We start from the raw sequence: 56,577 nt of genomic DNA, 5'->3' as shown, positions 1-56,577 counted from the left end.
GGACGGCGGCGGCCATCAGCGCGGCGACGCCGGCGAGGGCCACGGCCGCGGTGCGGCGGGGGGTGTGGGGAGTGCGTCTGTGGGAGGTGCCTCTTCGCGAGGAACTGCTTCTCAACACTGACTCCTTCTGCGGGACCGGGGGTCGCCCGGCCTGGGGAGGTGGAGGTGTTGCTGTGGGGTTCCTGTGGAGCAGTCGTGGGAAGCGTGTCAGGGGAGTGCGCTTGCTGTCAGGACCGCGTCAAAACTATGGCCGGAAACGGTTCGTTGTCCGGAAGTTCATGTTCGCTATACGGACGCTTCGCCGCTGTCGGAGGGGTCCCCGTGCCAGGAGTGCCACAGGGCCGCGTAGGCGCCCCCGGCCGCCACCAGCTCGTCGTGCGTGCCCAGTTCGGTCAGCCGGCCGTCCTCCATCACCGCCACCCGGTCGGCGTCGTGCGCGGTGTGCAGCCGGTGGGCGACGGCGATGACGGTGCGCCCCTCCAGCACGGCGGCCAGCGCCCGCTCGGTGTGCCGGGCGGTCGCCGGGTCGAGCAGCGCGGTCGCCTCGTCCAGGATCAGGGTGTGCGGATCCGCCAGCACCACCCGCGCCAGGGCGAGTTGCTGGGCCTGCGAACCGTCGGCACGGCAACCGCCCTCGCCCATCCGGGTGCCCAGGCCCCGCGGAAGCTCCCGCACCCACGCGTCGGCGCCGACCGCGGCCAGCGCCTTCCACAACTCCTCGTCCCCGGCGGACAACGCGGCGATCCGCAGATTGTCGCGGACCGAGCCGAGGAACACATGGTGCTCCTGGGTGACCAGGACGACCTGGCGGCGCAGCCGCTCCGGCCCCAGCCCGACGACCGGCACGCCGCCGACCGTCACCGAGCCGGCGGTCGGCGCGTCGATGCCCGCCATCAGCCGGCTCAGCGTCGTCTTGCCGGCGCCGGACGGCCCGACCACGGCCAGCCGCTCCCCGGGGCGCACCGTCAGATCGACACCGCGCAGCACCTCGGCACCCCCGTCGTACGCGTAGCGCACCCCGGTGACGTCGATCCGGTCACCGTCGGGATCCGGACAGTCGCCCTCACCGGCGGCGCGCGGCGCCCGGGCCAGCCCCTCCACCCGGGCGAACGAGGCTCCGCTGCTCTGCAGTTGCTCGACCCGGACCAGGATCTCGTCCAGCGGGCCGCTCAGCTGGTGCAGATACAGGGCCGCCGCCACCACCGCCCCGAGGCTCATCCCGCCCGAGGAGTGCAGCGCGCCGCCGATCACCAGCACACCGGCCACGGGGAGGACGTACGACACCTCGACCGCCGGGAAGAACACACTGCGCAGGTAGAGGGTGTGGAATCGGGTGCGGCGGGAGGTCTCCAGGGCCTCCCGGCTCGCGGTGGTGCGCTGCCTTTCGAGGCGGAACGCCTCGACCGTGCGGGCCCCGTGCGCGGTCGCCGCGAGGATCTCCGCGACGTCCGAGGTGGCCGCGCCCTCGGCGAGATAGCCGTCCCGGGCCCGGCGCAGGTACCAGCGCAACGCCAGCCAGATCGGCGTCAGCCCCAGCACGCCGAGGGCACCGAGCAGCGGGTCCAGCAGGAACACGGCGCCGACCAGGAACATGCACTGGACCAGGTTGATGAGCAGGATCGGGCCGGCGTCCCGCAGCGTGTTGCCGACGGTCGTCACGTCGGAGGTGCCGCGGGCCGTCAGGTCGCCGGTGCCGGCGCGCTCCACCACCGACGCGGGCAGCGCGAGCGCGCGGTCCACGAACCGCTCCCGCACCCGGGCGAGGGTGCGTTCACCGAAGCGGTGGCCCACGTAACGGGCCCAGCGGGCGAGGAGCAGCTGGGCGAGGGCGCAGGCCAGGAGGACGAGGGCCAGCCGGTCCACGGCAGCCACGCCCTGCCCGGCGCGGACGTCGTCGATCATCCGGCCCAGCAGCCAGGGCCCTGCCAGACCGGCCAGGGCGGCGAGGGCGTTGACGCCGAGGACGGTGGTGAAGGCCCGGGTGTCGGCCCGTACGAGGCCGAGTAACGCCCGCCGGACGTCAGCCCGTTCGGCCACGGGCAGGTGTACGCGGCTCATCGGACGGCCTCCTCGTTGTCCCTGGCCACGAGGGCGCGGTAGCCGGGAGTGGTGTCGAGCAGTTCGTGGTGGCCACCGGAGGCCGCGACCTTGCCGTCGACCAGGTAGTGGACGGTGTCCGTGCGGTCCAGGACGAGGGGGGAGGTGGTGGTCACGACCGTGGTGCGGCCGTGCCGGGCCTTTCCGAGGCGCTCGGCGACGGTGGCTTCCGTGTGGGCGTCGAGGGCGGAGGTGGGCTCGACGGCGAGGAGGATCTCCGGGTCGGCGAGGAGCGCTCGGGCCAGGCGGATGCGCTGGCGTTGACCGCCGGAGAGGTTGCGGGCCTGGGCGGCCATGTGGGTGCTCAGGCCGTCGGGGAGGGCCTGGACGATGTCTTCGGCTGCGGCGGTGTGGAGGGCTTGCAGCAGCGCCTCCGTAGGTGCTGTGGCGTGTGGTGCGGCGTCTGCGGGCGGGAGATGGCTGGGCGCGCAGTTCCCCGCGCCGCTGCGTTCGGTGCCCCCCGATCCGACCGATTCGCCCAGGGGGCCCGCGAACAGGTCGGCTTCGTGGTCGGCCAGCAGGATGTGTTCCCGGAGCTGGGGGAGGGCGATGTCATCGAGTCGCACTCCACCCCAGGTCGCGTCCGAGGGGGTGTAGCGGCCGAGGCGGTCCAGCACCGTCACGGCGTCGGCCGGGTGTTCCGCGACCAGGGCCGTCAGGCGGCCGGGGAGGATCCGTACGCCGGACTCGGGGTCGTACAGGGCCGACGGCTCGGACGGGGCGTCCAGCGACCCGGTGTCCGGCATCGGCTCCAGCCGCAGGAACCCTACGACGCGTCGCGCGCACACCAGGCCGCGGCTGATCTGGTAGCCGCACTCCACCCAGAAGGACACCGGGCCCACCAGGACCGCCACATAGCCGTAGACCGAGACCAGTTCGCCCACGGTGATGTCGCCCCGCGCGGCCAGACGGGCCGCCAGCCAGGTCACCACCGCCAGGAACAGCGTCGGGAGTCCGATGCCGAGGGCCTGGACCCAGCTGGTCACCGCGCCGACGCGGTAGCCCTGTTCGCGCAGCCGCTGGGAGTCCCGGCGGAAGGCGTCCGAGACCAGGCCCTTGCCGCCCAGCCCGGCGAGGACCCTGAGGCCGCCGGCGAGGTCGCCGATCCGGGCGGTCAGAACGCCCTGGCGTTCACGGTACTCCGCCTCCGAGCCCTGCAGCCGCCCGAGCAACGGGCCGACCAGCAGGACCATGACCGGGATGCCGAGCAGGACGACCGCGGCGAGCAGGGGAGAGACCGAGATCAGCAGGGCGGCGACCACCAGATAGGCCACGACCGCGCCGACGCCGGGGCCGACGACCGTCAGGGACTGGCTGATCGTCTGCACGTCACCCACGCCGATCGTGACGACCTCGCCCGCCCCCATCTGCCGCGACAGCGAGGAGCCGAGCCGCACCGCCTGGCCGACGACGACCTTCACCGTGCGGAAGTTGGCGTCCATGCGGACCCGGGTCATGGTGCGGTGCCGCATGATGCTCAGCCAGGCGTTGAAGGCGCCCACCACGAACAGCGCGCCGCTCCAGAGCACCAGCGCGCCCATGTCGCCGGGCTCCAGGCCGTCGTCGATCGCCCGGGACATCAGGTACGGCGTCGCCGCCAGCAGCACCATCCACACGCTGCCGAACATCGCCCCGGCGGCGCACCGGCCGGGCTGCCGGGTGACCAGCCACCACAGGTAGCGGGCGCCGCCACGGCGGTCCGGTGTGCCGGGGTCCTCGTACGCGTCGATCATCCGCCCGCCCCTCTGCCGTCGCCGCCCTACGCCAGACTGTCCCGCCAGGCCCGGTGCAAATCCGCGAACCTGCCCGTACCCGAGATGAGTTCGGACGGTTCGCCGTCCTCCACGATCCGGCCCCGCTCCATCACCAGGACCCGGTCCGCGATCTCGACGGTCGACAGCCGGTGCGCGATGACCACGGCCGTACGGCCCTTCAGCACCGTCGTCATGGCCCGCTGCACCGCACGCTCCCCGGGAACGTCCAGCGAGCTGGTCGCCTCGTCGAGGATCAGCACCGCCGGGTCGGCCAGCAACGCCCGGGCGAACGCCACCAGTTGCCGCTGCCCGGCGGAGATGCGGCCGCCCCGCTTGCGTACGTCGGTGTCGTAGCCGTCGGGCAGGGCGCTGATGAAGTCGTGCGCGCCGATCTCCTTCGCCGCCTGCTCGATCTCCTCGCGGGTGGCGTCCGGGCGGCCGATGGCGATGTTGTCGGCGACCGTGCCGGAGAACAGGAACGCCTCCTGCGTCACCATGACCACCCCGCGCCGCAGCTCGGGCACGGGGAGGTCGCGCAGGTCGACGCCGTCCAGCAGCACCCGGCCGTCGGAGCAGTCGTAGAACCGGGCCAGCAGCTTGGCCAGCGTCGACTTGCCGGCGCCCGTGGAGCCCACGACCGCGACCGTCTGCCCGGCCGGGATCGTGAGGTCGAACGTGGGCAGCACCTCCCCGCCGGTGCGGTAGGCGAAGCGGACGCCGTCGAAGACCACTTCGCGGCCGGGTTGCTCGCTTTGCAGGGGCGGGAGCTGCCGGGGGGTGGCCGGCTCGGGGACCGACGGGGTCTGGGCGAGCAGGCCGGCGATCTTCTCCAGGGAGGCCGCCGCCGACTGGTAGGAGTTCAGGAACATCCCGAGCCGGTCGATGGGGTCGTACAGCCGCCGCAGGTACAGGACCGCAGCCGCCAGCACGCCGAGGGCCAGCGTGCCGTCCGCGACCCGGTGGGCGCCCCACAGCACGATCGACGCGACCGCCGTGTTGGCGACCAGCCGCGAGCCGGTGACGTAGCGGGCCATCTCCAGCAGCGCGTCGCCGTTGACCCGTTCGTGCCGCCGGTTGAGCACGCCGAAGTCCGTGTCGTTGGCGGCCTCGCGGCGGAAGGCGCGCACCGGCCGGATGCCGTTCATCGTCTCGACGAACTTGACGATGACGGCCGCGATGGCGGTCGACCGCGCCTGGTACACCTGGCCTGCCCGCCGCCGGTACCACCGCACGAGCGCGTACAGCGGCACCAGGGACGCCACCGCCACGCCCCCGAGGCCCAGGTCGAGCCAGAGCAGCATCGCCGAGATGTAGACGAAGGAGAGGATGACCGTCACGAGCTCCTGGAGGCCCTCGTCCAGCAGCTCGCGCAGCGACTCCACGTCGGCCGTGGAGCGGGAGATGAGCCGGCCCGAGGTGTAGCGCTCGTGGAAGTCGACGCTCAGCGCCTGCGCGTGGCGGAAGATCCGGCCGCGCAGGTCGAGCAGCACGTCCTGGCTGACCCGGGCCGCGGCGGCGACGAACGCGAACTGCAGCCCGCCCGCGGCCAGCGCGCACCCCAGGTAGCCGGCGCCCACCGCGATCAGCGGCCCGTGGTCCTGTGCCCGGAACGCCGGTACGGCACGGTCGATGGCGTACGCCACGAGCAGCGGGCCCGCCTGCACGACCGCCTGCTGGAGCAGCAGCAGGAGCGTGGTGACCGCGACCCGGGCCTTCATGGGCGCGAGCAGGGAGCGCAGCAGGGTCCCGGTGGCGCCCGGCGGAGTGGGCAGGACGTCCCGGTCGAAGGGGTCGCCGGTTGCGGCGGGCCGGTCGTCGGGGTGTCGGCCGGGCCGGTCGTCGGGCTTGTTGCCGGCCGGTGCGCCGGTGGCCGCCGTCATCGTGCGCCCTCCTCTTCCCCTGACATCAGATGCGCGTACTCGGCGTTCGTGCGCAGCAGTTCCTGGTGGGTGCCGACCGCGGCGATCCGGCCGCCGGACAGCAGCGCGACGCGGTCGGCGAGCAGCACGGTCGAGGGGCGGTGCGCCACGATCAGGGCGGTGGTGTCCGCGAGGACCTGCCGCAGGGCGGCCTCCACAGCGGCCTCGGTATGCACGTCCAGGGCCGACAGCGGATCGTCCAGGACGAGGAACTCCGGCTGCGCGACGACGGCCCGGGCGAGCGCGAGGCGCTGGCGCTGGCCGCCGGAGAGGCTGAGGCCCTGCTCGCCCACCGGGGTGTCCGTCCCCTGGGGCAGGGAGTGCACGAAGCCGGCCTGCGCGACGGCGAGCGCACGCTCCAGATCGGCATGGCCGGCGGTGTCCTTCGCGCCCATGAGCACGTTGTCGCCCACGGAGGCCGAGAACAGCGTGGGCTCCTCGAAGGCCACGGCGACCTTGGCGCGCAGGGCTTGTCTGGACAGCTCGGTGATGTCGACGCCGTCGAGGGTGATCCGGCCCGAGGTCAGCTCGTACAGCCGGGGGATGAGCGCGGTGAGGGTGGTCTTGCCGCTGCCGGTCGCGCCGACCAGGGCCATGGACTCGCCCGGGCGGATGTGCAGGTCGATGTGTTGCAGGACGGGCGTGGTGTCGGGCGGGGCGTCGGGATAGCGGAACCGGACGTCGTGGAAGCGGAGTCCCCTGTCGGGTGCGGTGCCGGTGCCGGTGCCGGTGCCGGTGCACGGGTCGGAGGTGGTGCCGGGGCCCGAGTGGGTGCCGGAGCCGGAGGAGGAGCCGGAGCCGGTGTCAGTGGCCGGGACGGGGCCCGAGTGGGAGCCGGTGACCGAGGCTGGGCCGGAGCCGGAGCCGGAGCCGGGGCCGGAGCCGGGGCCGGAGCCGGTGACCGGGGCTGGGCCCGAGCCCGGGGCTGTGGCCGTGGTGGTGTCGGACCTCTCCCTGGCCTCCTCCACCTCCGCGTCCATCACCTCGAAGTACCGCTCCGTCGCCGTCGCCGCCTCCTGGCTCATCGCCAGCAGGAAACCGATCGACTCCACCGGCCACCGCAACGCCAGCGCCGTCGAGAGGAACGCCACCAGGGTCCCCGCCGACAGAACACCGTCGGCCACCTGGACGACCCCCACCACCAGCGCCGCCCCGATCGCCACCTCCGGCAGCGTCACGATGACGCCCCAGATCGTCGCCAGCAGCCGCGCCTTGCGCAGTTCCGTGCCGCGCAGCGTCTTCGACAGGTCCCGGAACGCCCGCTCCTGGCTCCGGTGGCGGCCGAAGCCCTTGATGATGCGGATGCCGAGCACACTCTCCTCGACGACCGTCGTCAGGTCGCCGACCTGGTCCTGGGCGCGCCGGGCCAGCTTCGCGTAGCGCCTCTCGAAGATCACGCACGTGACCAGGACGGGGACGGCGGGCCCGAGGATGACCAACCCCAGCGTCCAGTCCTGGAGCAGCATGATGATCACGCCGACGAGAATCGTCACCCCGTTGACCAGCAGGAACGTCAGCGGGAACGCGAGGAACATGCGCAGCAGCATCAGGTCCGTCGTCCCCCGGGACAGCAACTGCCCCGAGGCCCACCGGTCGTGGAAGGCCACCGGCAGCCGCTGGAGGTGCCCGTACAGTGCCGCCCGCATCGACGCCTCGACGTGCGAGAGCGGCCGGGCCACCAGCCACCGCCGCAGCCCGAACAGCAGGGCCTCCGTGAAGCCGAGCAGCAGCAGGAACAGCGCGCCGAGCCACACCCCCGCCGGGTCCCGGCCGGCGATCGGCCCGTCCACCATCCACTTCAGGGCGAGCGGGATCACCAGGCCCACACAGGAGGCGAGTATCGCGACGAACGCGGCGCTGAACAGCCGCCCCCGCACGGGCCGCACGTACGGCCACAGGCGCAGCAGCGTACGCACGGCGGAACGGTCCTGGGCGGGGGCTGGTGTCGTGGCCATCAGCAGCGAGCCTACGGATCGCCACTGACACTGCCCACCGAGTTTCCGCCGGACCCGGATCGGCCGTTGGTCCTACGACCTGGGCGTTCGAGGGGTCGTACGGTGGCATCAACCGATCGGCTGATGCCCGTTCGAGCGCGACGGCCGATGCGACGGACCCCGTCCCGCCGGGACCCTCTTCACATGCCGACCGCACCCGTCATCGAAGTCACCGACCTGCGCAAGACCTACGCCGGCCGCCCCGCCGTCGACGGTGTCTCCTTCACCGTCGAGGAAGGGGAGATCTTCGGGATCCTCGGCCCGAACGGCGCCGGGAAGACCACCACCGTCGAATGTGTCGAGGGGCTGCGCGTGCCCGACTCCGGCCGTGTCCGCGTGACCGGCCTCGACCCCGTCGCCGACCACGAGCGGGTCGCCCAAGTCCTGGGCGCCCAGCTCCAGGAGAGTCAGCTCCAGCCGAAACTCACCGTCCGTGAGGCGCTGGAGCTGTACGCCGCCTTCTACCCGGCTCCCGCCGACTGGCGTCCCCTGGCCGAACGGCTCGGGCTGGAGGAGAAGTTGTCCACCCGGTTCGCGAAGCTCTCCGGCGGCCAGAAACAGCGCCTGTTCATCGCGCTGGCCCTGATCGGCGACCCCCGGGTCGTGGTGCTCGACGAGCTCACCACCGGCCTCGACCCGCGCGCCCGCCGTGACACCTGGCAGCTCATCGAGGACATCCGCGCCCGGGGCGTCACCGTGCTGCTCGTCACCCACTTCATGGAGGAGGCGCAGCGGCTGTGCGACCGCATCGCGGTGATCGACCGGGGACGGGTGGCCGCCCTGGACACCCCGGCCGGGCTGATCCGCCGCTCCGCGGGCGCCACCGTCATCAGCTTCACCCCGTCCGAGCCGCTGGACGACCGTGAGCTGAACGAGCTCCCCGCCGTGGTCGCCATCGACCGCAAGGACGGCCGGATCACGCTGTCCGGCACGGACGACACGGTCAGCGCCGTGCTCTCCCTGCTCGCCCGCCACCACATCACCGCCCACCAGCTCCGCGTCACCGACGCCACGCTGGACGACGCGTTCCTGGACCTGACGGAGGCCTCCGCATGAGCACCGCCCTGATCAACCCCGCTGTGCTGCGCAGCGAGTTCCGGCTCTTCCGCCGCGAGCCGGGCAGCCTCTTCTGGGTCATGCTGTTCCCCAGCCTGCTGCTGGGCATCCTGGGCTCCGTGCCGTCGTTCCGCCAGGCGCAGGACGGACTCGGCGGGCTGCGGACCGTCGACGTCTACGTGCCCGTGAGCGTCCTGATCGCCCTGATCATGGCCGGCGTGCAGGCGATGCCCCCGACCCTCACCGGCTACCGCGAGAACGGGATCCTGCGCCGGCTGTCCACCACCCCGGTCCGGCCCGCCTCCCTGCTGGCGGCCCAGATGCTGGTGAACGGCCTGGCGGCGCTGGCGTCCGCGCTGCTCACGCTCACGGTCGGACGGCTCGCCTTCGACGTACGGCTGCCCGAGCAGCCCTTCGGGTACCTGCTCGCGCTGCTCCTCGCCGTGCTCGCGGCCCTCTCGCTGGGCGCGGTCGTCTCGGCCCGGGCCCGTACGACGAAGATCGCCACCGCGATCGGGACCGCCGTGTTCTTCCCGATGATGTTCAGCGCCGGCGTGTGGGTGCCGGTGCAGGCCATGCCGGACGTGCTGGCCCGCATCGTCGAATGCACCCCGTTCGGCGCCGCCGCCCGGGCCCTGGACGAGGCGGCCGCCGGCTCCTGGCCGGGCTGGGGGCACCTGGCCGTGCTGTCGGCGTGGACGGCGGTGCTCTCGGTGTCGGCCGCCCGCTGGTTCCGCTGGCAATGACCGGAGCCGGGGGGAAGGCCCGGACCGTGGGCAACACTGAGGGCATGGCAGACGTGGCGGGAGTGGACCAGCGGTGGGCGGCGTACCACCGCTGGGGGCCGTACGGGATGCTCGCGGCCGGCACGGTGCTCTCCGCGGCGACGGCCGCCCTGGTCGGCATGTCGACGGTGGAGCGGTACACCGCCGTCGCCCTCGTCGCCGCCGCGGTGGTCCTGCAACTGGGGTGGGGGTGGTGGTCCCGCGGCCGGCCGCCGGCTCCCTCGGCGCCGGGCGCCTGCTACTACTTCGTGCGCTGGGCGTTGGGCTTCGCGCTCAGCTGGTGCAACCCGTTCTTCGCGTTCTACGGCGCCGCCGGGTACGTGGGTGCCGAACGGCTGCTGCGTGGCCGCGCGCTCAAGCTCGGGCTGCTGGCCACCGCGGTGACCGTCGCGGGTTCCCAGGCCACCGGCATGCCCCCGCGAGGGATCCTGCACTGGACGTTGTTCGGCGGACTGCTCTGCGTCCACATCGTGATGATCACCGTGTTCGGCCGGCTGGCCGCGCGCGAGGAGGAACGCAGCCGCATCCAGACCGGCACCATCGCCGAACTGGAACGCACCAACGCGGCGTTGCAGCAGGCCCTCGACGAGAACGCGGCCCTGCACGCCCAGCTCCTGGTGCAGGCCAGGGAAGCCGGGGTCGCCGACGAGCGCCGGCGGCTGGCCGCCGAGATCCACGACACCATCGCCCAGGGGCTGACCGGCATCATCGCCCAGCTCCAGGTCGTGGTGAACACACCGGACGCGGGTCTGGCCCGGCAGCACGTGGCCCGGGCGACGGACCTGGCCCGGCACAGCCTCGGCGAGGCCCGCCGCTCCGTGCACAACCTCGCCCCCGTCGCCCTCGCGCAGGACGGTCTGCCCGAGGCCCTGGAGAAGACCGCATCGCAATGGGGCGAACGCACGGGCGTGCACACACGGTTCACCGTCACGGGCACGGTCGAGCAGCTCCACGACGAGGTCGCGGCCACCCTGCTGCGGATCGCCCAGGAGGCCTTGTCCAACACCGCGCGGCACGCGCACGCCACCCGGGTCGGCGTCACCCTGTCCTTCATGGGCGACGAGGTCACCCTGGACATCCGCGACGACGGCCGCGGCTTCGACCGGAGTGCCGTACGGGAACGCACCAGTACCGGCGGGTTCGGCCTGCCCGGCATGCGCGCCCGCGCCGAACGCGTCGCCGGCTCCCTCACCGTCGAGTCCGAACCGGGCCTCGGTACGGCGGTCTCCGCTCGCGTACCGTTGGTCCGCCATGACTGAAGACGCCACTGCGGGGGACGCCCCGATCACCCTGCTGATCGTCGACGACCACCCCGTCGTCCGGGACGGCCTGCGCGGCATGTTCGAGTCCGCCCCGGGATTCACGGTCCTGGCGGAGGCTTCGAACGGCGTCGAGGCGGTCTCCCTGGCCACCGGCCTGGACCCGGACGTGATCCTGATGGATCTGCGCATGCCGGGCGGCGGGGGAGTGGACGCCATCCGTGAACTGGCCCGCACCGGCGCCCGCTCCAAGGTCCTCGTCCTCACCACCTACGACACCGACTCCGACACCCTCCCCGCGATCGAGGCGGGTGCGACCGGCTACCTCCTGAAGGACGCCCCGCGCGAGGAGCTGTTCACGGCGGTGCGGGCGGCGTCGGAAGGCCGCACCGTCCTCTCCCCGGCGGTGGCCTCCCGCCTGGTCTCCGCGGTCCGTACGCCCAGGGCCCCCGGCAACGAGCCGCTCTCCGCCCGTGAACGCGAGGTCCTGGCCCTGGTGGCCAAGGGCACCTCCAACCGCGAGATCGCCCGCGAACTGTTCATCAGCGAGGCGACCGTGAAGACCCACCTCACCCACCTCTACGCCAAGCTCGGCGCCAAGGACCGCGCCGCGGCGGTGGCGGTGGGCTACGACCGGGGGATCCTCGGCTAGGGAGCGGCGCCGCCGACAGGTGCCACGCCGCCGGATGGCCCATCGCACCGGTTCGCGACCTTTCACCCCCTAATCTGCGCAATATGAATAAATGTCATATCGCGCCTCTGGCATGCGCGGCGGCGCTGCTCGGGACGGGTCTGGGCGCCGCCGCGCCGACCGCCACACACAGGGTCCATCTGGTGAGACCGGGGGAATCGATCCAGGAGGCGGTGGACTCCGCCCGGCCGGGCGACACCGTTCTGCTGGCCCACGGCACCCACCGCGAGAGCGTCAGCGTCAGCACACCCGGCCTCACCCTGCGCGGCATGGGCCGCGGCACGGTGCTCAAGCCGCAGAGGGCCCCGGGCACCGCGACCGCGCCGGACACCGGCAGGGCCGCCGACAGCTGCGCCGCGGCCGGCAACGGCATCTGCGTCGAGGGCACGCGGGACCACCACGTCGACGGCGTCACCATCGCCTCCCTGACGGTGACCGGCTTCGGCAAGACCGGTGTCTACGCCCACGACGCCGACGGGCTGACCGTGCAGAACGTGGACGCGGTCGGGAACGGGGTGTGGGGCATCGCCACGGAGGAGTCGGTCCGCGGGATGTTCCGCGGCAACACCGCCCGCGACAACGGCGACGCGGGCCTGTTCCTCGCCAACACGGTCACGGAGGAGCGGGGCGCCCTGGACACCGGGGGAACGGTGGTCGAGCACAACCGGCTGGAGGGCAACCGGATCGGCGTCACCGTCCGCCGGCTGCGCAACCTGACCGTCTCGGACAACCACGTCACGGGCAACTGCGCCGGGGTGTTCGTCGTCGGCGACGAGAACAAGCCGAAGGCCGGCCTCGTGACCGTGCGCGACAACCGCATCGAGCGCAACAACAAGTCCTGCCCGAAGACCGCCAGGCTGGACGCCCTGCAGGGGTCCGGCATCGTGCTGACGGGCACCGAGGACAACCTGGTCACCCGCAACGTGATCAGGGACAACGCCGGCACCTCCCCGCTGTCGGGCGGCATCGTCGTGTTCAAGAGTTTCGTCGGCACGACCAGCGAGCGGAACCGGATCAGCGACAACCTGCTGCGGGGCAACGCTCCGGCGGACCTGGTCAACACGGACCCCGGTCAGGGCAACACGTTCCAGGGCAACACCTGTCGGCTGTCCAGGCCCGCAGGCCTGTGCTGACCCCCCACCGTTGACGTGATCGAAGTAGGAAGGCGGCACATGACGACCACCCAGCCCGCACCTCCGCCGTCCATGCGGCTGCGGGAACTCGCCTTCGGGGCGGCATGCGCCGCCGCCCTTCGCGCGGCCGCCCGGCTGGGCGTCGCCGACGCCCTCGGTGACGACCCCATGGCCGCGGAGGACATCGCGGCCGCGGTGAAGACCGAACCCGGGCCGCTGCGACGGCTCCTGCGAGCCCTGTCCTGCCACGGAGTCTTCGCGGAACGCCCGGACGGGACGTTCACGCACACCGACGTCTCCCGGCTGCTGCGCGAGGACGACCCCCACAGCCTGCGCGCCATCACGCTGTGGTGCACCGAGCCGTGGACCTGGGACGTCTGGCCGCAGCTGGACGAGGCGGTACGCACCGGCCGGAACGTGGTGGAGGGCCTGTACGGCAAGGAGTTCTTCCCCTACCTCAACGAGGACGCCCCGGAGTCCGCCGACGTCTTCAACCGCGCCATGACGACCTCCAGCGTGCAGTCCGCCCGCGACGTCGCGGAGTTCCTCGACCTGACCGGCCACACGTCGGTCGCCGACATCGGCGGCGGCCAGGGGCACGTCGTGGCGAGCCTGCTGGACAAGTACCCCGCCATGCACGGGACCCTGCTCGACCTCCCCAGGGTGGTGGAGAACGCCGTGCCGAGACTGCGCGCGGGCGGCGACCTCGCCCATCGGGCCCGCGTGGTGCCCTGCGACGTCCGGACGGCCGTACCGGTGAAGGCCGACGTCTACGTCATCAAGAACATCCTGGAGTGGGACGACGAGAGCACCGCCCGCACGCTGCGCAACGTCCGTGAGGCCGGCGGACCCGGGACGCGGGTCGTGGTCATCGAGAACCTCGTCGACGACTCGCCCTCGATGCGGTTCAGCACCGCGATGGACCTGCTGCTGCTCCTCAATGTGGGCGGGGCGAAGCACACCACCCGGAGCATGCTGGACCGGCTGGCCGAGGCGGGTCTGACCGTCGACGACGTCAGTCCGGTCAATCCCTATCTGCACGCGTTCGACTGCCGCGTCCCCGGCTGATCCGGCCCCCTCCCGCGGGCCCGGCGATTCCGGGCTCCGCCCCACCCGAAAGCCACCGGTCGCCGGGCCCGCGGTGTCGCGGACCCGGCGACCGGTGACTGCCGGTACGGTCAGCCGGCCGGTTCGCGCTCCCAGAGGTAGAAGCGCTGCGCCATGGCGTCCTTCGGGGAACGCCAGGTCTCGGGGTCGTACGCGCTGACGTACGCGGCCAGCCGCTCGCTGACGTCACGGAACTCGGGATGGCCGCTGATCCTGGCGATGGCGGGCCCGGGGTCGCGCTCGGCCTCGATCAGGTGCATGTACACATCGCCGAACTGGAAGAGGCTGCGCCGGGTCACACCGACGAGGTGCGGCAGCTCCCCGCGGTCGGACTCCTCGAACACCTTGGCGATGTCGGGCGCCGATCCCGGGGCCATCCGGGCGACGATCAGAGCTTGGTGCATGGGCGTTCTCCGTCCGGCTCAGCCGGTCGGACCGGCACTCGCGCCGCGCTCCGCGGCGATCTTCTCGACACGGTCGCGGATCAGGCTCATCTGCACCTTGGAGTTCCGGTTGATGTTGTCCGTCATCCACGCGTCGTCGACCGGTGCGTCCGGCTTCATCGCGAAGTCCTGCGTCCAGACCATCCGCGTGCCGGCCGGGACCTCCTCGTACGCCCAGTGGATGTCCATGTGGGCGAAGGGACCCGTCTCGACCCGCCGGGCCTTGACGGTGAGCGTGTCGCGGTCCGGCTCGCGCTCCGAGACCCAGCTCCACACGGTGCCGTTCTCGTCGGGGTGCATGGTCAGCCGGAACGTCGTCCTGCGGCCCTCCCGGGAGAGGATCTCGACGGAGGCGTACTCGCTGAACAGCTGCGGCCAGTTCTCCAGGTCGTTGGTCACCTCCCAGACCAGGTCCACCGGCGCCGCGATGGTGATCTCGTTCTGCGTGTGTCCGGCCATGTCACGCTCCTGCCAGGAGGGCACCGTTGACGAGGTCGAGGAACTGCCGGGGCGTCTTGGAGCGTTCGGCGTCCGTCGGCATGGGAGTGCCGTACCGGTTCTCCAGCTCGCCCACGATGCCCAGTAGACCCAGAGAGTCGACGCCGAGAGCCTCGAACGCAGACTCGTCGCGGCGCAGATCCTCCGGCGCGACGGTGACGCCGGTGCACTTCTTCATGAGTTCGGACAGCTCTTCCACAGTGATGCGGTCAGTCATGCCATTCCCTTCCTTGCCTGTTCGACGGCGCCTCAGGACGAGGCGTCGGTGGCGCCGTGCCGCAGCACCAGCGCCGAGTTCGACCCCATGAGCCCGCGGCTCAGGACCAGCGCCGTGCGTACCTCGGCGGTACGGGCCCGGCCTGTCACGAGGTCGAGGTCGTGGCAGATGTCGAAGACGTTGGGGGTGGGCGGGATCAGACCGTGCTCCATCGAGAGCACCGCTGCCGCGACGTCCATCAGCGGCGCCGCGCAGTAGCCCCGGCCGATCCCCGTCTTCGGCGCGGTGACGGGCACCCGGGTGCCATGAGCCCCGAGAGCGTCGGCGATGGCCAGGGCCTCGGCCCGGTCCGCCTTCGGTACGCCGAGGGCGTCGGCGAACACCACGTCGATCTCCTCGGGGGCACAGCCGGCCTCCGCCAGAGCGCCCCGGACGGCCTGGGCAAGGCCCTCCCTGGTCTCCTCCCAACGCGAGGCTCCCGTGAAGGTCGCCGCGTGTCCCGCCAAGTGGGCCCGCACGGGCGCGCCCCGTTCCCGGGCCGTCCTCTCCGCCTCCACCACGAGCATGGCGCCACCCTCCGCGGGCACGAACCCGCAGGCCGCGGACGTGAACGGGCGGTAGGCACGGGTCGGGTCGTCGACTGTGCTGAGTTCCCCGTAGCCGAGTTGGCAGACCACCGAGTAGGGCGCGATCGGCGCCTCGGTCGCCCCGGCCACGATCACATCGGTGCCGCGCCGTACGGCTCGTGCCGCGTGGGCGAGGGCGTCCAGGCCGCCGGCCTCGTCGGCGGCGACGACCGAGCAGGGGCCCTTGAAGCCGTGGCGGATGGAGATCTGGCCGGTGCTGGCGGCGTAGAACCAGGCGATGGACTGGTACGGGCCGACGAAACGACTGCCCTTGCCCCACAACTGCTGGAGCTCGCGCTGCCCGAACTCGCCGCCGCCGGAACCGGCCGCGGTGACCACACCCACGGAGAACGGCACCTCGTCGGTCACGGACCGGGGCAGCCGGGCGTCGTCCAGCGCGAGGTCGGCCGCGGCCATCGCGAAGTGCGTGAACCGGTCGGTCTGGACCAGGAAGCGCTCCTCGATCGCCGCCGCCGGGTCGAAGTCGCGCACCTGGCCCGCCACCCGCAGCGGCAGATCCTCACATCCCTCCCGGGTGACGCGGTCCAGGACGCTGATGCCCTCCCTGGTGGACTTCCAGAACGTCTCGGTACTGGATCCGTTGGGCGCGACCACACCGATTCCCGTGACGGCCGCGCGCCGTGGACGAGGTTCGCTCATCGTGACTTCTCCCTCGGCCGGGTCATGACCACCGCGGACTGGAACCCGCCGAATCCGCTGCCCACCGAGAGCACGCTGCCGAGCTTGCGCTCGCGGGCCACGCGGGGGACGTAGTCCAGGTCGCACTCGGGGTCGGGGGTCTCGTAGTTCGCGGTCGGCGGTACCACCTGGTGGGTCAGGGCCAGCACACAGGCGACCAGTTCGATCGCTCCGATGGCGCCCAGCGAGTGGCCCACCATCGACTTGATGGAACTCATGGGGGTCTCGTAGGCGTGCGGTCCCAGGACCCGTTTGACCGCAGCGGTCTCGTGGCGGTCGTTCTGCTTGGTGCCCGAGCCGTGCGCGTTGACGTAGTCGATCGCGGTGGGGTCGAGCCGCGCGTGGTCGAGGGCGTCCTCGATGGCGCGGGCCATCTCCACGCCCTCGCTGGTGAGGCCGGTCATGTGGTAGGCGTTGCCGAACGTGGCGTAGCCGCCGAGCTCGCAGTACACGCGCGCGCCGCGGGCCCTGGCGTGTTCGAGCTCCTCCAGGACGAGTACGGCGCCGCCTTCGCCCATGACGAATCCGTCGCGGTCGGCGTCGAAGGGGCGCGAGGCGTGGGCCGGGTCGTCGTTGTTCGACGAGGTGGCCTTGATCGCGTCGAAGCAGGCCATGGTGATCGGGGAGATCGGCGAGTCCGAGGCACCGGCTATGCAGATGTCGGCCCGGCCTTCCTCCACGGTGTGGAAGGCGTAGCCGACCGCGTCGAGCCCGGAGGTGCAGCCCGTGGACACCGTCTGCACCGGGCCGCGCGCCCCGAACCGCTCCGCCACCGTCGAGGCGAGCGCGCCGGGCGTGAACGCGCGGTGCAGGTCGGGGCCCGCTTCCCGGTGGTCCACGTCCCAGCGCTGCCCGCCGTGGCTGACCAGGACGTAGTCGTGCTCCAGCCGGGTCGTGCCGCCGACCGCCGTGCCGAGCGAGACGCCGACACGCCAGGGGTCCTCGGCGTCGAGGTCGAGGCCGGAGTCCCGTATCGCCTCGTCCCCCGCCACCAGGGCGAACTGGATGTAACGGTCGCTGCGTTCCACCTCCCGCGGGTCCAGGCCGTGGGCAGTGGGGTCGAAGTCGCACTCGGCGGCGATCCGCGAACGCAGACCGGACGGGTCGAAGAACGTGATGGCCCGTGTCGCCGTGCGCCCGGCCGCCAGGAGGTTCCAGAACGCCGGCACGCCCGTGCCGCCGGGAGCGACGATACCTATGCCGGTGACCGCCACCCGCCTCGTCATGAGCGGACCTGACGTCGTGCGACCGCCTCCGCTCCCACCACTGCGGACTCGGCGTCGGTCTCCTCGGTGTCGACGTGGCCCAGCGGCGGACTCGGTGCCAGGGGACCGAGGTGGAAGACCAGCCGGGCCTCCACATCGCCGACGTTGCGGAAGCGGTGGCGCACGTTGACGGGAATCAGCAGCCCCTGCTCGGGCCGGAGCGGGTGCGGCTCCCCGTCCAGGTCCACCTCGAGCTGCCCGCACACCACGTACACGAACTCCTCGGAGTACGGGTGGTAGTGCTCACCGATTCGGTCACCGGGCTCGATGAGCGCCACGCCCATGAATCCACTGGTGGCGCCCACAGCGGCCGGAGTGAGCATGGCGCGCAGGTCACCGCCTCGCCGGCGGTTGGGCTCGACGTCGCTCAGGTTCACGATGTTGGGACGAGATGTGATCACGCGTTCCTCCGTTGAGGTGCTGCGCCAACGTGGGAGAGGCGGCATCGCCACTCCCACGGATGGCGAATCAGGCGTCGGGCGACCGGCGGTCGGTGACGAGATCCATGCGCGCCCGTTCGAGCAGGTGCGCGAGGCTGCCGTCCTTCGACGTGGCCACGTCCATGCCCGCGGCGTCGTCCAGGAGCGTCGTCAGCTCGGCCACCTGCGCCGAGCCGGACAGACCGAGAAGGTGGCCGGGGTCGGCCTCCTCGATTCCGCCGTGCACGTCGATCAGCCGTACGACGACGTCGTCGCGCTGGAAGATCGTGCTGCGCAGGACCGGGCTGTGCGGGTCGTCCGCCGCCGCCTCGTCCCGGTGGGCCAGGAGTTCGGCGAGCTGCATTCCGCGCTCCGGCCGCGCCGGGTAGTACAGGGCGTACCGTTCGCCCTCCGGCTCCTGCCGCCCCGCCCTCACGTGGTGGACGGCCGGCAGCGCGGCCCTGGTGAAGAAGACCCGGGCGGATTCGGGGTCGCCCAGGTCCCGGTCCTGCTCCAGATGGGGGTTGATGGCCTCCTCGACGGCCCGCACTTCGGGCTGCCGGGCGACGTGGCGCAGCGCGGCCAGCAGGTCGCCCCGCACCTCGACGGCCCGCACCACCCGGTTGCCGTGCATGAACAGCGAGGTGCGGCACAGCCGGGTGGTGTCGTCGACCTTCGGCTCGGGCGAGTCGTAGTCGGCGAGGATCTTGGCGACGATCTCCTCGCTGCCCGGCTTCACGGTGAACGTGAGCGCGTGCCGGATCACACCGTCACCGATCCGGGGTGCCGTCTGGAGGCGGCGCCCGGCCGGGTCGGCGCCCTTCGCCGGCCCGCCGGTCTCGCGGACGACGTGGAAGCGCAACGACCGGGTGTCCCGCACACAGCTGTGCAGCGGCTCCACCATCCGTACGTGCTCCTCGCTGTTGACCCAGGCGAGGAACGGCGGGGCGCTCTCCCACTCACTGGTGATGAGCCACTGGGAGGGGTTCTCGATCGACTGGCACAGCTGGTCGCTGACATGCCCGGGGACGGACGCGACCTGGTTGCACAACTGTTCGTAGGCCTCCAGGAACTGATGCTGGGCCCCGTCGTGGACGTCGACCAGGAGGACGACGCGGAGCCGGGAACCGTCGAACACGGACTGGGAGACATGGTGCGAGGCCTGTCGCGCCCGCGAACCTGCCCCCCGTTCGGACGTGGTGGTCATCCTGCGCACATCTCCTTCGCGGCGGGGAACGTGAACGCCGGCCGCAGGGATGCGACGTCGGCGTTCCTCGATCCTGTGGCCGTCCCCGCACATCGCGCGACTCGGACGACGTCCGCGAGTGACCGGGGCGGGTGGCCGTCGGGCGAGACCGGTCAGGACAACCGGGCCGTCCGCGTGGTCCTCGGTCGGCCGGTCGCAGTGGCCCGTCCGGGTGATGAGCGCGGGACCGCCCGCCCCTCAGCACCCGTCGGGGCGCGCGCCGGTTCGAGGGCCGCGGGGACTCAGCCGACCGCCAGCCCGGTCCTCAGGACCTCGCGCAGCACCTGTTCGGCATCCGGGTCCGGAGCCGGCGACCGCCATGCGACGAACCCGTCGGGCCGGACGAGCACGGCGCCCCCGGGACCCGTGCCGTGGCGCTCCGCCCAGTCGGCGGCGTCCTCCGGCACCAGGTCGGCCTGGGTTCCGGTGCCCACCCGGTACGACCTGAGCGGGAGGGCCAGCTCGTCGGCGAGGCGGATCGCGGCCTCGTGCCACGCGTTCGGCTCAGCGGCGTCACTGAGCAGCACCAGCGACCGCTCGTAGAGGTCGAGCGTCGACACCCGTTCGTCCCCGTGACGCACCCACAGGTGCGGGGCCCTGCTGCCGGGGCCGCCGGTCAGGTCGAGGCTCTCGGGCACCACGGGGGCCGCGGGGTCGGCGCCGACGACGGCGCCCTGCGGGTAGCGGTACCCGAGGGCCACGTTGAGGATGCCGCGCTGGGGACCGCCGCCCGCTCCGGCCGGCGCGGCGAATCCGGGATGGCTGTGCTCGGCCGACCGGGCCGCGGCACGCGCGCTGGTGGCCTCGGCCACGGGGCGGCGCTCGGCGTCGTAGGTGTCCAGCAGGTGATCCCCCGCCCAGCCGTCGAGTACCGCGGCGAGCTTCCAGGCGAGGTTGTGCGCGTCCTGGATACCGGTGTTGGAACCGAAGGCCCCGGTGGGGGACATCTCGTGAGCCGAGTCACCGGCCAGGAACACGCGTCCGGACCGATAGCTGCGGGCGACCCGCTGAGCGGCGTGCCACGGCGCCTTGCCGGTGATCTCCACATCGAGGTCGGCGACCCCGACCGCCCGGCGGATGTGCTCGATGCACCGCTCGTCGGTGAATTCCTCCAGGGTCTGGCCGTGTTCGGGATGCCAGGGGGCGTGGAAGACCCAGTTCTCGCGGTTGTCCACCGGCAGCAGGGCGCCGTCGGCCTCCGGGTTCGTCAGGTAGCAGACGATGAAGTGGCGCTCACCCACGACATCGGCGAGGCGGCGGGAGCGGAAGGTGAGGCTGACGTTGTGGAACAGGTCGCCGGGCCCGCTGTGCGCGATACCGAGCTGCTCCCGCACGGGGCTGCGCGGGCCGTCCGCGGCGACGAGATAGTCCGCGCGGATGGTGGTGTGCTCACCCGTCTCGCGGCTCTTGACCACGGCGGTCACACCGGTGGTGCCGGCGTCGAACGACATCAGCTCGGTGGCGAAGCGCAGGTCTCCTCCGTGCCTGCGGGCGTGGTCGAGCAGGACCGGTTCCAGGTCGTTCTGGCTGCACAGGCACCAGGCGCTGGGGCTGAAGCGGGCCAGGCCGCCCCCCGGGTCGATGTCCTTGAACAGCCACTCGCCCGCGTCACCGGTCAGCGTGGGCGTCTGGAGGATGCCCTTGTTGACGGCCAGGGTGGCGGCCGCCTCCTGGATCGCCTTCTCGACGCCCGCCACCCGGAACAGTTCCATCGTGCGGACGTTGTTGCCCCGGCCTCGCGGGTGGATGGAGGTGCCCGCGTGGCGCTCCACCAGCACGTGCGGCACGCCCAGCCGTCCCAGGAACAGCGAGGTCGACAGGCCGACCAGGGACCCGCCGACGATGAGGACCGGGACGCTGATGGTGTGCGGACCCGTCCGTCCGCCTCGTTCGTTCATCACTGTCGCCTCCAGCGCGTCGAGACCGCCGACCCGGCCGGATGCGGCGGAGATCCTCATGCATGCCCCGGGAAGGTGACAGTGGCTCAGGCTTCACCCGCCTGCTGCGTGCTGCCCGTCCGCACGCGTCGGCCACCCCTGTTGCCCCGCCGGCTCAGTGCCCGGGCCACCGCCGGGCCGCCCCCTCGGGTCACCCCCCGCAGCCCCGCCGACCGCCCCGGCTGCCCCGCCGGCTCACCCCCGCCGCCCCGCCGGCTCACCCCCGCCGCCCCGCCGGGTCACCCCCGTTGCCCCGTCGGGTCACGTCTCCCGCCCTGCCGACCGCCCCCGCCGCCCCGCCGGGTCACCCCCGCTGCCCCGACGGTCACGTCTGCCGCCCTGCCGCCCTGCCGACCGCCCCGGCTGCCCCGCCGGGTCACCCCGTTGCCCCGCCGGCTCAGTGCCCGGGCCACCCCCCCCGGCCGCCCCGTCGGGTCACCCCGCCCCCCGCCGCCCCGCCGGCTCACCCCGCCACCCGCAGCAGCAGCACCGCCCGCGCCGGCATCGTGATCTCCGTCCCCGCCCGGTGCTCCACTCCCGGCGCCTCCCCTTGCTCCTCCCGGCTCGTGTCGACGACGACCTCGTACCGCTCGGCCCACGGCGGCCCCGGCAGGGTGAACTCCACCGGCTCCTCGCCCGCGTGCAGGACGGCCAGGAAGCTGTCGTCGAGGATCTGCTCCCCGCGCTCGTCGCGCCCCGGGATGTCCCGGCCGGACAGGTACATGCCCAGGGTGGCGGCGGGCGCGTACCAGTCCTGCTCCGTCATCTCCGTGCCCCGGGACGTGAACCAGGCCAGGTCGCGCAGGCCGTCCGCGGTCTGGGCCCGGCCCGAGAAGAACGCCCGGCGCCTGAGCACCGGGTGACGGTGGCGCAGCGCGATCAGCCGGGAGGTCAGCGCGAACAGGGCCTGCCAGCCCGGATCCTCCAGCAGCCCCCAGTCCAGCCAGCTGATCTCGCTGTCCTGGCAGTAGGCGTTGTTGTTGCCGCGCTGGGTGCGGCCCAGTTCGTCGCCCGCGACCAGCATGGGCACGCCCGTCGACAGCAGCAGGGTGGTCAGCAGGTTCCTGAGCTGCCGGCGCCTGAGCGCCCGTACGCCCTCGTCGTCCGTCTCCCCCTCGGTGCCGCCGTTGAAGGCCCGGTTGTCGTCCGTTCCGTCCCGGTTGCCCTCGCCGTTGGCCTCGTTGCGCTTGCGCTCGTAGGACACCAGGTCCCGCAGCGTGAACCCGTCGTGCGCGGTGACGAAGTTGACCGACGCGTACGGCCTGCGCCCGCCCCAGGCGTACAGGTCGCTGGAGCCCGACAGCCGGTATCCCATCTCGCGGACGTCCGGCAGGGCGTGCCGCCAGAAGTCCCGTACGGCGTCGCGGTACCGGTCGTTCCACTCCGTCCACAGCGGGGGGAACGCCCCCACCTGGTAGCCGCCCGAGCCCACGTCCCACGGCTCGGCGATGAGCTTCACCCGGCGCAGCACCGGATCCTGGGCGATGACCGCGAGGAACGGGGAGAGCATGTCGACGTCGTGCATGGAGCGGGCCAGCGCCGCCGCGAGGTCGAAGCGGAAGCCGTCCACGCCCATCTCCGTCACCCAGTACCTCAGGGAGTCCGTGATGAGCCGCAGCACGTGCGGCTGGACCACGTGCAGGGTGTTGCCGCAGCCGGTGTAGTCGGCGTAACGGCGGGAGTCGTCCTGGAGGCGGTAGTAGCCGCGGTTGTCGATGCCCTTCAGCGACAGCGTCGGCCCCAGCTCACCCGCCTCCGCCGTGTGGTTGTAGACCACGTCGAGGATGACCTCGATCCCGGCCGCGTGCAGGGCGCGCACCATCCGCTTGAACTCGCCGACCTGCTGCCCGGTCGTCCCGGAGGCCGCGTAGCCCGCGTGCGGGGCGAAGTAGCCGATGGAGTTGTAGCCCCAGTAGTTCCTGAGACCCCGGCGCAGCAGATGGTCCTCGTGCGCGAACTGGTGCACCGGCAGCAGCTCCACCGCCGTCACGCCCAGCTTCACCAGATGCTCGACCGCCGCCGGGTGCGCGAGGCCGGCGTAGGTGCCGCGCAGCTCCTCGGGGATGTCCGGGTGCAGCCGGGTGAAGCCCTTGACGTGCAGCTCGTATATCACCGAGTCCGCCCACGGCGTCTTCGGGCGGCGGTCGTCCGCCCAGTCGTCGTCATCGTGGACGACGACGCCCTTCGGGACGTGCGGCGCCGAGTCCCGGTCGTCGCGCACGGTGTCGGCGACATGCTGCTGCGGCCAGTCGCGGACGTGCCCGTACACCTCCGGCGGCAGACGGAAATCGCCGTCGACCGCCCGCGCGTAGGGGTCGAGGAGCAGCTTCGCCGGGTTCCAGCGGGCGCCGGTCCACGGGTCCCAGCGGCCGTGCACCCGGTAGCCGTAGCGCTGCCCGGGCAGCACACCGGGGACGAAGCCGTGCCAGATCTCGTGGGTCAGCTCGGCGAGCCGGATCCGCGACTCCCTGCCCGACTCGTCGAAGAGGCACAGCTCGACCCCCTCGGCCCCGCCCGCCCACAACGCGAAATTGGTGCCCGCCACCCCGTCCGGGCCCACCCGGAACCGGGCGCCCAGCGGTGTCGGCGCGCCCGGCCACGCGGGCAGGGTGGGCGGCGGCGCGGCCCGCCGCGCCCCGTGCACGGCGGCGGCCTGGCGCCCGTTCCCGGTGGCCTGACGACCGGCCACCGCCTCCTGCTCGGCTGCGCTGGACACCTGTCAGCCTCCCGCGGCTCGTGGGACGACGGGGGACAGAGGGGTGCGGCCCCGTGTGCGGCCCGGGCCGCGGCTCCCCTGCGCGTCGTCCTCCCCACTGTTCTGCCCAGAGGGTGGGTCGCACTCACGTTTCCCCGGGGGCGGGCATGGTCGTTTCCGGGGACTCGGCCGGTCGTTGGGCACCGCGTGAGGCACGTACAAGGGCGCGCGCGGCGCGCGAGGGCCGCGCTGGCCGCCGTAGTGACATGGGCAGGGCTCCTCGCCGGGGCCACGGGCTGTACCTCGGACGACGCGGGCGGGCTCGCCGGGGCGTTCGGCGCGCCCCCGGCGCCCGAGGACGTCATCAAGGTCTCGCCCGGCGACGGCAGCAAGGGAGTGCGCCCCGGCAAGCGGCTGCGGGTGCGCGTGCCCGACGGCCGGCTGGAGAAGGTGAAGGTCGTCAGGTCGCAGGACGCGCAGGAGTCCCCGGTGCCCGGGCAGCTCTCCGCCGACGGCCTGACCTGGGAACCCGACGAGCGGCGGCTCGCGCTGGCCGCCAAGTACACGATCGACGCGGTGGCCGTGGGCGGTGACGGCCGCCGCTCCGCCCGGCGCACCACCTTCACCACCTACGTCCCCGAGGAACGCTTCATCGGCTACGTCGCCCCGGAGAACCGCGCCACGGTCGGCACCGGCATGATCGTTTCCCTGGAGTTCAACCGGAAGATCGCGAACCGGGCCGCCGTCGAACGCGCGGTGCGCGTCACCGCCCGCCCGGCCGTCGAGATCCGTCCGCACTGGTTCGGCAGGACACGCCTCGACTTCCGCCCCGAGGACTACTGGAAACCCGGGACCCAGGTCACCGTCGCCCTGCGCCTGCGCGACGTCGAGGGGGCGCCCGGCGTCTACGGGCTGCAGCACAAGACGTTCTCCTTCACCGTCGGCCGCAGCCAGGTCTCCGTGGTCGACGCCGCCGCGCACTCCATGGAGGTCCGGCGCGACGGCGAGCCCCTCGCCACCGTCCCGGTCACGGCCGGCGCCCCGAGGACGACCACGTACAACGGCAAGATGGTGGTGACCGAGATGCTCGACGTCACGCGGATGAACGGCGCCACGGTCGGCTTCAAGAAGCGCGACGGCAAGGGCGAGTACGACATCCCGGACGTCCCGCACGCGATGCGCCTGACCGACTCCGGCACCTTCCTGCACGGCAACTACTGGGCGCACCACTCCGTCTTCGGCCGCACCAACGTCAGCCACGGCTGCATCGGCCTGCGTGATGTGAAGGGCGGCGGCTCGGACACCCCGGCCGGCTGGTTCTTCGACCGCAGCCTCATCGGGGACGTCGTCGAAGTCGTCAACAGCAATGACAAAAAGGTCTCTCCCGACAATGGGCTCGGAGGATGGAATATGGACTGGAACGCATGGAAGGCGGGCAGTGCCGTGAAGTAGCCGGACAGGGGGGCTGGTTGACCCGGCGGTCCGTTGGGACCGAACAGTGACAATCGCGGGCCTCCGGTGCCGTCCGACCTGTGGTTACTATTCGCCGACGCGCGGGTGCGCGGGTGGGCCTGACCAGGCCCGGGGAGGGGAGAACCACTTGAACGGGCGACCGATATCGGGGGCGTCGGTTGGGCGCGGGAACGGAGTGCTGGCGCTGATACTCGGCGTGCTGCTGCTCGCCGTCACGGCGTGCGGCGGCGGGGGCACCGGCTCCGGTTCCGGCGGGAACGACAGCAAGGGCAAGGGCTCGGACGCCGCGCAGAGCAAGCAGTCCGAGGCGGTCGTCAGCATCACCCCCAAGGACGGAGCCAAGTCCGTCGACACGAGCGGTGCGCTGAAGGTCACCGCCGCCAAGGGGAAGCTGACCGAGGTCGAGGTCAAGGACGCCAAGGGCAAGAAGATCGACGGCGAGATATCCGGGGACGGCGCCACCTGGACGCCGTCCACCCATCTGGCCGGTGCCACCAAGTACACGGTCCACGCGGTCGCCAAGGACTCCGAGGGCCGCACGGCCGCCGAGGACGCCGGCTTCACCACACTGACCCCGGAGAACACCTTCATCGGCACCTTCACACCCGAGGACGGCTCCAAGGTCGGCGTCGGGATGCCGTTCTCCATCCGCTTCTCGCGGGGCATCACCCACCCGGAGGACGTCGAGAAGGCCATCCGCATCAAGACGGAGCCGGCCGTCGACGTCGAGGGCCACTGGTTCGGCAACGACCGCCTCGACTTCCGCCCGGAGAAGTACTGGAAGCCCGGCACCAAGGTGACCGTCGACCTGAACCTCGACGGCGTCGAAGGCCGCTCCGGCGTCTACGGCGAGCAGGACAAGAAGGTCGAGTTCACCATCGGCCGCAACCAGGTCTCGGTCGTCGACGCCAAGAAGCTCACCATGAAGGTGATGCGTGACGGCAAGGTCGTCAAGACCATCCCGGTCACGACCGGCAAGCCCGGCATGGAGACCTGGAACGGCCAGATGGTCATCAGCGAGATGCTCACGGTGACCCGGATGAACGGCGAGACCGTCGGTTACGGCGGCGAGTACGACATCAAGGACGTCCCGCACGCCGTCCGCCTGACCACCTCCGGCACCTTCCTGCACGGCAACTACTGGGCGAGCGGCGCCTTCGGCAACTACAACGCGAGCCACGGCTGCATCGGCCTGCGTGATGTGCGCGGCGGCTGGGACAAGAAGGTGGCCGCCGCGTGGTTCTTCAACCACTCGATGGTCGGCGACGTGGTGGTCGTCAAGAACTCCGAGGACCGGATCGTCGACCCGGACAACGGGCTCAACGGCTGGAACATGTCCTGGGAGAAGTGGAAGAAGTAGTACTCCGCCGCTGACAAGAGGGCCCCGGTGTGACGGACCGCACCGGGGCCCCACCCGTTAGTCGTGGTTAACCTGCTGCCTATGACCGTCTCTCTCGAAGTCGCTGAAGGCGTCGGCACGCTCCGTCTCGACCGCCCGCCCATGAACGCGCTGGACATCGCCACGCAGGACCGGCTGAAGGAACTCGCCGAGGAGGCCACGCGGCGCGAGGACGTCCGGGCCGTGGTGGTCTACGGCGGCGAGAAGGTGTTCGCGGCCGGCGCGGACATCAAGGAGATGCAGGCGATGGACCACACCGCGATGGTCCTGCGCGCCCGCGCCCTGCAGGACTCGTTCACGGCGGTGGCCCGGATCCCCAAGCCGGTCGTCGCGGCCGTGACGGGCTACGCGCTGGGCGGCGGGTGCGAGCTCGCCCTGTGCGCCGACTTCCGCATCGCCGGCGAGAACGCCAAGCTCGGCCAGCCGGAGATCCTGCTCGGCCTGATCCCCGGCGCCGGTGGCACCCAGCGCCTGGCCCGCCTGGTCGGCCCCTCCAAGGCCAAGGACCTCATCTTCACGGGCCGGATGGTGAAGGCCGAGGAGGCCCGCGAGATCGGCCTGGTCGACCGGGTCGTCCCCGCCGACGAGGTGTACACCCAGGCGCACGCCTGGGCGGCGAAGCTGGCGCAGGGCCCGGCGCTCGCGCTGCGCGCCGCGAAGGAGTCGATCGACACCGGCCTGGAGACCGACATCGACACGGGCCTGGCGATCGAACGGAACTGGTTCGCGGGCCTGTTCGCCACCGAGGACCGCGAGCGCGGGATGCGCAGCTTCGTGGCGGAGGGGCCGGGCAAGGCGAAGTTCCTCTGAACATCCCTCCAGGGGCTTGCAATTGACACGGTGTCTGACCCGGCGTCCCTCGATGGGGCGGTTTATGGCAGCCTTAAGGCAACCTTAAGCCCGTCTGGTCGAGGGAGGCCGCCGGTCATTCCGGAACGGGACGTTCCAGCAGGTCGGGAAGGCCTCGCACGACTTCGACGTGTCTCTGGCATATGACATTGGGTCGCTGTTTCACCGCCCGTTCACCGGGGCGTATTCCCCGGGAACGGCCCCGTGCGGCGCTCCGGGCGGCCATGATGGGGGCATGGCGGGGCTGGAGGGTAGGGAACAGCCGCGGGGACACGCTCATGCGGCCGCGGCGCGCTGGTCGCCGACCGTCGAGGACGAACACGCGCTCAAAGTACTGGAGTTGTACGGCAACCCGACGGAGGCAGAGGTTCCACTGCCGTCCCGTCCCGAGTCCGCCGCCACCGCGAGACGGCTCACCCAGGTCGTGGTCCTGCGCCACTGGGGACTCACCCCCAAGACCACCGAGGACGCGGTGCTCCTCGTCTCCGAACTGGTCGGCAACGCCGTCCGCCACACCGGCGCCCGCGTCTTCGGACTGCGGCTGCACCGGCGCCGCGGCTGGATCCGCGTCGAGGTGCGCGACCCCTCCCGAGGGCTGCCGTGCCTGATGCCCGTCCAGGAGATGGACACCAGCGGCCGGGGCCTGTTCCTCGTCGACAAACTGGCCGACCGCTGGGGGGTCGATCTGCTGCCCCGGGGCAAGACCACCTGGTTCGAGATGCGGGTCGCCGACCGCTGACGGCGCGATGCCTCACCCGGTCGCCGGACGGGCGAATCACGCCTTTCCCCGCGAGGCGCCCATTAAATGGTGCAATGCACCGCCATCTCGTCAAGAGCGCCCTGGTCGCGGGAGCCGCCCTCGCCGTCCTCGCCGCCTGCGGCACCGGCAGCGGGGAACGGACCTCCGAGGCACGGGGCACCAAGGCCGCCGTGCCGGCCCCGCCCGAGAAGAAGCCCGTGGAGGGCCTGCCCGGCATGCCGCCCGTCCTGGACCCCGAGGACGTGTACGCGGCCGACCGCCCGAACAAACTGTCCCCGGTGGTCAAGGACTTCCCGTCCCGGGTCTACGTCCCCAACACCGAGTCCGACACCGTCTCCGTCATCGATCCGAAGACGTACGAGATCATCGAGACGATCCCCGTCGGCCGGCAGCCCCAGCACGTCGTGCCCTCCTGGGACCTGAAGACGCTCTGGGTCAACAACAACCGCGGCCACACCCTCACCCCGATCGACCCGAAGACCGGCAAGGCGGGCAAGCCGGTCGATGTCCACGACCCCTACAACCTCTACTTCACGCCCAACGGCAGGTACGCCGTCGTCATGGCCTCCCTCGACCGCGAGCTGGTCTTCCGCGACCCGCACACCATGGAGATCAAGAAGACCGTCCCGGTCTCCTGCTACGGCGTCAACCACGCCGACTTCTCCCTCGACGGCCGCTACTTCATCGTCTCCTGCGAGTTCAGCGGCGAGCTCCTCAAGGTCGACACCGAGAAGATGGAGGTCGTCGGGCAGCAGCGGCTGCCGTTCGAGGGCGCCATGCCGCAGGACGTGAAGATCTCGCCCGACGGCAAGAAGTTCTACATCGCCGACATGATGGCCCACGGCATGTGGGTCCTGGACGGCGACAGGTTCACCGAGCCCACCCTGATGCCCACCGGCAAGGGCTGCCACGGCCTCTACGTCAGCCGCGACTCCCGCGAGATGTACGTGTCCAACCGCGGCGAGGGCACCGTCTCCGTCTTCGACTTCACCCAGAACAGACTGACCAAGAAGTGGGACCTGCCCGACGGAGGCAGCCCCGACATGGGCGGCGTCTCCGCCGACGGCAAGGTGCTGTGGCTGTCCGGCCGCTACGACGCCGAGGTGTACGCCCTCGACACCCGCACCGGCACCCAGCTCGCCCGCATCCCGGTCGGCAGCGGCCCGCACGGCCTCGCGGTCTACCCGCAGCCCGGCCGCTACTCGCTCGGTCATACGGGCATCTTCCGGTGACACCGGTCCGCGCTACGGAGCCCCGGCACTGAGCAGCGCCTCCGAGCCCACCGGCCGGTAACCCGCCGCCTGGAACGCCCGCAGACTGCGCGCGTTCCCCGCCGCCACCTGCGCCCACACCGGAGCGCCCCCGGCCAGCTGCCGCGCCGCGGTGACCAGCCGCCGTCCGACCCCGCGGTGGCGCACCCCCTCGTCCACCTCGACGGCCACCTCCCACCGTCCGGCCACCCCACGGCCCAGCACGAGCACCGCGCCGTCCGCCGCCCACACCCGCACGCCGTCACGCCGTCTGCGGGCCGACGCCACGCGCGGATGCCCGGGGTCGTCGATCTCCGTCAGCGCGATCGACGGCTCCCCGGGCAGCGCGGCACCGGTCAGCAGCACGTCGACCGTGTCGGAGACCCGCCCCGTCCGGTCCATGAGGGCCGTCAGGAAGCGGGCGTTCATCGTGGCCGCGAGCGCGTCGCAGTCGGTACGGGCGAGGGTGCCGCGCACCCAGTCCGGGTCCTCGTCGGTGAAGACCACCGAGTGGGCCGTGAAGGCGAGGACCCCCGCGTCCCGGGGCGAGGGCTGGGGCACGATCGTCGTCCCGCCGTCCGCCGGCGGGAAGACGCCGCACGCCGCCGCGTCGAGTATGTCCCCCAGGCTGTCCGCCACCGTCGCGCTCCTTGAGTCTCCACCCGATGGAGGGTCCAGACTCGCAGACATGATCGATGACGGCACCGGACTGCTCACCATCGGGGAACTGGCCCGGGTCACCGGACTCACCGTGCGCACCATCCGCTACTGGTCCGACCAGGGCGCCCTGCCTCCGGTGGCCCGGTCCGCGGGCGGCTACCGGCTGTACGACGCGACGTCGGTGGCCCGGCTGGAGCTGATCCGCACCCTGCGCGAGCTGGGCCTCGGCCTGGCGGACGTACGCCGGGTCCTGTCCGGTGAGACCACCGTCGCGCAGGTCGCGGCGGCGCACGTGGTCGCGATGGACGCGCAGATCCGGTCGCTCAAGGTGACCCGCGCGGTGCTGTCGACGGTGGCGAAGCGGGGCTCGGACGCGGAGGAGATGACGCTCGTGAACAGACTGGCACGCCTGTCGGCGGCCGAGCGGCGGCGGATCGTGGAGGACTTCGTGGACGAGGTGTTCCACGGGCTGGACACCGCGGACCCGGTGATCCGGGAACGCATGCGGAGCACCGCCGCCGACCTGCCCGAGGAGCCCACCCCCGAGCAGGTCGACGCCTGGCTGGAGCTGGCGGAGATGCTCCGGGACCCGGACTTCCGGGCCGAGATGCGCAAGGTGGCCGAGTTCAACGCGGCCGACCACGGGCACGACGCGCCCGCCGGGGCGTCCGTGTGGTTCTCCCGGCGGCTCGTGCAGCTGGGAGCCGACGCCGTCGAGCGGGGCATCGCCCCCGGCTCGCCCGACGCGGCCGAGGTGCTGAGCGCACTGCTGGGCGACGCCGACCCGGCGACCGTGCTCACCCGGCTGCGGTCGCACGCCACCCATCGGGTCGCCCGGTATCGCGAGTTGCTCGCCGTCGTGAAGGGCGCCGGGCCCGAGGCCGCGTACCGGGAGGAGTTCGCCTGGGTGGTCGCCGCGCTGGAGGCGCGCACGGCCGGTTAATCTGACCTGCGTCATACCTGCGTCAGCAGGACGTACAGCACGAGATGAGGGGCGGATCGGTGGCGGACATCGAGGAAGCACGCAAGCAGTTCGAGCGGATCGATACGGACGGTGACGGATTCATCACCGCTGCCGAGTTCAAGAGCACCCTGGCCAAGTCGGGCGACTGGAACGTCACCGAGTCGGTCGCCGAGGTCGTCATCAAGACCCGCGACCTCGACGGCGACAAGCGCCTGAGCTTCGACGAGTTCTGGGCCTACCTGAACAAGTAGGCCGCCCGGCCGCAGCCGAGCGAAGGGGCCCGGTCCGTGATCGTCGGACCGGGCCCCTCGCCATGCCCGGAGCGAACTGCACCAGAGCCCTCTCCGGACGCGGAATAGGGCCCCCGACCCGCGGGTTGACCCTGGGCACGAGGCTCCACGAGGCACCGTTCGGCTCCGGAAGGGCTAGGCGAGGACATGAAGATCGGCATCATCGGCGCGGGCAACATCGGCGGCAATCTGACCCGGCGGCTCACCGCCCTCGGCCATGACGTGTCCGTCGCCAACTCCCGGGGACCGGAGACGCTCACGGCCCTCGCGGAGGAGACCGGCGCGACGCCCGTGACGGTCGGGGAGGCGGCGCGGGGCGCCGAGATCGTCGTGGTCACCATCCCGCTCAAGGCGGTCCCGGACCTCCCCTCCGGCCTGTTCGACGGCGCCGCGGACGGCGTCGCGGTCATCGACACCGGCAACTACTACCCGCAGCAGCGCGACGGCAGGATCGCCGGGATCGAGGACGACGTCCTCACCGAGAGCCGCTGGACGGAACGGCACCTCGGCCACCCGGTGATCAAGGCGTTCAACGGCACCTTCGCCCAGGACATCCTGGACCGCCCGCTCCCCGCCGGCGACCCCGGCCGCATGGCCCTGCCGGTGGCCGGCGACGACGAGGCGGCCAAGCGCAAGGTACGGGACCTGATCGACGCCCTCGGCTTCGACACCGTCGACGCGGGCGGCCTCGACGACTCCTGGCGCCAGCAGCCCGGCACCCCGGTCTACGGCCTGCGCGAGGGCGTCACGAAGGCCCTGGCGGAGGCGTCTCCGGAGCGCACGCCGGAGTTCAGCGGCTGAGGCGGATCAGGGGGCTTCCGCCCACCTCCGCAGCGCCGCCCGGCTCTCGAAGTCGGCCACGTTCTTGTCGAGCGGGTCGTCGGTGTACTGGTGGAAGCGCCACTTGGCCTTGATACGGGGTTTGCCCGCCGCGACGTAGTCGGCGATCCACAGTCCGTCGCCCGCGTAGGAGGTCGTGTCGACATTCAGCCAGAAGTGCCGGTTGCAGTAGAGGACCACCTGGTTGTCCGGCCGGAGGTCCTTCAGCTTGCGGATGAACAGGTCCTTCTCCGCGTTGCTCGCGTGCGTCCCGTTGCTGGTCGTCTCCCAGTCGACGGCGAGGATGTCGCCCGCCCGGTCCGGGGCCCTGCTCACGAAGTACTCGGCCTGGGCGCCGAGGTTGCCGGGCCACAGGAAGTGGTAGAAGCCGACGACCAGCCCGGCGTCCCGGGCCCGCTTGGTCTGGGCGGCGAGTTTGGGATTGACGTAGGAGCGCCCCTCCGTCGCCTTGACGAAGACGAAGGAGAGGCCGTCGGTGCCGTAGGTGGAGGACTGGTAGGCGCTCACATCGATGCCTCGCAGCATGAGGGCTCCCTGAAGTGCTGTGGGGGAGGGGAGTTGGTGTCCACCACCTTGGCAGGGCCTGCCGTGGCATGACGTGGAAACGTCAACTTGGGTGAACCATGGGACGGGTGTCCGCCGCCGTCGCGGTGATCCGGTCCGCCAGGTCCCCGACGGCCGACAGGAGCCCGGCCGGTGGGAGGGCGAGGTCCAGGGTGTGGGCGGTGACGGTGATGCCGGCGCGCCGGATGACGTGGTCCGTGGGCCCGTCCTGGGTGGTGGCGGCATACACCAGGTGGCCGTGCGGCAGACCGAGCGCGCTGCAGTAGCCGAGCAGCTGGCCGAGGTGGTCGGCGGAGGGCGCGGCCCTGTCGAGGAACACGTACTTCGCGTCGACCACGCCGACCGGACGGCCCGCCCGGTACAGCACGATGTCCGGCCGCAGCCGCACCCGGCGGGCCTCGTCCAGCCGGTGGTGCCCCTCCTGCCCGGCGCACCGGACGCCCCGGCGGGTCAGGACGTCGCCGAGCGCGACCGTGAGGAACCGCTCGAACACGTCCGGCAGGTGGAGCAGGAAGCCCTCCGCCGCGACGGGGCTGCCGCCCTCCGGCTGGACGGAACGGGCGGACAGCACCAGCTCCGCGAGCCGCAGCACGCGTGCGTAGCGGGAGTTGAGGCGGTTCGGTGTCCAGCGGGGCAGCGGTGCGCCGGGGTGGAGGGGGCGGACGCCCGCAAGGTGACCGGCGAGGTGGTGCAGGGCCTGGCGGGTGCGTACGGAGACGCCCGGCAGCCGGGCGGCCAGGCCCAGGGCCGTGAGCAGGACGCGGTTCTCGGCGATGTCGGGGGTGTGGTCGTCGTAGCGCACGGCGACGGGCAGCGGCAGGCCGACCCGGCGCAGCTGGTCCGCCGTGCGGATCCGGCCGCGGATCAGGGGCAGGTCCTCCTCGACCGTGCGGTAGCCGTGCAGCACCCCGGCGTCGAGGGTGCGGCGTGCCGTGCTGGCGAGCAGGTCGGCGACCGCGGGGAGGAGTTCGTCCGACTCGGCCGCGTCGACCGGCTCGGGCCGCCAGGGGTCGTCGGAGGAGTAGGAGAGCAGGAACAGCAGGTCCCGGACGGGGAGTTTGGGGCGCAGATGGAGCTGGACGGTCCCGCCGGACGGGGTGCGCAGCCGGACCAGCCCGGCCCTCTGGTTGCCGCGCAGGCGCCAGCGTCCGCCCGCCGCAGGGGTCAGCCGCACCAGGCCCGGCACGGCGAGCAGCCCGGCGAGCTGGTCACCCGTCAGCTCCCGCACGAGGCCGGGGCCGGTCTCCGGAACGGTCAGGACGAGGCCGGTCACGCCTCCTCCGGGGCCCGCCCGAGCGCCGCACGCAGCACGGGCAGGCCGTACTCCTCCTCCACGTCGATCCCGGTGCCGTAGAGCTGGTCCTCCAGCAGGGGCAGGATCTGGGTACGCCAGACGAGGTCGAGTCCCTCCGGCCGGGCCGCGGCGGGCTTCATCAGGTACGACGGCCCGATCGCCCGGTCCGCGTCGCCGAGCCGGGTGTTGAGTTCGTCCAGCAGCCGTGCGGCGGTGTCCGGCAGGCCGTGCTCCCGCAGCCAGCGGTCCAGCAGGCCCTGGACCGGCGGTTTCTCGGGGGAGAGGCGGCGGAAGGCGAACCGGCGTCGCATCGCCGCGTCGACCAGGGCGATCGAACGGTCGGCGGTGTTCATCGTGCCGACGAGGAACAGGTTGCGCGGCAGGGTGAACGGGGCGTGCGGGCTGTACTGGGTGGTGACGGGCTCCTCGCGGTACTCCAGCAGGAAGTACAGCTCGCCGAAGACCTTCGCCAGGTTGGCCCGGTTGATCTCGTCGACGATCAGGACGTACGGGTTGGACGGGTCCTTCGCGGCACGCTCGGCGAGCAGCCGGAACGGCCCGGGCACCACGTCGAACACGACCGAGCCGTTCTCGCCCCGGACGGGACGGAAGCCCTCGAAGAAGTCCTCGTAGGTGTACGAGGGGTGGAACTGCACGAGTTCGACCCGGTCGGGCCCGGCGAGATGCCGGGCGAGGGCGCGGGCCAGGTAGGTCTTCCCGGTGCCGGGCGGGCCGTGGAAGACGAGCTGCCCCTGTTCCTGGAGCTGCTCGGCGGTCTCCCGGAGCCAGACCGGCGGCATCAGCAGTTGCGCGGCCAGCTCCTCGGTGACGGGTGGCAGTTCCAGTGGCTTGGTGACGTCGACGTCGACGAGTTCCTCGGCGACGACGTCCTCCAGGCCGGCCCGCTCGGCGAGTTCGGCGGCGATGCTGCTGACGTCGTAGAGCGTCGGCGGCAGCGGCAGCCGGGCCTGCACCCGCTCGGGCAGCTCCGCGCGGACGAGCGGCCGCTCGGCGGTGGCCCAGCTCACCGGGCGGCGCCGGGCGTTGTCCGGCCCGTCCGAGGTGTCGTACTCCGCCGGGCCCTGGACCGTGCCGACGTGCACCTCGTCCGGGGTGACGGTGACGACCAGGTCACCCGGCCGCATCAGGGTGAGGAAGGCGTGCAGCTGGTACGCGGCCTGTCCGCGCAGCTGGGCGCCGGCCTCGGGCATCGCCTCGGCGACGGCCCGCTGGACGTCCTGCTTCGTGGAGCCGGCGGCGACCTCCGGGATCTCCCGCCAGGCCATCGAGCAGTAGCCGCGCCGCAGCCAGTCCGGGATGAAGTTGCGCCCGTCCACGTTGTACCCGCGCACCATCCAGCCGCGCTGCTCGTGCTCGACGGCGCCCTTGCGCCATCGGCCCACCCAGCGCTCGTCGTAGAAGTCGACCGGTTCTCCGGTCTGTGCCTGGAGCGTCCGGCACAGCTCCAGCAGGTCGCGGTCGGCGTCCCCGCCGGGTTCGAGGAGCTCGTCGGCGAACGCCTTGACGATCTCCTGCTTGTGCTGGGCGCTGGCGATCGGCTGGTAGGTGTCGGGGAAGAGCAGGAACAGCAGGACGTGGATCTGCGCACGCCCCTTCTTGTGCCCGACGGTCTCCTGGACGTCGAGGCACAGATCCCTGAAGCCGTAGGGGTCCTCGAGCGTCGCCTCCCGCTCCGCGCCTGTCATCCCCGCGAGCCGCTCCACCAGCAGCACCAGGATCTGGAACTGCGCCCAGCGGTAGTTCAGGAAGCCCTGGCCGCCGTTCATGAAACCCGTCAGGCCCGGCTCCAGGTCCGCCGGAACGGTCACCGGGCGGTCGGCCCAGGACAGCACCTCGCCGAGGATCTGCCGCTTCTTGGCCCGCCCGATCTGCTCGGGCACGAGCGGTGCCATGTTCACGAACAGCAACTCGGCGGCGAGCACGACGGTCGCGTCCGGGGCGCCGTCGAGTTGCCGGCGCAGTTTGACCAGGAACGTGTCCGAGGACTCGTCCGGCCGGTCCACGAACCGCGCGCGCAGATCGGCGGCCGTGGCCCGACTCCAGGCCGGCACCTCCCGCGCGAACGCGGACTTCCCGCTCAGCAGCCCGTCGCGGAACACCCGCCGCACCGCCGCCACCACCTCGACGCTGTCCGCCCGCCTCGTCACTGCGTCCCACCCCCTGGTGCTCGAAGGGCCCAGCTTAGGAGGGAGATGTGACAGTCGTCAGGCCGTCGGCCGGGAAGCGGTCAGCACTCGATGATGTTGACGGCCAACCCGCCCCGGGCCGTCTCCTTGTACTTCACCGACATGTCCGCGCCGGTGTCCTTCATCGTCTTGATGACCTTGTCCAGGGACACCTTGTGGGAGCCGTCGCCGCGCATGGCCATGCGGGCGGCGGTGACGGCCTTGACCGCGGCCATGCCGTTGCGTTCGATGCAGGGGATCTGTACCAGGCCGCCGACCGGGTCGCAGGTGAGACCGAGGTTGTGCTCCATGCCGATCTCGGCGGCGTTCTCGACCTGCTCCGGCGAACCGCCGAGCACCTCGGCCAAGGCGCCCGCGGCCATCGAGCAGGCGGAGCCCACCTCGCCCTGGCAGCCGACCTCGGCACCGGAGATGGAGGCGTTCTCCTTGAAGAGCATGCCGATCGCGCCCGCGGCGAGCAGGAAGCGGACCACGCCCTCCTCATCGGCGCCCGGCACGAAGTTGACGTAGTAGTGCAGGACCGCCGGGATGATGCCGGCGGCGCCGTTGGTGGGGGCGGTGACGACCCGGCCGCCGGCGGCGTTCTCCTCGTTGACCGCCATGGCGTAGAGCGTGATCCACTCCATGGAGAGGGCCAGCGGGTCGCCCTCGGAGCGCAGCTTGCGCGCGGTGTTCGCGGCCCGGCGGCGCACCTTGAGGCCGCCCGGCAGGATGCCCTCCTGGGACAGTCCGCGCGCCACGCAGTCCCGCATGACCTGCCAGATCTCCAGCAGGCCCGCGCGGATCTCCTCCTCGGTGCGCCAGGCCCGCTCGTTCTCCAGCATCAGCGCGGAGATGGACAGGCCCGTCTCCTCGGCCAGGCGCAGCAGCTCGTCGCCGGTGCGGAAGGGGTACTTGAGCACGGTGTCGTCGAGCTTGATGCGGTCCGCCCCGACCGCGTCCTCGTCGACGACGAAGCCGCCGCCGACCGAGTAGTACGTCTTCGCGAGCAGCTCCGCGCCCGAGGCGTCGTACGCCCACAGCGTCATGCCGTTCGCGTGGTACGGCAGGGCCTTGCGGCGGTGCAGGACCATGTCGTCGTCGAAGGAGAACGCGATCTCGTGCTCGCCGAGCAGGTTGAGCCGCCCGCCGGCCTTGATCGCCTCCACCCGCTCGTCCGCGCTCGACACGTCCACCGTGCGGGGCGAGTCGCCCTCCAGGCCGAGCAGCACCGCCTTGGGCGTGCCGTGGCCGTGGCCGGTCGCGCCGAGCGAGCCGTACAGCTCCGCGCGGACCGAGGCGACGGAGTCCAGGAACTCCTCGTTGCGCAGCCGCCGTACGAACAGGCCTGCCGCCCGCATCGGGCCGACGGTGTGGGAGCTGGACGGGCCGATGCCGATCGAGAACAGGTCGAAGACCGAGATGGCCACGGGGAACTCCTGACTACGGGGTGGTGCAGAGGGGGTGGGCGCCGCGACCGCTGGTGGCGGGCGCGGCACCCGAAAGGTTTCTTCATTAGTTGTTCGGACCCGCTACGTGTTCAGATCCGTTACTTGCTCGGGCCCGCTACTTGCTCGGGCCCGCTACTCCTTCGGACCCGCTACTTGTTCAGATCCGGGTACAGCGGGTGCTTGTCGGCCAGCGCCTTCACGCGGGCCTTGAGGGCCTGCGCGTCGTAGGCCGGCTTCAGCGCCTCGGCGATGACGTCCGCGACCTCCGCGAAGTCCTCGGTCGAGAAGCCCCGGGTCGCCAGGGCCGGTGTGCCGATCCGCAGACCGGACGTCACCATCGGCGGACGCGGGTCGTTCGGGATCGCGTTCCGGTTGACGGTGATGCCCACCTCGTGGAGGCGGTCCTCGGCCTGCCGGCCGTCCAGCTCCGAGTGGCGCAGGTCCACCAGGACCAGGTGCACGTCCGTGCCGCCGGACAGGACGTCCACGCCCACGGCCCGGACGTCGTCCTTCACCAGACGCTCGGCCAGGATGCGGGCACCGTCCAGCGTACGGCGCTGGCGCTCCTTGAAGTCCTCCGAGGCGGCGACCTTGAAGGCCACCGCCTTGGCGGCGATCACGTGCTCCAGCGGGCCACCCTGCTGACCGGGGAAGACAGCGGAGTTGATCTTCTTGGCCAGCTCGGCCGTGGAGAGGATCACACCGCCGCGCGGGCCGCCCAGGGTCTTGTGGGTCGTGGTGGTCACCACGTGCGCGTGCGGCACCGGGTTCGGGTGCAGCCCGGCCGCCACGAGCCCCGCGAAGTGGGCCATGTCGACCATCAGGTACGCGCCGACCTCGTCCGCGATCCGGCGGAACTCCGCGAAGTCCAGCTGCCGCGGGTACGCCGACCAGCCGGCGACGATCAGCTTCGGCCGGGACTCCTTCGCCAGCCGCTCCACCTCGGCCATGTCGACCCGGCCGTCGTCGCCCACGTGGTAGGCGACGACGTCGTAGAGCTTGCCGGAGAAGTTGATCTTCATGCCGTGCGTCAGGTGCCCGCCGTGGGCGAGGTTCAGGCCCATGATGGTGTCGCCCGGCTTGAGCAGCGCGAACATCGCTGCCGCGTTGGCCTGGGCGCCCGAGTGCGGCTGCACGTTGGCGTGCTCGGCGCCGAACAGCTCCTTGATGCGGTCGATCGCGATCTGCTCGACCACGTCGACGTGCTCGCAGCCGCCGTAGTAGCGGCGCCCCGGGTAGCCCTCGGCGTACTTGTTGGTGAGGACCGAGCCCTGCGCCTCCATGACCGCGACCGGAGCGAAGTTCTCCGAGGCGATCATCTCCAGCGTCGACTGCTGGCGGTGCAGCTCGGCGTCGACCGCGGCGGCGACCGCCGGGTCGAGCTCGTGCAGGGGTGTGTTCAGGACGGACATACGACTCCCTCAGCCCGCGGAGAACGCGGTGTACTCGGCGGCGGAGAGCAGGTCGCCCGGCTCGTCCGTGATCCGCACCTTGAACAGCCAGCCGCCCTCGAAGGGGGCCGAGTTCACCAGCGACGGGTCGTTCACGACGTCCTCGTTGACCTCGGTGATCTCACCGGACACGGGGGAGTACAGGTCGGACACCGACTTGGTCGACTCCAGCTCGCCGCAGGTCTCGCCGGCGGACACGGAGTCACCGACCTCGGGAAGCTGGACGAACACGACATCGCCGAGCGCGTTGGCCGCGTGCTCCGTGATGCCGACCGTCGAGACGCCGTCCTGGGCGGCCGACAGCCACTCGTGCTCCTTGCTGTAGCGCAGCTCTTCGGGATTGCTCATGGCCTGGATTCTCCTGTACGCGCGGGAGTGCTGTGGAAGGGGGGACTGCTGGTGAGCTGGGACGACGGGCACAGGGGCGCTGTCGCGGCCCTTGGGCCAGTGTCTACTTGTGGCGCTTGTAGAACGGCAGCGCCACGACCTCGTACGGCTCGTGACTGCCCCGGATGTCCACGCCCACGCCACTCGCGCCGGGCGCGGCGTGCGCGGCGTCGACGTACGCCATCGCGATCGGCTTGCCGAGGGTGGGGGAGGGGGCGCCGGAGGTGACCTCGCCGACCACCTCGCCGCCGGCGACGACCGCGTACCCGGCGCGCGGCACCCGGCGGCCCTCGGCGACGAGCCCGACCAGCACGCGCGGCGGATTCCGCTCGGCGCGGGCGGCGGCCTCGCGCAGGGCCTCGCGCCCCACGAAGTCGCCCTCCTTCTCGAACTTCACCACCCGGCCGAGCCCGGCGTCGAAGGGAGTGAGGGAGGTCGACAGCTCGTGCCCGTACAGCGGCATGCCCGCCTCCAGACGCAGCGTGTCGCGGCAGGACAGCCCGCAGGGGACCAGACCGGCGCCCTCGCCGGCCTTGGTCAGGCCCTGCCACAGCTCGACGGCGTGCTCGGGCTTCACGAACAGCTCGAAGCCGTCCTCACCGGTGTAGCCGGTCCGGGCGATCAGGGCCGGGACGCCCGCGACCGTGCCGGGCAGCCCGGCGTAGTACTTCAGACCGTCGAGGTCGGCGTCGGTCAGGGACTTCAGGATCCCGGGCGACTGCGGGCCCTGTACGGCGATCAGCGCGTAGGCGTCCCGGTCGTCGCGCACCTCGGCGTCGAAGCCGGCGGCGCGCTCGGTCAGCGTGTCCAGGACCACCTGGGCGTTGGAGGCGTTCGCGACGACCATGTACTCGGTGTCGCCGAGGCGGTAGACGATCAGATCGTCCAGGATGCCGCCGTCGGCCCGGCAGATCATGGTGTAGCGGGCCCGGCCCGGCTTCACGCCGCCGATGTTGCCCACCAGCGCGAAGTCGAGCAGGGCGGCGGCCTGCGGGCCGGTGACGGTGATCTCACCCATGTGGGAGAGGTCGAAAAGGCCGGCCTTCGTGCGCACGGCGATGTGCTCGTCGCGCTCGGAACCGTAGCGCAGGGGCATGTCCCAGCCGGCGAAGTCGGTCATCGTCGCGCCGAGCGAACGATGCAGGGCATCGAGCGCGGTGTGACGGAGTTCTCCTGTACTGCTCACGGTCGGTCGTCTCCCAGGGGCGATGGGGTACCTCCCGCTCGAGCTCGTTCGAGCGTGGGGAGGGCGAGGGCGTTCCTCCCCATCTGTCATCGGAACCTGAGAGGTTCGCCATGACCGCGCCGGTCCATGGCTTGCACCTTGGGTGGGACCACGCCCTGCCCGAGACAGGGGGAGGCCCGCTTTTCAGATGTGCCTCGCCCGCGCGGTAACGGGGCCTGAGAGATTCAAGGGAGGGACTTGCTCCTTCGGCGCCCCAGCTCTTGCGGTGCTGGAGACTCTCCCGCGCGGATTCAAACGGCCGGTATGCAGTTGGCGCGCACATCATTGCACGCATCCTTCGGGCGCGGCAGGGGGACCTTTCCCAGGGAGTGCACGAGTCCCGCCCGCCGGACACGGCGACCTGTAGCAGCCCTGTTGCAGGACGAGCACGTAAATGAGAGGCCCGCGGCATTACCTTCTCTTTACACTCGGCGGGGATGGGACTCCGTACCTGGCCCCAGGGGAGGACGATCACGGTGAACAGGACCACCGCGTACGCGACGACGGGCATCGCGCTGCCCGAGCAGCCGGCCGCCGTTCCGGTCCGGGCGGTCCGCGCCCCGGTGCCGGCGCCGGTCGTCCGCGATCTGCGCGAGCGCCCCGGGTGCGGCCCGCACGCGCTGCTGTTCGGCCCCCGCGACCTCGTCGTGGTCACGGGGCTGCCCGGCAGCGGCAAGTCCACGCTGATGCGGCGGACCGTGCCGGGCGGGCGCATCGACTCCCAGGACACCCGCGACCGCTGGGAGCGCCGCATGCCGCGCGCCCTGCCGTACGCGCTCTACCGTCCGCTCGTCCGCCTCTCCCACTACGCCGGGCTGCGCCGCGCCCTGCGCACCGGGGAGGCCGTCGTCGTGCACGACTGCGGCACGCAGGCCTGGGTCCGCCGCTGGCTCGCCCGTGAGGCCCGCCGCCGGGGCGGCACGCTCCACCTGCTCCTCCTCGACGTCACCCCCGAGCAGGCCCTGGCCGGCCAGCGCGACCGGGGCCGCGGCGTCTCGCGCTACGCGTTCCTGCGCCACCGCGCGGCAAGCACCCGCATCCTGCGCGCGGTGGAACGCGGCGACCTCCCCTCGGGCTGCGGCTCGGCCGTCCTCGCCGACCGCGACGCGGCGAACGCCCTCCACAGAATCGGCTTCACGGGCTGAGCCCACGCCGTCGTCCACCCGGAGTCGGCTTCACGGGCTGAGCCCACGCCGTCGTCCACCCGGAGTCGGCTTCACGGGCTGAGCCCACGCCGTCGTCCACAGGGCCGTATTCCCCATGCCCCGCGGAGTCCGGCAGCCGTTAGCCTGTGACCCACAGCAGTGGTTCCAGGCAGGCGGTAGGCAGATGGACATCCCGGCGGGCTTCTCCGCGGACTTCCCGGCGCAGACGCAGACCCACCCGCACGGCGGTTGGCCCGGCAACGAGCTGGAGGAGGTGCTCTCGGCCTCCCTCGGCGCCGGACCGGCGGCCGGCGGGCGGATCGTCGAGGTGCTCGGCCGGAGTTTCGTGTGGATTCCGCTGCCCAACGGCGGCGGCCCGCACAGCGGCCCCCTCGACCTGCCCGGCATCGAGATCGACGGTCAGGCGTTCGTGCCGGTGTTCAGCTCCGAGGAGCAGTTCCGCCAGGTCGTGGGCTCCCACATGTCGTACACCATCGCGCCCGCCGTGGAGTTCGCCCGCGGTCTGCCCCCGCACGCGGGCATCGCCATCAACCCGGGTGGTGTGGTCGGCATCCCGCTGCCGCCGCCCGCGGTGGCCGAGCTGTGCCGGGCCGGCCGGACCTCGCTGGACGGTCACGCGAGCGGCGGCCGGGTCCGCCTCTTCGAGCCCGACTGGCAGGAGGACCCCGTTGACTTCCTCGCCGCCGCCTCCGCCGAGTTCGAGGCGACCGGTGTCGTCGTCACGGCCCGGCGCTGCCTCGCGGCCATCGAGACCGCCGACCCCGTGATGTTCGTCGGCGTCGAACTCTCCCGGTGGGAAGGCGACCTGCGCGCCCTCCCCCTGGACGCCCTCACCCGTGCCGTCACCGCTGTCCCGGCCCCCTGGCCGGTCAACCTCGTCCTCCTGGACGTGGCGGAGGACCCGGTGGGCGTCTGGATGCGGGACCGGGTCCGGCCCTTCTACCAGCGGTAGGGCAGCCCGCTCAGGGGCGCGAGGAACGGCGCGATCAACCACACACAACCCGCACCCGCCCGACGGCGTCCATCCCCGGGGGCTCCCCCGCGGGCTTAAGCTAGGGCACCGTCGAGGCGTTGTACGAAGGGGCGGTAAAGGTGAGCGCGAGCGGCACGGCCGCGGCCGGACAGGTCGAGCACATGCTGCGCCAGGTCACGCCCGGGCGTTACGACGCCTACGAGGCTCTCCTGCGCGCGCTCGCGACCCCGCACAGCGGCCAGATCTGGATGCTCCTGTGGCACGGCCAGGCCGGCTCACCGGACGCCCAGTACGGAAACATGGACGTCGACGGCCACGGCTACGCCCCCTGCGTGACCTCCGCCCAGGAGCTCTCCGCCAGCGGCTGGAACCGCTCCTACGAGGTGGTCGACGGCGTCGACGTCGCCCGTGCGCTCTACCCCGACCACTACGGTCTCTGGCTCAATCCGCACGCCCCCGGCGGAGGCGTCGGCATCCCCTGGCTCGACCTGCGCCGGATCGCCACCGGCCTGGACCGCCAGCCCGCGGGCCCCCTGCGGCTGTCCGAACCCGCCATCGAGATCCCGCAGTTCTACGCCCTGCTCGCGCAGAACGCCCACCGCACCCCGGCCGTCCGCTCGCTGCGCCGCGCCTGGGTGCAGCCCGCGCTCGGGGCGCCGTACCTCGCCATCGGACTGGACGTGTACGACACCTCGCCGCCGGCCGTGGACTCCGTGCGCGCGATGATGCAGCAGTCCCTCGGCGCCGTGCCGGACGGGCTCCCCGTGTCGACCGTCGCGATGTCCGACGAGCACGACCCGGTCGCCATGTGGCTCCGCGCGAAGGCGCGCCCCTTCTACGACCGCGAGGCCCACGCCACCGCCCCCGTTCAGGCCCCGGCCTCCGGCTACGGATACCCGCCGGCCCAGGGCAGGTACTGACCCGGACCGGATCGGCGTCGCCGCATCCGACGTCGCCGCAACGGCCGTTGCCACCTCGGCCGTCCAGCCGGCGGGCGCCGGGTGCTTTGCGTGCGATGTGCAGGTTTCAACGCCGTATCGTCCGGACCACGTGCTCGCGTGTCCGGATAACGGAATCCCTCAGTCGGCATCACGGTTGCGCATACATTCTCCACCAGGCCTGGCGTGTGATCGTAAGCGCGTTGAAGACTCGCCTCTCAGGCGCGAGGCCGTCGATCCTGTGAGCGCTACCGAGCGAAGGATCGGCCCGACGGTGGCCGTACCATCTGCGGACGCCACGCCATCGCCACAGTGGATCAAGCCGCCGACAATGGTGGGCAAGGGGGCCGGTGACCACCGGCGAGAAGGGGCAGGGCACTTGTGACGGCACCGATCGAGACCACCGGATCGCAGGCCGAGGCCCAGCCGGAGGCCGTGCTGGCGGGTGTGAAGTCCCGGCACATCGAGGGACGGTCTCTCGGGCAGATCGCCTGGACCCGTTTCAAGCGCGACAAGGTGGCGGTGGTGGGTGGCATCGTTGTCGTGCTGCTCATCCTCGTGGCGGCGCTGTCCCGTCCGATCCAGGCGCTGCTGGGCCTCGACCCGAACGCCTTCCACCAGGACCTGATCGATCCGAACACCTCCCTGCCCAAGGGTGACTTCGGAGGGATGAGCTGGGACCACCCGCTGGGCGTCGAGCCGAAGTTCGGCCGTGACATCCTCGCCCGCATCCTGGAGGGCTCCTGGGTCTCCCTGGTCGTCGCCTTCGGTGCGACGCTGCTGTCCGTCGTCATCGGCACCGTCATGGGCCTGGTCGCCGGCTACTACGGCGGACGGGTCGACACCGTCGTCAGCCGGCTCATGGACACCTTCCTGGCCTTCCCGCTTCTCCTCTTCGCCATCGCCATCTCCGCGACGCTCCAGGGTGGCGCCTTCGGCCTCGAAGGACTGCCCCTGCACATCTCCGTGCTGATCTTCGTCATCGGCTTCTTCAACTGGCCGTACATGGGGCGCATCGTGCGCGGTCAGACCCTGGCCCTGCGTGAGCGGGAGTTCGTCGACGCCTCCCGGGGGATGGGGGCCGGCGGCCCGTACATCCTCTTCAAGGAACTGCTGCCCAACCTCGTCGCGCCGATCGTCGTCTACTCGACGCTGCTCATCCCGACGAACATCCTCTTCGAAGCCTCGCTGAGCTTCCTCGGCGTGGGCATCCAGCCGCCCCAGGCGTCCTGGGGAGGAATGCTCAACCAAGCCGTCGACTTCTTCGAGGTCGACCCGCAGTACATGATCGTTCCCGGCCTCGCGATCTTCATCACGGTGCTGGCCTTCAACCTCCTCGGTGACGGCCTCCGGGACGCACTTGACCCCCGCAGCCGCTGACGTCCGCGGCTGCGACGCCCGGCTGCGTCCCGAACGTCCCGCCCAACTGTCCAACTACGAAGGGGAATCCGACCATCATGCGAAGGTCAGCAATGGCCGCGGTTGCGGTCGCCAGTAGTGCCGGCCTGCTTCTTGCGGGCTGCAGCAAGGCCGACGAAGGCTCCGACACTCGCAAGGGCGCCGGTGCGAACGCCGCGACCAAGGGAGTGGTGAACACGTCCACCCACAAGGGCGGCACGGTCACCTATGCGAGCTCCGACGCTCCCGAGTCCCTGGACCCGGGCAACATGTACTACGCCTACGGCTACAACTTCAGCCGTCTCTACGCGCGTCCGTTGATGACCTTCAAGCCCGGTCCCGGTGAGGCGGGCAACGAACTCGTCGCGGACCTCGCCGAGGGCAAGGGCACGCCCAGCGACGGCGGCAAGACCTGGACGTACAAGATCCGCCAGGGCGTCAAGCACGAGGACGGGACCGCGGTCACCTCGAAGGACGTCAAGTACGCCGTGGAGCGCTCGAACTTCGCCCGTGACGTGCTCTCCCTCGGTCCCAACTACTTCCAGCAGCTGCTGGACGACCCGGACAAGTACGAGGGCCCTTACAAGGACAAGAGCGACAAGGGCCTCTCGTCCATCGAGACCCCGGACGACCACACGATCGTCTTCCACCTGAACAAGCCGTTCTCCGAGTTCGACTACCTGGTCAGTGCCCCGCAGACGGCCCCCGTGCCGCGGGCCAAGGACACGGGTGTGGACTACACCAAGAAGGTCGTCTCCTCCGGCTCGTACAAGTTCGAGAAGTACGAGGAGGGCAAGCAGATCGTCCTGGTCCGCAACCCCGAGTGGGACGCCAAGACCGACCCGCTGCGCAAGCAGTACCCGGACAAGATCGTGGTGAACCTCAAGGTCAACAAGGCCACGATCGACAAGGACGTGATGTCCGGGGACACCATGATCGACATCCAGGGCACCGGTGTCGACGCGCAGACCCAGGCGCAGATCCTGAACGACAAGGCCGAGATGGCCAACACGGACAACGCGCCGGGCGGTCGCCTGATCTACGCGGCGATCAACACCAAGCTGGCGCCGTTCGACAAGGTCGAATGCCGCAAGGCCGTCGAGTACGCGATCGACAAGACCGCCGTTCAGACCGCGATGGGCGGCCCGATCCGCGGTGACATCGCCACCACCGTCCTGCCCACCGACGTCACGGGTTACGAGAAGACCGACCTGTACGCCACCAAGGACAGCAAGGGCGACGTGGCCAAGGCCAAGGAGCAGCTGAAGGCGTGCGGCAAGGAGGGCGGCTTCAAGACCTCCATCTCGGCCCGCACCGACCGGCAGGGCGAGGTCGACGCGGCCACCGCGATCGTCGGCGCGCTGAAGAAGGTCGGCATCCAGGCGGACATCAAGCAGTACCCGTCCGGCAAGTACTTCTCCGACTACGCGGGCGTGCCCAAGTTCGGCGAGAAGAACAACATCGGTCTGATGATGATGCAGTGGGGTGCCGACTGGCCGACCGGCTACGGCTTCCTGCAGCAGATCGTGCACGGCAAGGCCATCAGCCAGTCCGGTAACAGCAACCTGTCCCAGCTGGACAACCCCGAGATCAACAAGCTGCTGGACGACGCGATCGGCAACACCGACGAGGCCGCCCGCACCAAGGCGTACACCGAGGTCGACAAGAAGGTCATGGAGCAGGCCGCCATCGTTCCGCTGACCTACTTCAAGGTCCTGCTGTACCGCACCCCGCACGCCACCAACCTGGTGTCGTCGTCCGCCTGGAGCGGTCAGTACGACTACCTCAACGTCGGTACCGCCGAGAAGTAGCCCCGGAAGGCAGGTGAAGGCATTGGCGCCCGCGGAGTTCGTCCTCCGCGGGCGCCGGCGCCGGTCCTCGTGATCTCGTACATCATCCGCCGGACGATCGCGGCATTGCTCCTGCTGCTCGTCGTCACCGCGGTCACCTTCGGCATCTTCTTCATCCTGCCGAAGCTCGCAGGGCAGACCCCCGACCAGCTGGCGCAGCAGTACATCGGCAAGAACCCCACCCCCGAGGACATCGCGGCGGTCAAGCGGAACCTCGGGCTCGACCAGCCGGTCTACGTCCAGTACTGGGAGTTCATCAAGGGGATCGTCTCCGGCGCCACGTACGACCTCGGCCCCAGCACGGTCCGCTGTGACGCCCCCTGCTTCGGCTACTCCTTCAAGGACCACATCGAGGTCTGGCCCCAGCTGACCGAGCGACTCCCGGTCACCCTCTCGCTGGCCGTCGGCGCCGCCGTGCTGTGGCTGGTCGGCGGTATCGCGGCCGGAGTGGTCTCCGCGCTCAAGCCGGGCTCGTTCTTCGACCGGTCCGCCATGGGCGTGGCGCTCGCGGGCGTCTCCCTGCCCATGTTCTTCACCGGTCAGCTGGCCTTGCTGCTGTTCAGCTACAAGCTGGAGATCTTCGGCAGGACGTACGTCCCCTTCACCGAGAACCCCTCCCAGTGGGCCAACACCCTGTTCCTGCCGTGGTGTTCGCTGGCCCTGCTCTACTCGGCCATCTACGCCCGGCTGACCCGCTCGGGCATGCTGGAGACAATGAACGAGGACTTCATCCGAACCGCCCGGGCCAAGGGCCTGCGCGAGCGCAAGGTCGTGGTCCGACACGGTCTGCGGGCCGCGCTGACGCCACTGGTGACGGTCTTCGGCATGGACATCGGCCTGCTGCTCGGCGGTGCCGTCATCACCGAGACGGTGTTCTCCCTGCACGGCATCGGTGAGTACGCGGTCCAGGCGATCACCGCCAACGACCTGCCCCCGATCCTCGGGGTGACCCTGCTCGCGGCGTTCTTCGTCGTCTTCATGAACCTTGTGGTGGACCTGCTGTACGCCACGATCGACCCGCGGGTGAGGCTCTCGTGACCGAACTGTCCAAGACCGAGGCCGCCGTCGGCGAGCCCACGCCCGCAGGCGGGACCCCCCGGGCCTTCCTGGACGTGCGCGACCTCAAGGTGCACTTCCCCACCGACGACGGCCTGGTGAAGTCCGTCGACGGCCTCTCCTTCCAGCTGGAGAAGGGCAAGACCCTCGGCATCGTGGGCGAGTCCGGCTCCGGCAAGTCCGTGACCTCGCTGGCCGTCCTTGGTCTGCACCGCCTGGGCAACCGGGGCAAGAACGTGCAGATGTCCGGGGAGATCTGGCTCGACGGCAAGGAGCTCGTCTCGGCGAGCCCCGACGAGGTGCGCCGGCTGCGCGGCCGCGAGATGGCGATGATCTTCCAGGACCCGCTGTCCGCGATGCATCCGTACTACACGGTCGGCAACCAGATCGTCGAGGCGTACCGCGTCCACAACAAGGTCGACAAGAAGACCGCCCGCAAGCGTGCCGTCGAACTGCTCGACCGGGTCGGCATTCCCGAGCCTGCCAAGCGGTTCGACAACTACCCGCACGAGTTCTCCGGCGGTATGCGCCAGCGTGCCATGATCGCCATGGCCCTGGTCAACAACCCGGAACTGCTGATCGCGGACGAGCCGACCACGGCCCTCGACGTCACCGTGCAGGCGCAGATCCTGGACCTCATCCGGGACCTGCAGAAGGAGTTCGGCTCCGCCGTCATCATCATCACGCACGACCTCGGCGTGGTCGCCGAGATCGCCGACGACATCCTCGTGATGTACGGCGGGCGATGCGTGGAGCGCGGCCCGGTCGACAAGATCTTCTACGAGCCGCAGCACCCCTACACCTGGGGGCTGCTCGGTTCGATGCCGCGCATCGACCGGGCGCAGACCGACCGGCTCATCCCGGTCAAGGGCCAGCCGCCCAGCCTCATCAACGTCCCGTCGGGGTGCGCGTTCCACCCGCGCTGCCCGTACGCGGACGTCCCCGATGGCGGGGTCACCCGCACCGAGCGCCCGGAGCTGCGCGAGGTCGGCGGCAGGCACCACGTCGCCTGCCACCTGTCGCAGGAAGACCGCAGCCGGATCTGGACCGAAGAGATTGCGCCGAAGCTGTGAGCGAGACTGAGACCCGGGCCGGGACGTCGGCCGCGCGGACCGAGAAGCCGGCCGCAGACGAGAAACCGCTGCTCAAGGTCGAGGGACTGGTCAAGCACTTCCCCGTCAAGAAGGGCCTGCTGCAGCGGCAGGTCGGGGCGGTCAAGGCCGTGGACGGCATCGACTTCGAGGTCCGCCGCGGCGAGACCCTCGGGGTCGTCGGCGAGTCCGGCTGCGGCAAGTCGACCATGGGCCGTCTCATCACCCGGCTGCTCGAACCCAGCGGCGGGAAGATCGAGTTCGACGGTACGGACATCACGCACCTCGGCACGGGCGGGATGCGCCCGTTGCGCCGCGACGTACAGATGATCTTCCAGGACCCGTACGGCTCGCTGAATCCCCGGCACACCATCGGCACGATCGTCTCCGCGCCGTTCAGGCTCCAGGGCGTCGAGCCCGAGGGCGGGGTCAAGAAGGAGGTCCAGCGCCTCCTGGAACTGGTGGGTCTGAGCCCGGAGCACTACAACCGCTATCCGCACGAGTTCTCCGGCGGTCAGCGTCAGCGCATCGGCATCGCCCGGGCGCTCGCACTGAAGCCGCGGATGGTCGTGGCGGACGAGCCGGTGTCCGCGCTCGACGTGTCGATCCAGGCGCAGGTCGTGAACCTGATGGACGACCTCCAGGACGAGCTCGGCCTGACGTACGTGATCATCGCCCACGACCTCTCCGTCGTACGGCATGTGTCCGACCGCGTCGCGGTGATGTACCTCGGCAAGATCGTCGAACTCGCCGACCGGGACGCGCTCTACACGTCGCCGATGCACCCGTACACCAAGGCGCTGATGTCGGCGGTGCCGATCCCGGATCCCAAGCGACGTACGGCGAAGAGCGAGCGCATCCTGCTGCGCGGTGACGTGCCTTCACCGATCGCCCCGCCGAGCGGCTGCCGCTTCCACACCCGGTGCTGGAAGGCGACGCAGGTCTGCACGACGACCGAGCCGCCGCTGGCGGAACTGCGGCCCGGCCAGCGGGTGGCGTGCCACCACCCGGAGAACTTCGAGGACCAGCAGCCGCAGGACACGGTGCTGCTGTCCGTGGCCAAGGAGGCGGCGGCACTGGTCGCCGACGAGGTGCTGGCCGAGTCGGCACAGACGTCGGCGGCGGTGGCGGCGGAGAGGGAGCCGGAAGCCTCCGGGGAGGCTGCCGAGACGGAGGCGGAGGAACCCGCTGAGGAAGTGGCGAAGAAGTCTGCCTCGAAGGAGCCCGAGGGCAAGTGACCCGGCCCTGCCGGAGCGCCTCTGCCTTGAGAATTAAGGCAGAGGCGCTCCGGCAGGTAAAAATGTTCGGGTGCTCCAGCAACTCTTCAGCCCGTCCGTCCAGCACACGCTCGACCTGATCGGCATCTTCGTCTTCGCGATCTCCGGCGCCCTGCTGGCCGTGCGCAAGAACTTCGACGTGTTCGGCATGGCCGTCCTCGCCGAGGTCACCGCGCTGGGCGGCGGGCTCTTCCGCGACCTGGTCATCGGAGCCGTACCGCCCGCCGCCTTCACGGACCTGGGGTACTTCCTCACCCCGCTGCTCGCCACGCTCCTCGTCTTCTTCCTGCACCCCCAGGTCGAACGCATCCAGGTCGCGGTCAACGTCTTCGACGCGGCCGGCCTCGGCCTGTTCTGCGTCGTCGGCACGATCAAGGCCTACGAGTACGGGCTCGGCCTGACCGCCTCGGCCGGACTGGGGCTGACCACCGCCGTGGGCGGCGGTGTACTGCGGGACGTGCTCGCCAACGAGGTGCCCTCGCTGCTGCGCTGGGACCGCGACCTGTACGCCGTCCCGGCCATCGTCGGCTCCGCCCTCGCCGCCCTGTGCATCCGCTACGACGCCCTGAACCCGCTCACCAGCTCTCTCGCGGTGATCACCGCCTTCGTACTGCGCCTGCTCGCGATGCGGTACCACTGGCGAGCTCCGCGGGCGTGGCACCGGCGCTCGACGGTGAGCGAGGAGGAACAGCCCGTCCTGCCGTGACGGGCCGGGTACGAGTCGGACACTTACCGAGGATGCCCGTGTCTCGCCAAGGCGTGACCAGGCATGATCAGGCATGGCCCAGGCCTGCGCGCAGGCAAAGCTACCGCTTAGTAGTAACGTCTTGTACTGTTCAGCCATGCCAGAAGCAGCCACCGCCCCGGCCACCCGGGCCACGATCGGCGACAGCGAGTTCGACCGCGACACCGCGCTCACCCGCCGCGCACCCGGCGTCTACGACATCGACCTCTCCGCCGGCTGGACGATCATCAGCGCCGTCAACGGCGGCTACCTGCTGGCCGTCCTGGGACGCGCCCTCGCGGACGCCCTCCCGCACGCCGACCCCTTCACGATCTCGGCGCACTACCTGACCGCGTCACAGCCCGGTCCGGCGGTCGTCCGCACGGACGTCGTCCGCACCGGCCGTACCCTCTCGACCGGCCAGGCCTCCCTCCTCCAGTACGACGACGAGGGCCGCGAGGTGGAACGCATCCGCGTGCTGGCCTCCTACGGCGACCTGGACACCCTGCCCGACGACGTCCGTACGACCGCCCGGCCGCCCGCGATCCCGCCGATGGAGCACTGCTTCGGCCCGGAAGACGGACCCGCCCCGGTCGACGGCAGCTCGGCCATCACCGACCGGCTGATGCTCAAGCTCGACCCCTCGACCCTGGGCTGGGCCCTCGGTCAGCCCTCCGGCAAGGGCGAGATGCGGGCCTGGTTCGGCCTCGCGGACGGGCGCGACCCCGACCCGCTGTCCCTGCTGCTCGCGGTGGACGCGCTGCCGCCCACCGCCTTCGAGATCGGACTGAAGGGCTGGGTCCCCACAGTCGAGCTGACCGTGCACGTGCGCTGCCGTCCGGCGCCGGGTCCGCTGCGGGTGTCGATCACCACGCGCAACCTCGCCGGCGGCTTCCTGGAGGAGGATGCCGAGGTGTGGGACAGCGCGGACCGGCTGGTCGCGCAGTCCCGGCAGCTGGCGCGGGTCCGGCTGGGCTGAACCTTCCCTCGCTGACAGGCGGTTCACAGGGCGGTCCCAGGGTCGGCCCGTACGGTTACGGCGCTGGTTGAGTGCTCGCCTCAGGGCTCCCTCGACCTGGGCGCGGCAGGGGCGGCGCGTCCGGCGAACGGGCGCGTCGCCCCTGTGCGTTGTGTTCTGTGTGTCGTGCCCTGTGTGTCGTGCCCTGTGCGGGTGCGGGTGCGGGTGCGGGTGCGTTGCGCGTTGCCCGTTGCGCGTTTGCGCGAGGGTGTCAGTCCAGCCAGTGCTGCCGGCCGAGGCCGATCAGCCGCATCTGTCGGGTCGCCAGCTGAGTGACGTACCGGGTCCGGTCCGCGCGCTCCTCCTCCGGCCCCTCCAGAACCTCCAGGAACAGCGACGCCGTGCTCAGCATCTGGTCGACGTAGAGGTGCGCGAGCATCAGCAGGTCGTCCTCGCTCCAGCCGCGCGACACCGGGTCCTCGGCCAGCTCGACCTCGACCTCCTGGGCGAAGCGGGCCAGTTGCTCCCGTATCGCCTCCCGGACCGGCTGGACTCCGCCATGTCGTTCACGGGCGATGAACCGGACATGGGCGGGGTACCCGTCGACGTGACGGGCGATCAGGTCGATGGCGCGCGCGACGCGTTCCTCCGGGTCACCCGTCGCGGACACCGTCGTCCGGATCATCGGGTGCAGGCTGCCCAGCGCCTCCTCGACCAGGGCCACGCCCAGATCCGCCGTGGAGCGGAAGTGGCGGTAGAAGGCGGTCGGGGCGACACCGACGGCGCGGGTGACCTCGCGCAGTCCCAGGCTGCTCAGGCTCTGCTCCTCCAGCAGCGCCAGGGCCGCGTCCAGGAGTGCCTGCCGGGTCTTCTGCTTCTGGGCCTGCCGGATGCCGAGGGTGTGACTCATGACATGCAGTTAACAACTGTTCTCTGGAATTGGAAAGTCATGAGAGACGTTAGACTGGGAAGTCAGTGAACAACTGTAACCGCAATCGTTCACCGAAACTCTGGGGGCTGTTTCCCATGCTGTTCATCGTCGCCGCACTCCTGCTGCTGGGGGTCGTCCTGGGCACCGTGGCCCACGCGCCGCTCACGTTCTCCCTGGCCGCAGGCGCCGTCATCGCCGTCTGGCTCGGTATCTTCGCGGTCCGCGAGCGCGGCCGCCGACGCCACACGCAGGCCCACTGACACCGTCCGCCACCCTTCGAACCGACTCCGGGAGTCGATCATCATGCAGCTCACCGCTCCGGCCTCGCACCGCACCGGCATCCGTGACACCGACGGCATGGCCGTCGCGTCCTTCGTCCTCGGCCTGCTCGGCCTGCTCGTGCTCAACCTCTTCCTCGGCCCGATCGCCATCGCGCTGGCGAGCGTCGCCCTGTGGCGCGGCACCGAGCGCCGCGGCCGCGCATGGCTCGGCCTGAGCCTGGGCATCGCCGACCTGCTGGTCCTCGCTGCCTTCATGGAGTTCGACAGCACGATCTCGTGGAGCTTCTGAGCCGCCGTCGGACAACCGTCCGCCGGTACGCCGCGGCCGGGCCCGAGGGCGACGGGCCGTCGCCGCGCCGGAAAGCGGTTCACGCTCGGCCAGCCTTGCTCTGAGGCCGGTCGAAGGGGAGCCGTAGAATCGGGCTCACCATGGCTTACCTCGACCACGCCGCGACCACCCCGATGCTCCCGGAGGCGGCAGAGGCGCTCACCGCGCAGCTGGGTGCCACCGGCAACGCGTCCTCCCTCCACGCATCCGGCAGGCAGGCCCGCCGCACCGTCGAGGAGGCCCGCGAGACTCTCGCCGAAGCCCTCGGCGCCCGCCCCAGCGAGGTCGTCCTCACCTCGGGCGGCACAGAGGCCGACAACCTCGCCGTCAAGGGCCTTTACTGGTCACGCCGTGACGCCGACCCGGCCCGCACCCGTGTCCTCGCCAGCCCCGTCGAGCACCACGCGGTCCTCGACGCCGTGCACTGGCTCGGCGAACACGAGGGCGCCACCGTCGAGTACCTCCCGGTCGACCCCCACGGCCGCGTCCACCCGGACACCCTGCGCGAGGCGATCGCCCGCAACCCCGACGACGTGGCCCTCGCCACCGTCATGTGGGCGAACAACGAGATCGGGACGATCCTGCCCGTCCGTGAACTCGCCGACGTGGCAGCCCAGTTCGGAGTGCCGCTGCACTCGGACGCCGTCCAGGCCTTCGGCCAGGTCCCGGTGGACTTCGCCGCCTCGGGACTCGCCGCGATGACGGTCTCGGGCCACAAGATCGGCGGCCCCTACGGCATCGGCGCGCTGATCCTCGGCCGTGAGCACACCCCCGTGCCGGTCCTGCACGGCGGCGGCCAGGAACGCCATGTGCGCTCCGGAACCCTCGACGTCCCGGCCATCGCCTCCTTCGCCGTAGCCGGGCGGCTGGCCGCCGAGCAGCGCGAGTGGTTCGCCCGCGAGATCGGCGCCCTGCGCGACTCCCTCGTCAGCGCGGTCCGTTCCGCCGTGCCGGACGCGATCCTCGGCGGCGACCCGGACCCGGAGGGGCGCCTCCCGGCCAACGCGCACTTCACCTTCCCCGGCTGCGAGGGCGACTCCCTGCTGCTCCTCCTCGACGCCCAGGGCATCGAGTGCTCCACCGGCTCCGCCTGCACCGCCGGCGTCGCCCAGCCCAGCCATGTCCTCCTCGCCACCGGCACCGACCCCGACCTGGCCCGCGGCACCCTGCGCTTCTCCCTCGGCCACACCTCCACCGAGGCCGACGTCGAGGCCCTGGCGAAGGCCATCGGCCCGGCAGTGGAACGGGCGAGGGCGGCTGGACTGACCTAAGGGGCTTCAGACAGCGGGCCCCTGCGGTCAGGCCGGTGTCGTGCGCGCCCGGCGTACCAGGCGCATGTACTTGTCCCAGTCCCAGTGCGGCCCCGGGTCCGTGTGGTCCGTGCCCGGGACCTGCACGTGGCCGATGATGTGCTCGCGATCGACGGGTATGTCGTAGCGGGCGCAGATCCGGGCCGTGAGACGGGCCGAGGCCTCGTACATCTCGTCCGTGAGGTCCTGCGGGCGGTCCACGAAGCCCTCGTGCTCGATGCCGACACTGCGTTCGTTGTAGTCGCGGTTGCCCGCGTGGTAGGCCACGTCCAGCTCGCGGATCATCTGCGCGACATGCCCGTCCTGGCGGACGATGTAATGCGTGGCCGCCTTGTGCCCCGGGTCCCGGAAGGCCTTCACAGCGCTGTCGAAGCTGCCCTGCGTGACATGGACGATCACCATGTCTATGCCGAAGTCGTCCGGGCGGTCCGCGCGGCGCCAGTTCGCCTCGGAGGCCGCCACCCAGCGCGCGCCCGTGTAGTCGACCGCGCCCTCTTCGCGCGGCTTCTCGACGCCCGGTGTCCGCCACCACAGCCGCGCCAGCTCGTCCCGGGCGAGCACGGCGGAGCCCGCCGCGGCCACCGTGCCACCGATCAGCAGCGCGCGGCGGCCGACCTTCCGGTCGCCGTCCCTCGAAGCCTTCCGCTCTCCCATGTGATCGTCAACGGATACCCGGCGGCCGTGGTTCCCGCGCCCCCTTACCCTGGAAGGGTTATGACTGAGACCCCGCAGCGCCCCCGCCCCCTCCGCGTCCTGGCCGCCATGTCCGGCGGTGTCGACTCCGCCGTAGCCGCCGCCCGCGCGGCCGAAGCGGGCCACGACGTGACCGGCGTCCACCTCGCGCTCTCCGCCAACCCCCAATCCTTCAGGACCGGCGCGCGGGGCTGCTGCACCATCGAGGACTCACGCGACGCCCGCCGCGCCGCGGACGTCATCGGCATCCCGTTCTACGTGTGGGACCTCGCCGACCGTTTCCGCGAGGACGTCGTCGAGGACTTCGTCGCCGAGTACGAGGCCGGCCGCACCCCCAACCCCTGCCTGCGCTGCAACGAGAAGATCAAGTTCGCCGCCCTCCTCGACAAGGCGCTCGCGCTGGGCTTCGACGCGGTCTGCACGGGCCACTACGCCCAGGTGATCGTGCGCGAGGACGGCACCCGCGAGCTGCACCGCGCCTCCGACATGGCCAAGGACCAGTCGTACGTCCTCGGCGTCCTGGACGACCGGCAGCTCGCCCACGCGCTGTTCCCGCTCGGCGACACCGTCACCACCAAGGACGAGATCCGCGCCGAGGCCGAGCGCAGGGGCCTGGCCGTGGCCAAGAAGCCCGACTCGCACGACATCTGCTTCATCGCCGACGGCGACACCCAGGGCTTCCTGGCCTCCCGCCTCGGCAAGGCGGAGGGCGACATCGTC

52 protein-coding genes and 1 riboswitch (1 of these 53 only partly in view) are annotated in these 56,577 nt (G+C 71.4%); of the genes, 28 read left to right on the top strand and 24 right to left on the bottom strand.

The window, feature by feature from the left end; genetic code table 11:
• The 5 genes from ACFY9S_RS37950 to ACFY9S_RS37930 form a co-directional block, all read right to left on the bottom strand.
• On the bottom strand, positions 1–115 hold the beginning of the coding sequence (locus ACFY9S_RS37950) for a M4 family metallopeptidase (RefSeq protein ID WP_391138282.1). Its footprint begins 1,946 nt before the window's first position; only the first 115 of its 2,061 coding nucleotides appear in the window; it begins with the start codon at positions 113–115; its stop codon lies off the left edge, out of view.
• 170 nt (positions 116–285) lie between these two features.
• Positions 286–2,058, bottom strand: a complete 1,773-nt coding sequence (locus ACFY9S_RS37945) for an ABC transporter transmembrane domain-containing protein (protein WP_391138279.1) — start codon at positions 2,056–2,058, stop codon at positions 286–288.
• The gene (locus tag ACFY9S_RS37940; protein ID WP_391138276.1) at positions 2,055–3,830 is read right to left on the bottom strand and encodes an ABC transporter transmembrane domain-containing protein; all 1,776 of its coding nucleotides are present in this window, start codon (positions 3,828–3,830) and stop codon (positions 2,055–2,057) included. Before ACFY9S_RS37940 ends, ACFY9S_RS37945 begins: the two co-directional genes overlap by 4 nt.
• Positions 3,831–3,856: 26 nt before the next feature.
• Positions 3,857–5,731, bottom strand: a complete 1,875-nt coding sequence (locus ACFY9S_RS37935) for an ATP-binding cassette domain-containing protein (RefSeq protein ID WP_391138273.1) — start codon at positions 5,729–5,731, stop codon at positions 3,857–3,859.
• On the bottom strand, positions 5,728–7,725 hold the full coding sequence (locus tag ACFY9S_RS37930) for an ABC transporter transmembrane domain-containing protein (protein ID WP_391138271.1): 1,998 nt from the start codon (positions 7,723–7,725) through the stop codon (positions 5,728–5,730). Before ACFY9S_RS37930 ends, ACFY9S_RS37935 begins: the two co-directional genes overlap by 4 nt.
• 183 nt (positions 7,726–7,908) lie before the next feature.
• Between ACFY9S_RS37930 and ACFY9S_RS37925 the strand changes: the two genes are divergently transcribed.
• From ACFY9S_RS37925 to ACFY9S_RS37900, 6 genes are all read left to right on the top strand, one after another.
• Positions 7,909–8,820, top strand: a complete 912-nt coding sequence (locus ACFY9S_RS37925; protein WP_391138268.1) for an ATP-binding cassette domain-containing protein — start codon at positions 7,909–7,911, stop codon at positions 8,818–8,820.
• Positions 8,817–9,566: an ABC transporter permease gene (locus ACFY9S_RS37920; RefSeq protein ID WP_391138265.1), complete on the top strand. Its 750-nt coding sequence runs from the start codon at positions 8,817–8,819 to the stop codon at positions 9,564–9,566. Before ACFY9S_RS37925 ends, ACFY9S_RS37920 begins: the two co-directional genes overlap by 4 nt.
• Positions 9,567–9,610: 44 nt before the next feature.
• Positions 9,611–10,864 carry an ATP-binding protein gene (locus ACFY9S_RS37915; protein WP_391138262.1) on the top strand — a complete coding sequence of 418 codons (1,254 nt, stop codon included), beginning with the start codon at positions 9,611–9,613 and terminating at the stop codon, positions 10,862–10,864.
• Positions 10,857–11,516, top strand: a complete 660-nt coding sequence (locus tag ACFY9S_RS37910; protein ID WP_391138260.1) for a response regulator — start codon at positions 10,857–10,859, stop codon at positions 11,514–11,516. The genes ACFY9S_RS37915 and ACFY9S_RS37910 overlap by 8 nt, the downstream gene beginning before the upstream one ends.
• Positions 11,517–11,599: 83 nt before the next feature.
• Positions 11,600–12,688, top strand: a complete 1,089-nt coding sequence (locus ACFY9S_RS37905; protein ID WP_391138257.1) for a right-handed parallel beta-helix repeat-containing protein — start codon at positions 11,600–11,602, stop codon at positions 12,686–12,688.
• Between the two features lie 39 nt (positions 12,689–12,727).
• Entirely contained in the window at positions 12,728–13,756 is a 1,029-nt protein-coding gene (locus tag ACFY9S_RS37900) for a methyltransferase (protein WP_391138254.1), read from the top strand.
• Positions 13,757–13,866: 110 nt separating this feature from the next.
• Here ACFY9S_RS37900 and ACFY9S_RS37895 read toward each other — a convergent pair whose 3' ends face one another.
• From ACFY9S_RS37895 to glgX, 9 genes are all read right to left on the bottom strand, one after another.
• Positions 13,867–14,199 (bottom strand): TcmI family type II polyketide cyclase, encoded by a 333-nt coding sequence (locus tag ACFY9S_RS37895; protein WP_102911650.1) that lies wholly within the window; start codon positions 14,197–14,199, stop codon positions 13,867–13,869.
• A gap of 18 nt (positions 14,200–14,217) precedes the next feature.
• Positions 14,218–14,697 (bottom strand): SRPBCC family protein, encoded by a 480-nt coding sequence (locus ACFY9S_RS37890; RefSeq protein WP_391138251.1) that lies wholly within the window; start codon positions 14,695–14,697, stop codon positions 14,218–14,220.
• A 1-nt stretch (position 14,698) separates the two neighbouring features.
• Positions 14,699–14,953 carry an acyl carrier protein gene (locus ACFY9S_RS37885; protein WP_102911648.1) on the bottom strand — a complete coding sequence of 85 codons (255 nt, stop codon included), beginning with the start codon at positions 14,951–14,953 and terminating at the stop codon, positions 14,699–14,701.
• A gap of 32 nt (positions 14,954–14,985) precedes the next feature.
• Positions 14,986–16,239 (bottom strand): beta-ketoacyl synthase N-terminal-like domain-containing protein, encoded by a 1,254-nt coding sequence (locus ACFY9S_RS37880; protein ID WP_391138248.1) that lies wholly within the window; start codon positions 16,237–16,239, stop codon positions 14,986–14,988.
• A complete protein-coding gene (locus ACFY9S_RS37875) occupies positions 16,236–17,504 on the bottom strand; it encodes a beta-ketoacyl synthase (RefSeq protein ID WP_102911646.1) in 1,269 nt (422 codons plus the stop codon). Before ACFY9S_RS37875 ends, ACFY9S_RS37880 begins: the two co-directional genes overlap by 4 nt.
• A complete protein-coding gene (locus ACFY9S_RS37870) occupies positions 17,501–17,944 on the bottom strand; it encodes a cupin domain-containing protein (RefSeq protein ID WP_245936528.1) in 444 nt (147 codons plus the stop codon). The genes ACFY9S_RS37875 and ACFY9S_RS37870 overlap by 4 nt, the downstream gene beginning before the upstream one ends.
• A 67-nt stretch (positions 17,945–18,011) precedes the next feature.
• Positions 18,012–19,169 (bottom strand): SchA/CurD-like domain-containing protein, encoded by a 1,158-nt coding sequence (locus ACFY9S_RS37865; RefSeq protein ID WP_391138245.1) that lies wholly within the window; start codon positions 19,167–19,169, stop codon positions 18,012–18,014.
• A 281-nt stretch (positions 19,170–19,450) separates the two neighbouring features.
• Positions 19,451–21,106 carry an FAD-dependent monooxygenase gene (locus ACFY9S_RS37860; RefSeq protein ID WP_391138296.1) on the bottom strand — a complete coding sequence of 552 codons (1,656 nt, stop codon included), beginning with the start codon at positions 21,104–21,106 and terminating at the stop codon, positions 19,451–19,453.
• Between the two features lie 502 nt (positions 21,107–21,608).
• A complete protein-coding gene (gene glgX / locus ACFY9S_RS37855) occupies positions 21,609–23,861 on the bottom strand; it encodes a glycogen debranching protein GlgX (RefSeq protein WP_391138242.1) in 2,253 nt (750 codons plus the stop codon).
• 186 nt (positions 23,862–24,047) lie between these two features.
• Between glgX and ACFY9S_RS37850 the strand changes: the two genes are divergently transcribed.
• The 5 genes from ACFY9S_RS37850 (at position 24,048) to ACFY9S_RS37830 (ending at position 29,553) form a co-directional block, all read left to right on the top strand.
• Positions 24,048–25,292, top strand: a complete 1,245-nt coding sequence (locus tag ACFY9S_RS37850) for an Ig-like domain-containing protein (protein ID WP_391138239.1) — start codon at positions 24,048–24,050, stop codon at positions 25,290–25,292.
• Positions 25,293–25,440: 148 nt separating this feature from the next.
• Positions 25,441–26,673: an Ig-like domain-containing protein gene (locus tag ACFY9S_RS37845; RefSeq protein ID WP_391138236.1), complete on the top strand. Its 1,233-nt coding sequence runs from the start codon at positions 25,441–25,443 to the stop codon at positions 26,671–26,673.
• Positions 26,674–26,754: 81 nt separating this feature from the next.
• Positions 26,755–27,522 (top strand): enoyl-CoA hydratase-related protein, encoded by a 768-nt coding sequence (locus ACFY9S_RS37840; protein ID WP_391138233.1) that lies wholly within the window; start codon positions 26,755–26,757, stop codon positions 27,520–27,522.
• Between the two features lie 274 nt (positions 27,523–27,796).
• Positions 27,797–28,300, top strand: coding sequence for an ATP-binding protein (locus ACFY9S_RS37835; protein WP_391138230.1), 504 nt, complete (start codon positions 27,797–27,799; stop codon positions 28,298–28,300).
• Positions 28,301–28,374: 74 nt separating this feature from the next.
• Positions 28,375–29,553 (top strand): YncE family protein, encoded by a 1,179-nt coding sequence (locus ACFY9S_RS37830; protein ID WP_391138227.1) that lies wholly within the window; start codon positions 28,375–28,377, stop codon positions 29,551–29,553.
• 12 nt (positions 29,554–29,565) lie between these two features.
• Here ACFY9S_RS37830 and ACFY9S_RS37825 read toward each other — a convergent pair whose 3' ends face one another.
• The gene (locus tag ACFY9S_RS37825) at positions 29,566–30,261 is read right to left on the bottom strand and encodes a GNAT family N-acetyltransferase (RefSeq protein ID WP_391138224.1); all 696 of its coding nucleotides are present in this window, start codon (positions 30,259–30,261) and stop codon (positions 29,566–29,568) included.
• On the opposite strand from ACFY9S_RS37825, the gene ACFY9S_RS37820 reads away from it, so the two are divergent.
• The 3 genes from ACFY9S_RS37820 to ACFY9S_RS37810 all read left to right on the top strand — a co-directional run bounded on the left by ACFY9S_RS37820 (position 30,260) and on the right by ACFY9S_RS37810 (position 32,286).
• Positions 30,260–31,174, top strand: a complete 915-nt coding sequence (locus tag ACFY9S_RS37820) for a MerR family transcriptional regulator (RefSeq protein WP_391138221.1) — start codon at positions 30,260–30,262, stop codon at positions 31,172–31,174. The two genes, ACFY9S_RS37825 and ACFY9S_RS37820, sit on opposite strands and share 2 nt — an antisense overlap.
• 59 nt (positions 31,175–31,233) lie before the next feature.
• On the top strand, positions 31,234–31,446 hold the full coding sequence (locus ACFY9S_RS37815) for an EF-hand domain-containing protein (protein ID WP_102908724.1): 213 nt from the start codon (positions 31,234–31,236) through the stop codon (positions 31,444–31,446).
• A 186-nt stretch (positions 31,447–31,632) separates the two neighbouring features.
• Entirely contained in the window at positions 31,633–32,286 is a 654-nt protein-coding gene (locus ACFY9S_RS37810) for an NAD(P)-binding domain-containing protein (protein WP_391138218.1), read from the top strand.
• Positions 32,287–32,292: 6 nt separating this feature from the next.
• Here ACFY9S_RS37810 and ACFY9S_RS37805 read toward each other — a convergent pair whose 3' ends face one another.
• The 7 genes from ACFY9S_RS37805 to gcvT form a co-directional block, all read right to left on the bottom strand.
• On the bottom strand, positions 32,293–32,850 hold the full coding sequence (locus ACFY9S_RS37805) for a GH25 family lysozyme (protein ID WP_391138215.1): 558 nt from the start codon (positions 32,848–32,850) through the stop codon (positions 32,293–32,295).
• A gap of 82 nt (positions 32,851–32,932) precedes the next feature.
• Positions 32,933–34,162, bottom strand: a complete 1,230-nt coding sequence (locus ACFY9S_RS37800) for an McrC family protein (protein WP_391138212.1) — start codon at positions 34,160–34,162, stop codon at positions 32,933–32,935.
• Positions 34,159–36,351 (bottom strand): AAA family ATPase, encoded by a 2,193-nt coding sequence (locus tag ACFY9S_RS37795; RefSeq protein WP_391138209.1) that lies wholly within the window; start codon positions 36,349–36,351, stop codon positions 34,159–34,161. Before ACFY9S_RS37795 ends, ACFY9S_RS37800 begins: the two co-directional genes overlap by 4 nt.
• A gap of 80 nt (positions 36,352–36,431) precedes the next feature.
• Entirely contained in the window at positions 36,432–37,799 is a 1,368-nt protein-coding gene (locus tag ACFY9S_RS37790) for an L-serine ammonia-lyase (protein WP_391138206.1), read from the bottom strand.
• A gap of 170 nt (positions 37,800–37,969) precedes the next feature.
• Positions 37,970–39,232 carry a serine hydroxymethyltransferase gene (gene glyA / locus ACFY9S_RS37785; RefSeq protein ID WP_391138203.1) on the bottom strand — a complete coding sequence of 421 codons (1,263 nt, stop codon included), beginning with the start codon at positions 39,230–39,232 and terminating at the stop codon, positions 37,970–37,972.
• 9 nt (positions 39,233–39,241) lie between these two features.
• A complete protein-coding gene (gene gcvH, locus ACFY9S_RS37780; protein ID WP_391138200.1) occupies positions 39,242–39,619 on the bottom strand; it encodes a glycine cleavage system protein GcvH in 378 nt (125 codons plus the stop codon).
• Positions 39,620–39,722: 103 nt separating this feature from the next.
• Positions 39,723–40,844, bottom strand: a complete 1,122-nt coding sequence (gene gcvT / locus ACFY9S_RS37775; protein ID WP_391138198.1) for a glycine cleavage system aminomethyltransferase GcvT — start codon at positions 40,842–40,844, stop codon at positions 39,723–39,725.
• A gap of 193 nt (positions 40,845–41,037) precedes the next feature.
• Positions 41,038–41,137, bottom strand: a riboswitch (glycine riboswitch).
• A 222-nt stretch (positions 41,138–41,359) separates the two neighbouring features.
• Between gcvT and ACFY9S_RS37770 the strand changes: the two genes are divergently transcribed.
• The 10 genes from ACFY9S_RS37770 (at position 41,360) to ACFY9S_RS37725 (ending at position 52,335) form a co-directional block, all read left to right on the top strand.
• Positions 41,360–42,028, top strand: coding sequence for an AAA family ATPase (locus ACFY9S_RS37770; RefSeq protein ID WP_391138195.1), 669 nt, complete (start codon positions 41,360–41,362; stop codon positions 42,026–42,028).
• A 184-nt stretch (positions 42,029–42,212) separates the two neighbouring features.
• Positions 42,213–43,001, top strand: coding sequence for an enhanced serine sensitivity protein SseB C-terminal domain-containing protein (locus tag ACFY9S_RS37765; RefSeq protein ID WP_391138192.1), 789 nt, complete (start codon positions 42,213–42,215; stop codon positions 42,999–43,001).
• A 140-nt stretch (positions 43,002–43,141) separates the two neighbouring features.
• Positions 43,142–43,942 carry an enhanced serine sensitivity protein SseB C-terminal domain-containing protein gene (locus ACFY9S_RS37760; RefSeq protein WP_391138189.1) on the top strand — a complete coding sequence of 267 codons (801 nt, stop codon included), beginning with the start codon at positions 43,142–43,144 and terminating at the stop codon, positions 43,940–43,942.
• 399 nt (positions 43,943–44,341) lie between these two features.
• The gene (locus ACFY9S_RS37755) at positions 44,342–45,340 is read left to right on the top strand and encodes an ABC transporter permease (protein ID WP_102908735.1); all 999 of its coding nucleotides are present in this window, start codon (positions 44,342–44,344) and stop codon (positions 45,338–45,340) included.
• Between the two features lie 77 nt (positions 45,341–45,417).
• Positions 45,418–47,169: an ABC transporter substrate-binding protein gene (locus ACFY9S_RS37750; protein ID WP_391138186.1), complete on the top strand. Its 1,752-nt coding sequence runs from the start codon at positions 45,418–45,420 to the stop codon at positions 47,167–47,169.
• A gap of 69 nt (positions 47,170–47,238) precedes the next feature.
• A complete protein-coding gene (locus tag ACFY9S_RS37745; RefSeq protein ID WP_102908737.1) occupies positions 47,239–48,246 on the top strand; it encodes an ABC transporter permease in 1,008 nt (335 codons plus the stop codon).
• Complete coding sequence (locus ACFY9S_RS37740; RefSeq protein ID WP_391138183.1) at positions 48,243–49,337, top strand: oligopeptide/dipeptide ABC transporter ATP-binding protein; 1,095 nt, start codon at positions 48,243–48,245, stop codon at positions 49,335–49,337. Before ACFY9S_RS37745 ends, ACFY9S_RS37740 begins: the two co-directional genes overlap by 4 nt.
• Positions 49,334–50,593 (top strand): dipeptide ABC transporter ATP-binding protein, encoded by a 1,260-nt coding sequence (locus ACFY9S_RS37735; protein WP_391138180.1) that lies wholly within the window; start codon positions 49,334–49,336, stop codon positions 50,591–50,593. The genes ACFY9S_RS37740 and ACFY9S_RS37735 overlap by 4 nt, the downstream gene beginning before the upstream one ends.
• 70 nt (positions 50,594–50,663) lie before the next feature.
• Complete coding sequence (locus tag ACFY9S_RS37730; protein WP_102908740.1) at positions 50,664–51,338, top strand: trimeric intracellular cation channel family protein; 675 nt, start codon at positions 50,664–50,666, stop codon at positions 51,336–51,338.
• 136 nt (positions 51,339–51,474) lie between these two features.
• Positions 51,475–52,335, top strand: coding sequence for an acyl-CoA thioesterase domain-containing protein (locus tag ACFY9S_RS37725; protein WP_391138177.1), 861 nt, complete (start codon positions 51,475–51,477; stop codon positions 52,333–52,335).
• A 250-nt stretch (positions 52,336–52,585) separates the two neighbouring features.
• On the opposite strand, the gene ACFY9S_RS37720 is transcribed toward ACFY9S_RS37725, so the two are convergent.
• Entirely contained in the window at positions 52,586–53,224 is a 639-nt protein-coding gene (locus ACFY9S_RS37720) for a TetR family transcriptional regulator (protein ID WP_391138175.1), read from the bottom strand.
• A gap of 116 nt (positions 53,225–53,340) precedes the next feature.
• Here ACFY9S_RS37720 and ACFY9S_RS37715 point away from each other — a divergent pair, with 116 nt between their 5' ends.
• From ACFY9S_RS37715 to ACFY9S_RS37705, 3 genes are all read left to right on the top strand, one after another.
• Positions 53,341–53,505, top strand: coding sequence for a hypothetical protein (locus tag ACFY9S_RS37715; protein WP_107308391.1), 165 nt, complete (start codon positions 53,341–53,343; stop codon positions 53,503–53,505).
• A 43-nt stretch (positions 53,506–53,548) separates the two neighbouring features.
• Entirely contained in the window at positions 53,549–53,815 is a 267-nt protein-coding gene (locus ACFY9S_RS37710) for a DUF4190 domain-containing protein (RefSeq protein ID WP_391138172.1), read from the top strand.
• A 140-nt stretch (positions 53,816–53,955) separates the two neighbouring features.
• Positions 53,956–55,125: an aminotransferase class V-fold PLP-dependent enzyme gene (locus ACFY9S_RS37705; RefSeq protein WP_391138169.1), complete on the top strand. Its 1,170-nt coding sequence runs from the start codon at positions 53,956–53,958 to the stop codon at positions 55,123–55,125.
• 27 nt (positions 55,126–55,152) lie between these two features.
• Here ACFY9S_RS37705 and ACFY9S_RS37700 read toward each other — a convergent pair whose 3' ends face one another.
• The gene (locus tag ACFY9S_RS37700) at positions 55,153–55,818 is read right to left on the bottom strand and encodes an N-acetylmuramoyl-L-alanine amidase (protein ID WP_391138166.1); all 666 of its coding nucleotides are present in this window, start codon (positions 55,816–55,818) and stop codon (positions 55,153–55,155) included.
• A gap of 60 nt (positions 55,819–55,878) precedes the next feature.
• Here ACFY9S_RS37700 and mnmA point away from each other — a divergent pair.
• Positions 55,879–56,577 (top strand): tRNA 2-thiouridine(34) synthase MnmA (gene mnmA, locus ACFY9S_RS37695; RefSeq protein ID WP_391138163.1); only part of this gene is annotated, 699 nt, incomplete at its 3' end.

Source organism: Streptomyces sp. NPDC012474 (genome assembly GCF_042955185.1).
In the GTDB taxonomy this organism is placed as follows: domain Bacteria; phylum Actinomycetota; class Actinomycetes; order Streptomycetales; family Streptomycetaceae; genus Streptomyces; species Streptomyces cahuitamycinicus.
The sequence above is the reverse complement of the archived record's forward strand: the minus strand, read 5'-3'. Positions and strand labels throughout refer to the sequence as shown.

Bases quoted from the DNA above. Each gene is read 5' to 3' on its own strand.
- ACFY9S_RS37945 (WP_391138279.1), bottom strand. From the start codon at position 2,058: ATGAGCCGCGTACACCTGCCCGTGGCCGAACGGGCTGACGTCCGGCGG.
- ACFY9S_RS37940 (WP_391138276.1), bottom strand. From the start codon at position 3,830: ATGATCGACGCGTACGAGGACCCCGGCACACCGGACCGCCGTGGCGGC.
- ACFY9S_RS37935 (WP_391138273.1), bottom strand. From the start codon at position 5,731: ATGACGGCGGCCACCGGCGCACCGGCCGGCAACAAGCCCGACGACCGG.
- ACFY9S_RS37930 (WP_391138271.1), bottom strand. From the start codon at position 7,725: ATGGCCACGACACCAGCCCCCGCCCAGGACCGTTCCGCCGTGCGTACG.
- ACFY9S_RS37925 (WP_391138268.1), top strand. From the start codon at position 7,909: ATGCCGACCGCACCCGTCATCGAAGTCACCGACCTGCGCAAGACCTAC.
- ACFY9S_RS37920 (WP_391138265.1), top strand. From the start codon at position 8,817: ATGAGCACCGCCCTGATCAACCCCGCTGTGCTGCGCAGCGAGTTCCGG.
- ACFY9S_RS37915 (WP_391138262.1), top strand. From the start codon at position 9,611: ATGGCAGACGTGGCGGGAGTGGACCAGCGGTGGGCGGCGTACCACCGC.
- ACFY9S_RS37910 (WP_391138260.1), top strand. From the start codon at position 10,857: ATGACTGAAGACGCCACTGCGGGGGACGCCCCGATCACCCTGCTGATC.
- ACFY9S_RS37905 (WP_391138257.1), top strand. From the start codon at position 11,600: ATGAATAAATGTCATATCGCGCCTCTGGCATGCGCGGCGGCGCTGCTC.
- ACFY9S_RS37900 (WP_391138254.1), top strand. From the start codon at position 12,728: ATGACGACCACCCAGCCCGCACCTCCGCCGTCCATGCGGCTGCGGGAA.
- ACFY9S_RS37895 (WP_102911650.1), bottom strand. From the start codon at position 14,199: ATGCACCAAGCTCTGATCGTCGCCCGGATGGCCCCGGGATCGGCGCCC.
- ACFY9S_RS37890 (WP_391138251.1), bottom strand. From the start codon at position 14,697: ATGGCCGGACACACGCAGAACGAGATCACCATCGCGGCGCCGGTGGAC.
- ACFY9S_RS37885 (WP_102911648.1), bottom strand. From the start codon at position 14,953: ATGACTGACCGCATCACTGTGGAAGAGCTGTCCGAACTCATGAAGAAG.
- ACFY9S_RS37880 (WP_391138248.1), bottom strand. From the start codon at position 16,239: ATGAGCGAACCTCGTCCACGGCGCGCGGCCGTCACGGGAATCGGTGTG.
- ACFY9S_RS37875 (WP_102911646.1), bottom strand. From the start codon at position 17,504: ATGACGAGGCGGGTGGCGGTCACCGGCATAGGTATCGTCGCTCCCGGC.
- ACFY9S_RS37865 (WP_391138245.1), bottom strand. From the start codon at position 19,169: ATGACCACCACGTCCGAACGGGGGGCAGGTTCGCGGGCGCGACAGGCC.
- ACFY9S_RS37860 (WP_391138296.1), bottom strand. From the start codon at position 21,106: ATGAACGAACGAGGCGGACGGACGGGTCCGCACACCATCAGCGTCCCG.
- ACFY9S_RS37840 (WP_391138233.1), top strand. From the start codon at position 26,755: ATGACCGTCTCTCTCGAAGTCGCTGAAGGCGTCGGCACGCTCCGTCTC.
- ACFY9S_RS37835 (WP_391138230.1), top strand. From the start codon at position 27,797: ATGGCGGGGCTGGAGGGTAGGGAACAGCCGCGGGGACACGCTCATGCG.
- ACFY9S_RS37830 (WP_391138227.1), top strand. From the start codon at position 28,375: ATGCACCGCCATCTCGTCAAGAGCGCCCTGGTCGCGGGAGCCGCCCTC.
- ACFY9S_RS37820 (WP_391138221.1), top strand. From the start codon at position 30,260: ATGATCGATGACGGCACCGGACTGCTCACCATCGGGGAACTGGCCCGG.
- ACFY9S_RS37825 (WP_391138224.1), bottom strand. From the start codon at position 30,261: ATGTCTGCGAGTCTGGACCCTCCATCGGGTGGAGACTCAAGGAGCGCG.
- ACFY9S_RS37810 (WP_391138218.1), top strand. From the start codon at position 31,633: ATGAAGATCGGCATCATCGGCGCGGGCAACATCGGCGGCAATCTGACC.
- ACFY9S_RS37805 (WP_391138215.1), bottom strand. From the start codon at position 32,850: ATGCTGCGAGGCATCGATGTGAGCGCCTACCAGTCCTCCACCTACGGC.
- glyA (WP_391138203.1), bottom strand. From the start codon at position 39,232: ATGTCCGTCCTGAACACACCCCTGCACGAGCTCGACCCGGCGGTCGCC.
- gcvH (WP_391138200.1), bottom strand. From the start codon at position 39,619: ATGAGCAATCCCGAAGAGCTGCGCTACAGCAAGGAGCACGAGTGGCTG.
- ACFY9S_RS37765 (WP_391138192.1), top strand. From the start codon at position 42,213: ATGGACATCCCGGCGGGCTTCTCCGCGGACTTCCCGGCGCAGACGCAG.
- ACFY9S_RS37750 (WP_391138186.1), top strand. From the start codon at position 45,418: ATGCGAAGGTCAGCAATGGCCGCGGTTGCGGTCGCCAGTAGTGCCGGC.
- ACFY9S_RS37725 (WP_391138177.1), top strand. From the start codon at position 51,475: ATGCCAGAAGCAGCCACCGCCCCGGCCACCCGGGCCACGATCGGCGAC.
- ACFY9S_RS37720 (WP_391138175.1), bottom strand. From the start codon at position 53,224: ATGAGTCACACCCTCGGCATCCGGCAGGCCCAGAAGCAGAAGACCCGG.
- ACFY9S_RS37715 (WP_107308391.1), top strand. From the start codon at position 53,341: ATGCTGTTCATCGTCGCCGCACTCCTGCTGCTGGGGGTCGTCCTGGGC.
- ACFY9S_RS37710 (WP_391138172.1), top strand. From the start codon at position 53,549: ATGCAGCTCACCGCTCCGGCCTCGCACCGCACCGGCATCCGTGACACC.
- ACFY9S_RS37705 (WP_391138169.1), top strand. From the start codon at position 53,956: ATGGCTTACCTCGACCACGCCGCGACCACCCCGATGCTCCCGGAGGCG.
- ACFY9S_RS37700 (WP_391138166.1), bottom strand. From the start codon at position 55,818: ATGGGAGAGCGGAAGGCTTCGAGGGACGGCGACCGGAAGGTCGGCCGC.